This is a genomic window from Streptomyces sp. Z423-1, assembly GCF_013009255.1.
Classification (GTDB): domain Bacteria; phylum Actinomycetota; class Actinomycetes; order Streptomycetales; family Streptomycetaceae; genus Streptomyces; species Streptomyces gossypiisoli.
This window is the reverse complement of the sequence record NZ_CP053109.1, coordinates 230,687-286,894: the sequence shown is the minus strand read 5'-3', so window position 1 is coordinate 286,894 and position 56,208 is coordinate 230,687. Positions and strand designations below refer to the sequence as shown.

General features: G+C 70.8%; 54 protein-coding genes and 2 pseudogenes (2 of these 56 only partly in view). 20 read left to right on the top strand and 36 right to left on the bottom strand.

All coding sequences use genetic code 11. From position 1 onward, the window contains the following. The 3 genes from HJD23_RS01315 to HJD23_RS01305 form a co-directional block, all read left to right on the top strand. A protein-coding gene (locus HJD23_RS01315) for a diacylglycerol kinase family protein (protein WP_240980590.1) crosses the window boundary here: on the top strand, positions 1–778 show its 3' portion. The gene continues 617 nt to the left of window position 1, outside the view; only the last 778 of its 1,395 coding nucleotides appear in the window; its start codon lies off the left edge, out of view; the stop codon is at positions 776–778. A gap of 107 nt (positions 779–885) precedes the next feature. Next, positions 886–1,137, top strand: a complete 252-nt coding sequence (locus tag HJD23_RS01310; RefSeq protein ID WP_171110273.1) for a DUF6400 family protein — start codon at positions 886–888, stop codon at positions 1,135–1,137. Further along, positions 1,121–1,351 (top strand): hypothetical protein, encoded by a 231-nt coding sequence (locus HJD23_RS01305; protein ID WP_171110272.1) that lies wholly within the window; start codon positions 1,121–1,123, stop codon positions 1,349–1,351. Before HJD23_RS01310 ends, HJD23_RS01305 begins: the two co-directional genes overlap by 17 nt. A gap of 15 nt (positions 1,352–1,366) precedes the next feature. Here HJD23_RS01305 and HJD23_RS01300 read toward each other — a convergent pair whose 3' ends face one another. The 12 genes from HJD23_RS01300 to HJD23_RS01245 all read right to left on the bottom strand — a co-directional run bounded on the left by HJD23_RS01300 (position 1,367) and on the right by HJD23_RS01245 (position 12,983). Continuing rightward, positions 1,367–1,603 carry a hypothetical protein gene (locus tag HJD23_RS01300; RefSeq protein WP_171110271.1) on the bottom strand — a complete coding sequence of 79 codons (237 nt, stop codon included), beginning with the start codon at positions 1,601–1,603 and terminating at the stop codon, positions 1,367–1,369. Between the two features lie 86 nt (positions 1,604–1,689). Continuing rightward, the gene (hypE, locus tag HJD23_RS01295) at positions 1,690–2,757 is read right to left on the bottom strand and encodes a hydrogenase expression/formation protein HypE (protein WP_277347765.1); all 1,068 of its coding nucleotides are present in this window, start codon (positions 2,755–2,757) and stop codon (positions 1,690–1,692) included. Further along, positions 2,750–3,901 (bottom strand): hydrogenase formation protein HypD, encoded by a 1,152-nt coding sequence (gene hypD, locus HJD23_RS01290; RefSeq protein ID WP_171110270.1) that lies wholly within the window; start codon positions 3,899–3,901, stop codon positions 2,750–2,752. Before hypD ends, hypE begins: the two co-directional genes overlap by 8 nt. Continuing rightward, complete coding sequence (locus HJD23_RS01285) at positions 3,898–4,197, bottom strand: HypC/HybG/HupF family hydrogenase formation chaperone (protein ID WP_171110269.1); 300 nt, start codon at positions 4,195–4,197, stop codon at positions 3,898–3,900. Before HJD23_RS01285 ends, hypD begins: the two co-directional genes overlap by 4 nt. A gap of 14 nt (positions 4,198–4,211) precedes the next feature. Further along, positions 4,212–6,515 carry a carbamoyltransferase HypF gene (hypF, locus tag HJD23_RS01280; RefSeq protein ID WP_171111723.1) on the bottom strand — a complete coding sequence of 768 codons (2,304 nt, stop codon included), beginning with the start codon at positions 6,513–6,515 and terminating at the stop codon, positions 4,212–4,214. A gap of 50 nt (positions 6,516–6,565) precedes the next feature. Then, positions 6,566–7,261: a hydrogenase nickel incorporation protein HypB gene (hypB, locus tag HJD23_RS01275; protein ID WP_171110268.1), complete on the bottom strand. Its 696-nt coding sequence runs from the start codon at positions 7,259–7,261 to the stop codon at positions 6,566–6,568. A 227-nt stretch (positions 7,262–7,488) separates the two neighbouring features. Next, complete coding sequence (locus HJD23_RS01270) at positions 7,489–8,031, bottom strand: hydrogenase maturation protease (RefSeq protein WP_171110267.1); 543 nt, start codon at positions 8,029–8,031, stop codon at positions 7,489–7,491. Beyond that, positions 8,028–9,752, bottom strand: a complete 1,725-nt coding sequence (locus tag HJD23_RS01265; protein ID WP_171111721.1) for a hydrogenase maturation protein — start codon at positions 9,750–9,752, stop codon at positions 8,028–8,030. Before HJD23_RS01265 ends, HJD23_RS01270 begins: the two co-directional genes overlap by 4 nt. A 192-nt stretch (positions 9,753–9,944) precedes the next feature. Then, entirely contained in the window at positions 9,945–10,697 is a 753-nt protein-coding gene (locus HJD23_RS01260) for a DUF4142 domain-containing protein (protein WP_171110266.1), read from the bottom strand. Positions 10,698–10,850: 153 nt separating this feature from the next. Further along, positions 10,851–12,041, bottom strand: a complete 1,191-nt coding sequence (locus tag HJD23_RS01255) for a cation:proton antiporter (protein WP_171110265.1) — start codon at positions 12,039–12,041, stop codon at positions 10,851–10,853. A 6-nt stretch (positions 12,042–12,047) separates the two neighbouring features. Then, entirely contained in the window at positions 12,048–12,533 is a 486-nt protein-coding gene (locus tag HJD23_RS01250) for a cation:proton antiporter regulatory subunit (protein ID WP_171110264.1), read from the bottom strand. 210 nt (positions 12,534–12,743) lie between these two features. After that, positions 12,744–12,983 carry a twin-arginine translocase TatA/TatE family subunit gene (locus HJD23_RS01245; RefSeq protein WP_171110263.1) on the bottom strand — a complete coding sequence of 80 codons (240 nt, stop codon included), beginning with the start codon at positions 12,981–12,983 and terminating at the stop codon, positions 12,744–12,746. A 377-nt stretch (positions 12,984–13,360) separates the two neighbouring features. On the opposite strand from HJD23_RS01245, the gene HJD23_RS01240 reads away from it, so the two are divergent. The 3 genes from HJD23_RS01240 (at position 13,361) to HJD23_RS01230 (ending at position 16,572) form a co-directional block, all read left to right on the top strand. Next, positions 13,361–14,728: a hemolysin family protein gene (locus tag HJD23_RS01240; protein ID WP_171110262.1), complete on the top strand. Its 1,368-nt coding sequence runs from the start codon at positions 13,361–13,363 to the stop codon at positions 14,726–14,728. Next, positions 14,725–15,747 carry a hemolysin family protein gene (locus HJD23_RS01235; RefSeq protein WP_171110261.1) on the top strand — a complete coding sequence of 341 codons (1,023 nt, stop codon included), beginning with the start codon at positions 14,725–14,727 and terminating at the stop codon, positions 15,745–15,747. The genes HJD23_RS01240 and HJD23_RS01235 overlap by 4 nt, the downstream gene beginning before the upstream one ends. A gap of 105 nt (positions 15,748–15,852) precedes the next feature. Next, on the top strand, positions 15,853–16,572 hold the full coding sequence (locus HJD23_RS01230) for a class I SAM-dependent methyltransferase (protein ID WP_171110260.1): 720 nt from the start codon (positions 15,853–15,855) through the stop codon (positions 16,570–16,572). Between the two features lie 359 nt (positions 16,573–16,931). Here the strand turns inward: HJD23_RS01230 and HJD23_RS01225 are convergent, their stop codons facing one another. The 5 genes and pseudogenes from HJD23_RS01225 to HJD23_RS01205 form a co-directional block, all read right to left on the bottom strand. Further along, entirely contained in the window at positions 16,932–17,483 is a 552-nt protein-coding gene (locus HJD23_RS01225) for an OsmC family protein (RefSeq protein ID WP_171110259.1), read from the bottom strand. A 91-nt stretch (positions 17,484–17,574) separates the two neighbouring features. Further along, a pseudogene (gene gndA, locus HJD23_RS01220) lies at positions 17,575–18,516 on the bottom strand (NADP-dependent phosphogluconate dehydrogenase); the annotation flags it as partial. 69 nt (positions 18,517–18,585) lie between these two features. Further along, a complete protein-coding gene (locus HJD23_RS01215) occupies positions 18,586–19,365 on the bottom strand; it encodes an SDR family oxidoreductase (RefSeq protein WP_171110258.1) in 780 nt (259 codons plus the stop codon). 91 nt (positions 19,366–19,456) lie between these two features. Beyond that, on the bottom strand, positions 19,457–19,738 hold the full coding sequence (locus HJD23_RS01210) for a hypothetical protein (protein WP_171110257.1): 282 nt from the start codon (positions 19,736–19,738) through the stop codon (positions 19,457–19,459). Between the two features lie 131 nt (positions 19,739–19,869). Continuing rightward, entirely contained in the window at positions 19,870–20,826 is a 957-nt protein-coding gene (locus HJD23_RS01205) for a LysR family transcriptional regulator (RefSeq protein WP_171110256.1), read from the bottom strand. A gap of 208 nt (positions 20,827–21,034) precedes the next feature. Between HJD23_RS01205 and HJD23_RS01200 the strand changes: the two genes are divergently transcribed. From HJD23_RS01200 to HJD23_RS01180, 5 genes are all read left to right on the top strand, one after another. Beyond that, positions 21,035–22,075, top strand: a complete 1,041-nt coding sequence (locus HJD23_RS01200) for an alcohol dehydrogenase catalytic domain-containing protein (RefSeq protein ID WP_171110255.1) — start codon at positions 21,035–21,037, stop codon at positions 22,073–22,075. 71 nt (positions 22,076–22,146) lie between these two features. Next, positions 22,147–23,244, top strand: a complete 1,098-nt coding sequence (locus HJD23_RS01195; protein WP_171110254.1) for an NAD(P)/FAD-dependent oxidoreductase — start codon at positions 22,147–22,149, stop codon at positions 23,242–23,244. Positions 23,245–23,285: 41 nt separating this feature from the next. Further along, the gene (locus HJD23_RS01190) at positions 23,286–23,819 is read left to right on the top strand and encodes a DinB family protein (protein ID WP_171110253.1); all 534 of its coding nucleotides are present in this window, start codon (positions 23,286–23,288) and stop codon (positions 23,817–23,819) included. A gap of 257 nt (positions 23,820–24,076) precedes the next feature. Then, a complete protein-coding gene (locus HJD23_RS01185; protein WP_171110252.1) occupies positions 24,077–25,435 on the top strand; it encodes an MFS transporter in 1,359 nt (452 codons plus the stop codon). Between the two features lie 9 nt (positions 25,436–25,444). Beyond that, positions 25,445–26,608, top strand: a complete 1,164-nt coding sequence (locus HJD23_RS01180; protein ID WP_171110251.1) for a DSD1 family PLP-dependent enzyme — start codon at positions 25,445–25,447, stop codon at positions 26,606–26,608. Between the two features lie 125 nt (positions 26,609–26,733). On the opposite strand, the gene HJD23_RS43280 is transcribed toward HJD23_RS01180, so the two are convergent. Beyond that, positions 26,734–26,925 carry a hypothetical protein gene (locus HJD23_RS43280; protein ID WP_240980589.1) on the bottom strand — a complete coding sequence of 64 codons (192 nt, stop codon included), beginning with the start codon at positions 26,923–26,925 and terminating at the stop codon, positions 26,734–26,736. 540 nt (positions 26,926–27,465) lie between these two features. Then, positions 27,466–28,095: a hypothetical protein gene (locus HJD23_RS01170; protein ID WP_171110250.1), complete on the bottom strand. Its 630-nt coding sequence runs from the start codon at positions 28,093–28,095 to the stop codon at positions 27,466–27,468. Between the two features lie 228 nt (positions 28,096–28,323). On the opposite strand from HJD23_RS01170, the gene HJD23_RS01165 reads away from it, so the two are divergent. Continuing rightward, positions 28,324–28,971, top strand: a complete 648-nt coding sequence (locus HJD23_RS01165; RefSeq protein WP_346770333.1) for a helix-turn-helix domain-containing protein — start codon at positions 28,324–28,326, stop codon at positions 28,969–28,971. Here the strand turns inward: HJD23_RS01165 and HJD23_RS01160 are convergent. Further along, entirely contained in the window at positions 28,909–30,054 is a 1,146-nt protein-coding gene (locus HJD23_RS01160) for an amidinotransferase (RefSeq protein ID WP_171110248.1), read from the bottom strand. The genes HJD23_RS01165 and HJD23_RS01160 overlap by 63 nt on opposite strands. A gap of 190 nt (positions 30,055–30,244) precedes the next feature. On the opposite strand from HJD23_RS01160, the gene HJD23_RS01155 reads away from it, so the two are divergent. From HJD23_RS01155 to HJD23_RS01145, 3 genes are all read left to right on the top strand, one after another. Next, positions 30,245–30,916: an alpha/beta family hydrolase gene (locus HJD23_RS01155; protein WP_171110247.1), complete on the top strand. Its 672-nt coding sequence runs from the start codon at positions 30,245–30,247 to the stop codon at positions 30,914–30,916. 33 nt (positions 30,917–30,949) lie between these two features. After that, on the top strand, positions 30,950–31,933 hold the full coding sequence (locus HJD23_RS01150; RefSeq protein WP_171133970.1) for an SDR family oxidoreductase: 984 nt from the start codon (positions 30,950–30,952) through the stop codon (positions 31,931–31,933). Positions 31,934–32,197: 264 nt separating this feature from the next. Beyond that, positions 32,198–32,344: a hypothetical protein gene (locus HJD23_RS01145; protein WP_171110245.1), complete on the top strand. Its 147-nt coding sequence runs from the start codon at positions 32,198–32,200 to the stop codon at positions 32,342–32,344. A gap of 87 nt (positions 32,345–32,431) precedes the next feature. On the opposite strand, the gene HJD23_RS01140 is transcribed toward HJD23_RS01145, so the two are convergent. The 5 genes from HJD23_RS01140 to HJD23_RS01120 form a co-directional block, all read right to left on the bottom strand. Then, a complete protein-coding gene (locus HJD23_RS01140) occupies positions 32,432–33,856 on the bottom strand; it encodes a hypothetical protein (protein ID WP_171110244.1) in 1,425 nt (474 codons plus the stop codon). A 72-nt stretch (positions 33,857–33,928) separates the two neighbouring features. Beyond that, positions 33,929–34,948, bottom strand: coding sequence for a sigma-70 family RNA polymerase sigma factor (locus HJD23_RS01135; protein WP_171110243.1), 1,020 nt, complete (start codon positions 34,946–34,948; stop codon positions 33,929–33,931). A 92-nt stretch (positions 34,949–35,040) separates the two neighbouring features. Then, positions 35,041–35,460 (bottom strand): DUF2267 domain-containing protein, encoded by a 420-nt coding sequence (locus HJD23_RS01130; protein ID WP_171110242.1) that lies wholly within the window; start codon positions 35,458–35,460, stop codon positions 35,041–35,043. Between the two features lie 48 nt (positions 35,461–35,508). Further along, positions 35,509–35,730: a hypothetical protein gene (locus HJD23_RS01125; protein ID WP_171107097.1), complete on the bottom strand. Its 222-nt coding sequence runs from the start codon at positions 35,728–35,730 to the stop codon at positions 35,509–35,511. 27 nt (positions 35,731–35,757) lie between these two features. Beyond that, entirely contained in the window at positions 35,758–36,648 is an 891-nt protein-coding gene (locus tag HJD23_RS01120; protein WP_171110241.1) for an SDR family oxidoreductase, read from the bottom strand. A 292-nt stretch (positions 36,649–36,940) separates the two neighbouring features. Between HJD23_RS01120 and HJD23_RS01115 the strand changes: the two genes are divergently transcribed. Next, complete coding sequence (locus HJD23_RS01115) at positions 36,941–37,741, top strand: matrixin family metalloprotease (RefSeq protein ID WP_171110240.1); 801 nt, start codon at positions 36,941–36,943, stop codon at positions 37,739–37,741. A 99-nt stretch (positions 37,742–37,840) separates the two neighbouring features. Here the strand turns inward: HJD23_RS01115 and HJD23_RS01110 are convergent, their stop codons facing one another. Beyond that, the gene (locus HJD23_RS01110; RefSeq protein WP_171110239.1) at positions 37,841–38,824 is read right to left on the bottom strand and encodes an alpha/beta hydrolase; all 984 of its coding nucleotides are present in this window, start codon (positions 38,822–38,824) and stop codon (positions 37,841–37,843) included. Positions 38,825–39,033: 209 nt separating this feature from the next. Here HJD23_RS01110 and HJD23_RS01105 point away from each other — a divergent pair. Further along, a pseudogene (locus HJD23_RS01105) lies at positions 39,034–39,767 on the top strand (VOC family protein). Positions 39,768–39,837: 70 nt separating this feature from the next. Here the strand turns inward: HJD23_RS01105 and HJD23_RS01100 are convergent. The 5 genes from HJD23_RS01100 to HJD23_RS01080 all read right to left on the bottom strand — a co-directional run bounded on the left by HJD23_RS01100 (position 39,838) and on the right by HJD23_RS01080 (position 46,420). Then, positions 39,838–40,995, bottom strand: coding sequence for an amidase domain-containing protein (locus HJD23_RS01100; protein WP_197973390.1), 1,158 nt, complete (start codon positions 40,993–40,995; stop codon positions 39,838–39,840). A gap of 165 nt (positions 40,996–41,160) precedes the next feature. Continuing rightward, positions 41,161–42,447, bottom strand: a complete 1,287-nt coding sequence (locus tag HJD23_RS01095) for a hypothetical protein (protein ID WP_171110237.1) — start codon at positions 42,445–42,447, stop codon at positions 41,161–41,163. A 58-nt stretch (positions 42,448–42,505) separates the two neighbouring features. Beyond that, the gene (locus tag HJD23_RS01090) at positions 42,506–44,758 is read right to left on the bottom strand and encodes a transglycosylase domain-containing protein (RefSeq protein ID WP_240980961.1); all 2,253 of its coding nucleotides are present in this window, start codon (positions 44,756–44,758) and stop codon (positions 42,506–42,508) included. A 551-nt stretch (positions 44,759–45,309) separates the two neighbouring features. Continuing rightward, on the bottom strand, positions 45,310–46,104 hold the full coding sequence (locus HJD23_RS01085; RefSeq protein ID WP_171110236.1) for a class I SAM-dependent methyltransferase: 795 nt from the start codon (positions 46,102–46,104) through the stop codon (positions 45,310–45,312). Next, positions 46,046–46,420, bottom strand: a complete 375-nt coding sequence (locus tag HJD23_RS01080; protein WP_171110235.1) for a hypothetical protein — start codon at positions 46,418–46,420, stop codon at positions 46,046–46,048. Before HJD23_RS01080 ends, HJD23_RS01085 begins: the two co-directional genes overlap by 59 nt. 683 nt (positions 46,421–47,103) lie before the next feature. Between HJD23_RS01080 and HJD23_RS01075 the strand changes: the two genes are divergently transcribed. Both HJD23_RS01075 and HJD23_RS01070 read left to right on the top strand, forming a co-directional pair. After that, entirely contained in the window at positions 47,104–48,129 is a 1,026-nt protein-coding gene (locus HJD23_RS01075) for an alcohol dehydrogenase (RefSeq protein ID WP_171110234.1), read from the top strand. Between the two features lie 491 nt (positions 48,130–48,620). Next, positions 48,621–50,225 (top strand): hypothetical protein, encoded by a 1,605-nt coding sequence (locus HJD23_RS01070; protein WP_240980588.1) that lies wholly within the window; start codon positions 48,621–48,623, stop codon positions 50,223–50,225. Here the strand turns inward: HJD23_RS01070 and HJD23_RS01065 are convergent. Further along, entirely contained in the window at positions 50,206–51,429 is a 1,224-nt protein-coding gene (locus HJD23_RS01065) for a cytochrome P450 (RefSeq protein ID WP_171111716.1), read from the bottom strand. The two genes, HJD23_RS01070 and HJD23_RS01065, sit on opposite strands and share 20 nt — an antisense overlap. Positions 51,430–51,534: 105 nt before the next feature. Between HJD23_RS01065 and HJD23_RS01060 the strand changes: the two genes are divergently transcribed. After that, the gene (locus tag HJD23_RS01060; protein WP_171110232.1) at positions 51,535–52,827 is read left to right on the top strand and encodes an FAD-dependent oxidoreductase; all 1,293 of its coding nucleotides are present in this window, start codon (positions 51,535–51,537) and stop codon (positions 52,825–52,827) included. A gap of 88 nt (positions 52,828–52,915) precedes the next feature. Here the strand turns inward: HJD23_RS01060 and HJD23_RS01055 are convergent, their stop codons facing one another. The 4 genes from HJD23_RS01055 to HJD23_RS01045 form a co-directional block, all read right to left on the bottom strand. Then, positions 52,916–54,544, bottom strand: coding sequence for a multicopper oxidase family protein (locus HJD23_RS01055; RefSeq protein WP_171110231.1), 1,629 nt, complete (start codon positions 54,542–54,544; stop codon positions 52,916–52,918). Between the two features lie 188 nt (positions 54,545–54,732). After that, on the bottom strand, positions 54,733–55,320 hold the full coding sequence (locus tag HJD23_RS43275; protein WP_240980587.1) for a PP2C family protein-serine/threonine phosphatase: 588 nt from the start codon (positions 55,318–55,320) through the stop codon (positions 54,733–54,735). Next, the gene (locus HJD23_RS43270) at positions 55,275–55,898 is read right to left on the bottom strand and encodes a hypothetical protein (protein WP_240980586.1); all 624 of its coding nucleotides are present in this window, start codon (positions 55,896–55,898) and stop codon (positions 55,275–55,277) included. The genes HJD23_RS43275 and HJD23_RS43270 overlap by 46 nt, the downstream gene beginning before the upstream one ends. Before the next feature lie 10 nt (positions 55,899–55,908). Next, positions 55,909–56,208, bottom strand: partial view of an FUSC family protein gene (locus HJD23_RS01045; protein ID WP_171110230.1) — the final stretch only. It continues 1,935 nt past the right edge of the window; the window shows 300 of its 2,235 coding nt (coding positions 1,936–2,235); the start codon falls outside the window, past its right edge; its stop codon occupies positions 55,909–55,911.

The window sequence follows — 56,208 nt, the reverse complement described above, 5'->3', positions numbered from 1 at the left end:
GGAGCACGGACTGCCGTTCCTGGTGATCTCGGCCGGCACCCGCAACCACTTCGCGATGGACCTCGGCCTGGACCGCGACGACCCCGCCACCTGCCTCGACGCCCTCACCGACGGCGTGGAACTCCGCGTGGACCTGTGCTTCGCGGGCGACCGCCCGTTCGTCAACAACGCCTCGTTCGGGGTGTACGGCGCGGTCGTGCAGAGCCCCGGCTACCGCGACGACAAGGTGGGTACGGCGCTGGAGCTGCTGCCCGAGCTGCTCACCCGGCAGCGCGGCCCGCGCCTGACCGCCCACGCCGACGGCACGACGTTCACCGATCCACAGGCCGTGCTGGTGAGCAACAATCCGTACCGCATCGACGACCCCCTCGGTTTCGGCCGGCGCCAGCGGCTGAACTCCGGCAGGCTCGGCGTGCTCTCCGTGAAGGTGGACAGCGCCATCGAGGCGGCCGAGCTGCTGCTCGACCCGCAGGGGTTCGGGGCGTTCACGGCCCACGAGGTGATCATCGACGCCGACGCGCCGCAGCTGGAGGTCGGCCTCGACGGCGAGGCCGTCACCCTGAGCACCCCCGTGCGCTGCCGCATCGAACGCCGTGCCCTGCGTGTACGCGTCCCCCGCGAGCGGCCGGGCGTCCCCGACCTGCCGCCCCGCCTGGACTGGCGCCGACTGCGCAAGCTGGCGGCCGCGGTGGGTCGTACGGCCGTACCCGCACGCCCCTGGCCGACCAGCCGCCCGCACCGCGACGAACCGGCACACCGGGACGATCAGGCGGCCTGACCTCCCGCGTCCCAAGCGATGGCATCCGTCACATCCGCTTCACGCGGGACATCACGCCTGGTAGACGTGGCTGGGCCAGTACATTCCCCCGTGAAAGCACCGCCCCCATGGATGACAGCCCCACCCCCGACCTCGTGCCCTTCACCATCGATCTGACGCGGGAGGAAGCCCGTCGGCGGGCCGAGGTGGTGGCGGCGCTCGGGCCCCACTGGGACCCGGTGGCCGCGCTGCGGTCGGAGGAGGCGGCCCACGCCCTGCTGTACTCCGGCCTCAGCGAGGAACAGGAGCGGACGTACGCCATGCTGGTGGCGGCCGGTGTGCTGCCGGATCGGGACGCGGGCGATGCGGCTGCCCATTGATCCGCAGGCCGACCGGGCCCGCCGGGCCTGGGTGCTCTGCCCAGGCTGCGACGACGCCCGCGACTGCGTGATCTGCGCCGCGCGGCGCACCTGCCCGACGCACTGGCGCTACCTCATAGGCAACGACGGCCCCCGCGTCCACCTCCAGTGCCCCGGCTGCACCCACACCTGGACCCTCGACACCCGCCCCGGCCGACGCGGCCCGACCGGCTGAGGCGGCGCCCGAGGTTCAACAGATCCGCGGCAGTTGCTCGCCCGGCGGCATGTCCACGACCGGTGTCCCGTCGAGCCGGGTGCGGGTCACGGCCATGCCTGGCTGCACCTGCACCTGGAGCCTCGACATCCGCCCGGGCCGACGCGGCCGGACCGGCTGAGGCGGCGCCCGGCGCGGGCCGTTCGGCAGTTGCTCGCCCGGCGGCATGTCCACGACCGGTGTCCCGTCGAGCCGGGTGCGGGTCACGGCCATGCCCGGCAGTACCTGCACCTGGACCCTCGACACCCGCCCGGGCCGACGGGGCGCGACCGGCTGAGGCGGCGCCCGGTGCGGGCCGTTCAGCAGATTCGCGGCAGTTGCTCGCCCAGCGGCATGTCCACCACCCGCGTCCCGCCGAGCCCGGTGCGGGCCACCACCATGCCCGGATGGTCCGCGACCACCTCACCGATGATCGCTGCCTCGGACCCCCGCTCGTGGGCCCGCATCGCGGCGAGGACCGCGTCGGCGTGCTCGCGGGGGACGAAGGCGACGAGCTTGCCCTCGTTCGCCACGTACATCGGGTCGAGGCCCAGCATGGCGCAGGCACTGGCCACGGGCGGCGGCACCGGCACGGCACGCTCCTGGACGACGACTCCGCACCCGGCGGCCGCGGCGATCTCGTTGAGTGAGGCGGCCAGGCCCCCGCGGGTGGGGTCGCGCAGCACATGCAGGTCCGGCGTGACGGCGAGCATCGCCTCGACGAGCCCGCCGAGCGGCGCGCAGTCGCTGACGATCCCGACGTCGAACCGCAGGTTCTCCCGCTCGCTCATGATGGCCACGCCGTGCACGCCGACGGCCCCGCTGACGATGACGACGTCCCCGGGGACGACCCGCTCCGGGCGCAGATCGACGCCGGCCGGGACGAGGCCGATGCCGGAGGTGTTGATGTAGACGCCGTCGCCGTGCCCGGCCTCGACGACCTTGGTGTCACCGGTCACGACCCGCACCCCGGCCGCGCGGGCGGCGGCACCGAGCGCCTCGGCCACCCTGGCGACGGTGTCGATCTCGACGCCCTCCTCCAGGATGAGCCCGCACGAGAGGCAGGCCGGGCGGGCCCCGCTCATGGCGAGGTCGTTGACCGTGCCGTTGACGGCGAGGTCACCGATGCTGCCGCCGGGGAAGAAGAGCGGCCGTACGACGAAGGAGTCGGTGGAGAAGGCGAGCCGCGCGCCGCCGAGCTCGACGGTGGCGGAATCGGTCAGCGGAGCCGGTTCCTGCCCACCGAGCGCGGGCACGATGACCTGCTCGATCAGCTCGGCCGACATGGCACCGCCGCCGCCGTGGCCCATGACCACGCGCGGCCGGTCCCGCAGGGGCGCCGGGCAGGTCCAGGAGAGCATGTCCGGCGCGGCGGTGGTCTCAGACAAGGGAGCTGCCCTCCTGGCTCGCGGTCGTCACGGTCACCGGCGTCGCCCGCTCCGGCAGGTCCAGCCGCCGGTACAGGTAGTACGCCGCACAGGCCCCCTCGCTGGACACCATCGTCGCCCCCAGCGGCGTACGCGGCGTGCACGTCGTACCGAACGCCTCGCACTCGTGCGGCTTCAGCAGCCCCTGGAGCACCTCACCGCTGCGGCACTCCGCGGGCTCCCGTGTCGTGATGTCCCCGACCCGGAAGCGGTCCTCGGCGTCGAAGTCCCGGTAGCGCTCGGACAGCCGCCAGCCGCTGTCGGGGATGACCCCGATGCCGCGCCAGGCCCGGTCGGTGACCTGGAAGACGTCGTCCAGCATCGCCCGCGCCACCGGGTTGCCCTCGGGCCGGACCGCACGCGGGTAGGCGTTGTCGACGGTGTGCTCGCCCCGCTCCAGCTGCCGCACGGTCCGCCGTACGCCCTCCAGGATGTCCAGCGGCTCGAACCCGGTCACCACGATCGGCACCCGGAACCGCTCCGCGAGCGCCGGATACTCCTCGACACCCATCACGCTGCACACATGGCCCGCCGCCAGAAAGCCCTGCACCCGGCAGTCCGGCGACTGCATGATCGCCTCGATCGCGGGCGGCACCCGGACGTGCGAGACGAGCAGGCTGAAGTTGCGGATGCCGCGCCTGCGGGCCTGATGGACCGTCATCGCGTTGGGCGGGGCGGTCGTCTCGAAGCCGATGCCGAAGAACACGACCTGCCGTTCCGGGTTCTCCTCGGCGATCCGCAGCGCGTCCAGCGGGGAGTACACCACGCGGACGTCACCGCCCTCCCCGCGCACCTGGAACAGATCGCGCCCGGTCCCCGGAACCCGCAGCATGTCACCGAAGGAGCAGAAGATCACCTCGGGCCGCGAGGCGATTTCCAAGGCCTTGTCGATCACCTCCAGCGGTGTCACACACACCGGACAGCCGGGCCCGTGGATCAACTCCACCTCGTCGGGCAGCAGTTGGTCGATGCCGTGCCGGATGATGGTGTGCGTCTGACCGCCGCACACCTCCATCAGCGCCCACGGCCTGCTCACCGTGGCCCTGATGTCGTCGAGCAGCCGCGCCGCCAGCTCGGGGTCCTGGAACTCGTCGATGTACTTCACTGCCGCACCTCCCCGGCCTCGGGCCGCGCCGCCTGCGCGGCCTGCTCCCACGGATCGCCGAACTCCTCCTGGAGCATGCCGAGGTTCTCGAACAGCTCCAGCGTCCGGCGGGCCGACTCCTCGTCCAGCCGTTGCAGGGCGAACCCGACATGGACGATGGCGTACTCGCCGACCTGAAGGTCCGGCAGGTACTCCAGGCACACCTCCTTGACCACACCGCCGAAATCGACGCTGGCCATGCGGGTGCCGTCCCGCTCCTCGATGCCCAGCACTCTGCCGGGTACTGCCAGACACATACGTGTCTCCTCACTCACTTGATGCGGGTTCGGGCCGCCACGACGAGCTGGCCGAGGGCCAGCCCGCCGTCGTTCGGCGGGATCCGGTGGTGCCGCAGGACGGTGAACCCGTCCGCGCGCAGCCCGCGCGCACAGGCCGACGAGAGCAGCGCGTTGGCGAACACACCGCCGCTCAGGGCCACGGTCCCCAGCCCCGTCGCCGCACGCGCCGCACCACACACCGCCCGCACCAGCCCGGCGACGGCCAGATGAAAACGCGCCGCGATCACGCCCACGGGAACCCCCGCCCGTACGTCGTCGGCGACCGCCGCCAGCAAGGGGGCCGGGTCGGCGGTGACCGGCTCAACGCCCGCGAGGCGGAAGCCGTACCGCGGGTCGTCGTCCTCGACGGCACCGGCGGACACGGCGGCCCCCTCCAGCTCGATCGCGGCCTGCGCCTCGTAGCCGACGTGCTGGCAGATTCCCGCCAGGGACGACACGGCGTCGAAGAGCCGCCCCATGCTGGAGGTGGGGACACAGTTCAGCCCGCGTTCCAACTGCCGCCGAAGCAGCGGAAGTTCCCCGGCCGGGCAGGCGGCGACGCACGGCAGGTCCGGGCCGGGCGCGAGGCCCGCCGCGTGCAGATGCGCCAGCGCCATGCGGTACGGCCGCCGCACCGCCGCGTCCGCACCGGGCAGCGGCACATACGCCAGGTGCGCGAACCGGCGGAATCCGTCGTAGCCCGCGAGCAGGAACTCACCGCCCCACACCGCCCCGTCGTCCCCGTGCCCGGTGCCGTCGAAGGCGACCCCGATCACCCTGCTGCCCGCCTCCAGGCCATGCTCGGCCATCACGGCGGCGACATGCGCGTGATGGTGCTGCACCCGGACCACCGGGCGCCCGCGCGCCTGCCGCCGCGCCCACGCGCCCGACCGGTACGCCGGGTGCGTGTCGGTGACGAGGAGGGCCGGTCGTACGCCCGTGATGGACTCCAGCTGCCGCTCCGCGCGGTCGAACGCCCGCTGGGTGGCGAGGTCGTCCATGTCCCCGATGTGCGCGGACAGCCACGCCTTGTCGCCCCGGCCGAGGCAGAAGACGTTCTTCAGGTCGCCGCCGACGGCGAGCGCGGGGGACACGGGGACGGGCACGGTGACCGGCAGCGGCGCGTAGCCGCGGGAGCGGCGCAGCACCAAGGGCTCGCCGTCGCACACTCGCACGACGGAGTCGTCGCACGGCACGTGAATGGGCCGGTCGTGCGTGAGCCACGCGTCGGCCAGGCCCGCGAGCCGTTCGAGGGCCTCGCCGTCGTCGGTGACGATGGGCTCGCCGGAGAGGTTGCCGCTCGTCATCACCAGCAGCCGGGGAGCGCTCTCGCTTGCGAACAGCAGGTGGTGCACCGGCGTGTACGGCAGCATGACGCCGAGGTCCGGGCTGCCGGGCGCCACGGCGCCGGCGGGCACCGGCGGTGCGTGCAGGACGCCCGTCCGCCGCCGCATCAGGACGATCGGCCGCACCCGGCCGGTGAGCAACTCCCGTTCGACGGGCCCCACGTGCACCAGGTGCTCGACGTCCGCGACGTCCCCGGCCATCAGCGCAAACGGCTTGTCCCCGCGTGCCTTGCGGCGGCGCAGGCCGGCGACCGCGTCCGCATTCGTCGCGTCGCAGGCGAGGTGGTAGCCGCCGACGCCCTTGACGGCGAGAACGGCCCCCGCGGCGAGCAGGGTCCGCGCCGCCTCGACGGGGTCGCCGCCGGGGGCCTCGCCGTACGCCACGGCCAGTCTCAGGCGCGGGCCGCAGTCGGGGCAGGCGACCGGCTGGGCGTGGAAGCGGCGGTCGGCGGGGTCGTGATACTCGCGGCTGCACTCGGGGCACAGGGGGAAGCCCGCCATCGTCGTGTGCTCACGGTCGTACGGCAGACCGGTCACGATGGTGAAGCGCGGCCCGCAGTGCGTGCACGTGATGAAGGGGTGGCGGTGGCGTCGGTCGGCGGGGTCCGTGAGTTCGGCGAGGCAGTCGGCGCAGGTCGCGGTGTCGGGGGAGACCAGGGTCCGGACGGAACCGGTCGTGCGCGTGGGGACGATGGTGAAGCCGCTGCCTCCGGTGGGCGGCAGGTCGGTGGCCTCCACCGCCTCCACCATCGCGAGCGGCGGGGCGTCGGAAGCGATCCGCGTACAGAACCGGTCGACGGCCTCCGGCGCGCCCTCGACCTCGACGAGCACGCCGTCGCCGGTGTTGGTGACGTGACCGGCGAGCCGTAGCCCCGTGGCGAGGCCGTACACGTACGGCCGGAAACCCACGCCCTGCACCACACCCCGTACCACGACCCGGGCCCGCCGCACGGCGGGGGCGGTACGGACGTCCGGGACCGTGCGGACCTCCGGCGTCGTACTCACGCCTCGGCCCGGGCCATCACCGGTGCGTGGACGGACTGCCCCTCGGCCGCCGCCAGCGCCCGGTCGACCAGGACACCGGCGCCCTCACCACTGCGTACGGACGTCAGCACCACCTCGACACCCGGGTTGACCTGCTGGACATGCGCCTTGAAGGCGGCCTCGTCGAACTCGGCCGGTCCGGCCAGGTCGGACTTGGTGACCAGCACCAGCTGGGCCAGCCCGAACGCCGTCGGGTACTTCAGCGGCTTGTCCTCGCCCTCCGTGACCGACGCCAGCACCACCCGCAGCGACTCGCCGAGGTCGTACGAGGCGGGGCACACCAGGTTGCCGACGTTCTCCACGAACAGCAGGCGGGTGTCGTCGGGCAGCCACTCGTGCAGATGCCCGGCCAGCATGTCCGCCTCCAGATGGCACAGCCCGTCGGTGAGCACCTGCTTGACCGGCACACCCGAACGCGCCAGCCGCGTGGCGTCGTTCTCGGTGGCGAGGTCGGCGGTGAGGGCGGCGGTCGGGATGCCGCGCTCCCGGGCGAGCAGCAGCTCCCGCTCCAGCAGGGCCGTCTTGCCACTGCCCGGGCTGGACAGGAGGTTGACCACCGTCGTGCCCCGGGCCGTCAGTTCGGTACGCAGGACGCGGGCCGCCATCGTGTTCTTGGCGAGCACCGCCTGCCGGAGGTCGACTGTGCGGCACATGGGCAGCTCTCCTTGAGGTGGGCGGCGCGGGGGCGTTCGGGCGTGTCCGTCCGGTCGGCCCGGCGCACCTCGGTGACGGGCACGCTCGCCGGGCCTGCTCGATCCGGTCCGCGACCGGCAGGGCGACGGACATCTCGTGCATCGGTCTCGGTCCCGGGCCCGCGGATGTCTCCTGGGCGCCCATTACACGGTGGCGGTCCGACGGCGGGCCGAGCGGCGCGCCGGGGTCACACGGATGCCTGGCCCGTTCGGTGCACCGGGCCGGACGCCGGATCGCGCAGCAGGCCGACGACCATGCGCACCGCTTCCGGCAGGGCGGCGGCGACGGCCGGGTTGAGGCCGATGCCTTCCTCGACGGCGGCGGGCTCGCACCCCACCACCAGCGTGCGCCGGGGCGGCGCCGCACCGGTGCCCGCGCACAGGGTGTCCAGGAGGGCCAGTACGGCGTCGGGTGACATCCGGTGGCCGTCGAGGGGGACGCTCTTCGGCGGCGGCCGGCTTCCCGGTTCGGTCGCGTCGATCACGTACAGCGTCCCGGGCTTCCCGCCGCGCGCCGTCGCGTCGAGGAGTACGAGGGTGTCGTACCCGTCGAGCAGTTGGTACGCCAGGTGCACCCCGCGGATGCCGATGTCGGCGACCTCGACGCCGGGCGGCAGTTCCTGCCCGGACAGCAGACGTGCGGCCTCGACGCCGAAGCCGTCGTCGCCGAGGAAGAGGTTGCCCACCCCGGCGACCAGGGTGCGCGGCCCGGGTGGGGCGGCGGCGTTCACGCGTCCTCCCGGGTCTCGTCGATGTCCGTGGCCGCCGGGTCCGGTACGGCCCTCGACTCGTTCGTAGGATCCGGCCCGGCCGGTGCCCGTTCCTTGCGTACGAAGGCCCGGCGCAGCGCGTGATAGGGCGCGCCGGGGTCCGAGAAGATCCTCCGCATGCGGAGCAGCTCCCGCTCGCGGACCGCCGCCAGCGGAGTGACGGCCTCCCGGCGCTCGCACTCGGCCTTCTTCGCGGCGAGGCGCGACTGGACGAGCGGGGACGCCGCCAGCCGACGGGCCAGGACAGTGACCTCGGCCGTGAACCGCGCCGGGGCGCACTCGACCACCCGGTCGATCAGCCCGATGTCCCTGGCCCGGGCGGCGGTGACCGGCAGCGCCTCCTGGGTGAGCCGCTCCGCCATGGCCGTACCGACCCGGCGGGGCAGGCTGTACGTCCAGTACTCGGAGCCGTACAGCCCCATGCGCCGGTAGTGCGGATTGAGCACCGAGCCCGAACGGCACCACACCTCGTCGGCGGCCAGCGCCAGCATCACGCCCCCCGCCGCGGCGTTGCCGCCGACGGCACTCACGACGACGCGGTCGGTCGTGGTGAGCACCGCCTCGACGAGGTCGTTCATCGCGTTGATGTTGGCCCAGGACTCCGCGGCCGGATCGGCGGCGGCCTCGATGACCCCCAGATGGATCCCGTTGGAGAAGAAGTCCCGACCGGCACCCAGCACCACCACGGACGTCGGCCGCTCGCACGCCGTCCGGTAGGCGGCCAGCAGGCGCCGGCACTGGTCCGTGGACATCGCCCCGCCCGGGAACGAGAACGACAGGACACCGACGGGCCCGTCCTCCCGGTACCGGATGTCGGACCAGGTGGCGTCCTCCGCGGTGGGCAGCGCGGGCAGCCGCCCGCCCAGCGCGGTCACGGCGGGCAGCTTGCACGCGCGCGGCGCACCGGCCGCCGTACGCTCCCGCAGCTCGGGGATCCACACCGCGCCGTCGGCCGTGGCCCGGCAGACGGCACCAGCCCGGGTCGCCAGCAGCTCCCCGGGCCGCCCGCGCAGCCGGAACTCGCGATGACCGCCGTGCAGGAACCACTCCCCGCCCAGCAACTCGTCGAGCACGCCGGGCTGTGAGTCGGCGGCGCGCAGGGTGCGCAGCACGGTGTCGGTGGAGTCGTCGGCCCAGGAGATACGGCGGTTCTGCTGGCGCATCACGGGCCTGGTCCGCGCGCCGGGCGCCCTCGGCAGAGTGCTCTGCTCCCGCGGCACGTACCGGCCGGAGGTGAACCGCTCCACGGCCAGCAGCACGGCCTCGACGGCCGCGTCGGACACCTCGTTCCGGTACAGCTCGCTCTTGCCCACGCCGGGGACGGGGCATACGGCCGTCGCCCACACCGGCCCGGCGTCCATCTCCTCGTCGGCCTGGAGCACGGTCACGCCCCACTCGTCGACGCCGTCGTGGAGGGCCCAGTCCAGCGAGGAGGGCCCCCGGTCGCCGACGGGGCCGGGGTGGACGATCAGGCAGGTGCGGCTCGACCACACATCGCGCGGGACGACGGCCTTCAGCATCGGCGCCACGACCAGGTCCGGGGCGTGCCGCCGGACGGCCGCCCGCACGTCGTCGCCGCGAGGCGTCACCTCGACGGCGACGCGGTGCCCGCGCTCACGCAACTCGGCGTGCAGGCGCTGGGTGAGGCTGTTGTAGGCGCTGCCGATGAGCAGGATGAGCATGCCTGCGATGGTCATACAGGCGCCACCACGGAGGTCGACGCGAATCCCGCCGGTCACTCGTAGGGGTTGGGGTTCCCGCCATATGGGCGGTGGCCGGTCCGAATGCGCTATCGGCTGGACCTACCAGGAGCTCGGCCCAGTACCTCGGCCACATCGAGGCCGCCGCCACCCCACGCAGGGCTCACGAAGCGGTCAACGCACCTCCCCCGCGGTCGACGGACTGGGCGTCGGCGACGTGGTGTTCACGTTGAGGTCCGGGCGGGGCTTGAGGGCCAGCACGGGGGAGCCGGGCTGGGGCGGCGGCGGGGTCAGCTGGTCCTTGGGCAGCTTCGGCGGCGTGGTCTGCTGGAGGAGGACCTGCTCGTAGTTGACCATGCCGGTCTTCTCCAGCACGGTGATGTGGTCGAGCACGGTGTCGTTGGCCTGGTCGGCCAGCGTACGGACCAGAGTGTTCTTGGTGTTGGCGCGGATCTTGGCGATGGCCGGGAAGATCTGGCCGTGGGTCACGCGCATGATGTTGACCGCCGTGATGTCGAACTGCTTGCCCGTCTCCGCGTCCACGGTCGCCACGAACTGCTGCTGTTGTGGTGTCGCCTGGTTGGGCAGGGTGATGCCCAGTTCCGGGGCGATCCTGCGGCAGGTGGCGTCGAGACCCGCGTGTCCGACGATGAGGTGTGCGCCGGCCTCCTTCATCTCCGGCGTCGTGCCCCGCTCCATGGCCATCTCCCCGAGCGGGTACTCCCACAGCCCCGCCGAGCGGACCTTGACGACGAAATCGCGGTCCGCCTCGGTCAGCGGACCGTAGGGCGTGTTGGCGATGATCCGGTCCTGCGAGCCGGCGGTGTTCTCGATCCCGAGCATGGCCGGGTACGCGAGGGCGGCGAGGGTCAGACCCAGCGCACCGAACACGAAGATGCTTCCCAACTTGCTGGGTGAGACGGGCATGGAGCCTCCTGACGCGAGCGACTGGTACGTCAGGAGGTACGGATGAGCCGGTCGGATCCATCATTGCGTTGGTCAAAATTTGTGCGCTGACGTGTGTTGTGTGTCACAGGCCCGAACATTTCGAAGGCCGCTGCACATCTCGAAGCCGGTGTTCTACCGGGCCTCGGCCGTCGACACGGACGTGTGGCGCCGACGCGACAGGCGGGTGGCGACGGGTTCCGTGCAGCGGGCGGTGAGCGGGCCGAGCAGGACCAGGATCAGGACGTACGCGGTGGCCAGCGGGCCGAGGGCGGGCTCGATCCCGGCCGTGACGGCGAGCCCGGCGATGACGATGGAGAACTCGCCGCGCGCCACCAGCGTGCCGCCCGCCCGCCAGCGGCCCTTCGGGGCGATGCCCGCGCGTCCGGCGGCCCAGTAGCCGGTGACGATCTTCGTCAGCGCGGTGACGGCGGCCAGGGCGAGGGCGGGCAGCAGGACGGGCGGAATCTTCGCCGGGTCGGTGGTGAGTCCGAAGAAGACGAAGAAGACGGCGGCGAACAAGTCCCGCAACGGGGCGAGCAGACTGTGCGCACCCTCGGCGACCTCCCCGGACAGCGCGATGCCGACCAGGAAGGCACCCACGGCGGCGGACACCTGCACCTGCTGGGCGAGCCCGGCGACCAGCAGGGTCAGCCCGAGGACGACCAGCAGCAGCTTCTCCGGATCGTCGCTGGAGACGAAACGGGAGATGTGGCGGCCGTACCGCACCGCGAGGAACAGCACGGCGGCGGCGGCGCCGAGCGCGATGGCCAGGGTGATACTTCCGGCCACCAGGCCGATACCCGCCAGCAGGGCGGTGAGGATCGGCAGGTAGACGGCCATGGAGAGGTCTTCGAGGACCAGGATGCTCAGCACGACCGGTGTCTCACGGTTGCCCAGCCGCCCCAGGTCGCCGAGGATCTTGGCGATCACACCGGAGGACGAGATCCAGGTGACGCCCGCCAGTACGACGGCCGCGACCGGACCCCAGCCGAGCAGCAGCGCCACGGCGGCGCCCGGCAGGGCGTTGAGTGCGGCGTCGACCAGCCCGGCGGGGTAGTGCGCCCGGAGGTTGGAGACCAGGTCGCCGGCCGTGTACTCCAGGCCCAGCATGAGCAGCAGCAGAATGACGCCGATCTCGGCGCCGACGGCGACGAACTCCTCGCTGGCGCCCAGCGGGAGCAGCCCGCCCTCGCCGAAGGCCAGCCCGGCCAGCAGGTACAGCGGTATCGGCGACATCCGCAGCCGCCCGGCGAACCGGCCCAGCAGTCCCAGGGCGAGGATGATCCCCCCGAACTCGATCAGGAACAGGGCCGAGGAGTGCACGGCGGCTCACTCCCGCCCGAGTATGGCGGCGGCCGCCTCCACACCCTCGCGGGTACCGATCACGATCAGCGTGTCGCCGCCGGCCAGCCGGAAGTCCGGCGTGGGGGAGGGGATCGCCTCGGCCCGGCGCAGGACGGCCACGATCGAGGCGCCGGTCGTGGTGCGCATCCGGGTCTCGCCGAGCAGCCGCCCGTTCCAGTGCGATTTCCCGGACAGCTCGATCCGCTCGGCCACCAGTCCCAGGTCGGTGGTGGACAGCAGGTTCGGCGTGTGGTGCGTGGGCAGCAGCGCGTCGATGAGTGTGGCCGCTTCCTCCGCCGTGAGCCGCACGGACAGGGCGCAGTCGTCCGGGTCGTCCTTGCGGTACGCGCTCAGGGTGCGCTCCCCGTCGCGGTGCGCGACCACCGACAGATGCCGGTGCTCGTGAGTGGTCAGGTCGTAACGGACACCGATCCCCGGAAGCGGCGTACTGCTCAGGCGTGGAGCGGCCATGGCGACCCCCTCTCTCGCGGGGCACCTACGGCGGCAACCGCGGGGACGCGCCCTGGCACCCCGGTCCGGGCCTGTGAGAACCATCGTAGGTTCAGTGCGAGCAGCAAGGACGGCGCCGGCAGTCTTCACCCGGCGCGGCGAGCAGCGGCTCGCCCCGTGTGCAGCGACGACCCGAGTGCGCCGAACCGCCCACCGTGTCGAAGGTGCGACTCATCCCTGGCCTTGCGGCCGATCCGAATCCTGGGCAGCGGGCGTGATCGTCTCTCCCCGGATCACCCGCGGCGCGGCCTGCTCCCCGGCCGGTGTCTCCTGCTCCTTCATCGCCCTGGCCTCCGCCTTCAGGATGCGCGCCGACTTGCCCGCCGAGCGGGCCAGTTCGGGCAGCTTCTTGGCGGCGAGGACCGCTATGACGATGATGAGGATGATCGCGAGTTCACTGAGTCCGAACATGTGAGTGCCGCCCCCCAGGGTCAGACGTTGCCGCCGAAGTCGGTGCGACCCCGGCCTTGGTCGAATCTACAGCACTGTAGAAGGGTAGAAGGCGTGGGAGAAGATGCGCCCATACGTGGAACATCCGGCGACGCTCGGACGTTCGCTACAAGCGAGTAGAAGCATAGGGTGGGCGCAGACATCGAAGGCTGTGTTGCGGCCCTCCACTTGACCAGCGTGCTTTGCTTGTCCTTTACCATAGGGGGGCGTTGTTCCGACGCCCTCCCGTCCGACGTACCGAGAACGAAAAGGAGCCACGGTCCCGCAATGGGTGAGCCTCCCAGTACCAGCCGTGCCATTCCCTGCCCGCCGTATGTGAGTGAGGGAGGGGTGGCACGGTGACCGAGATCCTGCTGCTCCTGCTGGCCCTCCTGCTCACACTGGCCTGCGCGGTGTTCGTCGCCGCCGAGTTCTCCCTGACCACCGTCGAGCGCGGTGACCTGGAGCGGGCCGCCGCCGCGGGCGAGCGTGGCGCCGAGGGCGCGCTGAAGGCCGTACGCCGCCTGACGGTCCAGCTGTCCGGCGCCCAGCTCGGCATCACCGTCACCTCACTGGTGATCGGCATGCTCGCCGAGCCGTCGCTCGCGGCGCTGCTGCGCGGCCCGCTGGAGGCGGTCGGCCTCGGCGGCGCGGCGTCCTCCGTCGCGACCGTGCTCGGCGTGACCGTGTCCACCGTGGTGCTGATGGTGGTCGGCGAGCTGGTACCCAAGAACTGGGCGATCTCCCGCCCCCTGGCGGTCGCGAAGGTGGTGGCGGGCCCGCAGCGCGGCTTCACGGCCGCCTTCGGCCCGTTCATCAGCCACCTGAACAACACGGCGAACCGTTTCGTACGCCGCCTGGGCCTGGAGCCCGCCGAGGAACTGGCCTCCGCCCGCAGCCCCGAGGAACTGGTCGCGCTCGCCCAGCACTCCGCCGCCGAGGGCGCGCTGGAAGCCGACTCCGCCGAACTCTTCGTACGTACCCTGCACTTGGGCGAGCTGACTGCCGAGAACGTCATGACCCCGCGCGTCGACGTCAGGGCCCTCGAAGCACACGCCACGGCAGCCGACGCCGCGAACCTCACCCACGCCACCGGCCTGTCCCGCTTCCCGGTCTACCGCGACAGCCTGGACGACGTCATCGGCACCGTCCACATCCGCGACGTGCTCGCGCTGCCGCCGGAGAAGCGCGCGATCACCCCGGTCACCGAGCTGGCCACCGCACCTCTGCTGGTGCCCGACAGCCTCACCGCCGACCGCCTGCTGGAGCGCCTTCGCACCACCCGCACCATGGCCGTGGTCATCGACGAGTACGGCGGCACGGCGGGCGTGGCCACGATGGAGGACATCGTCGAGGAGGTCGTCGGCGAGGTCCGCGACGAGCACGACCCCGTGGAGGTGCCCGACCTGCTGCCCACCCCTGCTGCCGCGGACGGGCGCCCGGCCTGGGAGGCGGACGGCTCCGTCCGCATCGACCGGCTCGCCGGGATAGGACTGACGGCGCCTGAGGGGCCGTACGAGACCGTGGCCGGTCTGGTCGCCACCCGTCTCGCGCGCATCCCCGCCAAGGGGGACGTCCTGGACCTGGACGACGGCTGGCGCCTGGACGTCCTCGACGTCGACCACCACCGCGCCGACCGCGTCCGCATCACCGCACCCGCCCGGCTCCCGGTCCAGGCGGTCCCCGCGGCAGCGATGAGGGATTCGACGGGGGAGGCGTCCCGATGACCGTACTGCAGCTCGCCATCGGCGCCCTGACCCTGCTGACCAACGCCTTCTTCGTAGGCGCCGAGTTCGCCCTGATCTCCGTACGCCGCAGCCAGATCGAGCCCCGCGCGAAGGCGGGCCACACGCGGGCCCGGATGACCCTGTGGGGCCTTCAGCACCTCTCCGCGATGATGGCCACCGCCCAGCTCGGCATCACCGCCTCCTCGCTGGTGCTGGGCGCGGTCGCGGAGCCGGCCATCGCGCATCTGCTGGAGCCCGCCTTCGAGGCGGCCCACATCCCGCACGGGCTGGTGCATCCGATCGCGTTCGTCATCGCGCTCACCGTGGCGACGTATCTGCACATGCTGATCGGCGAGATGATCCCGAAGAACATCGCCCTCGCGGCGCCGGTCCCGACCGCCCTGCTGCTCGGCCCGCCGCTGGTCGCCCTCACCCGCGGCCTGCGTCCGGCGGTGTTCGGCATCAACGCCTTCGCCAACACCCTGCTGAAGCTGCTGCGGGTCGAGCCGAAGGACGAGGTCGAGTCGGTCTTCACCGACGACCAGCTGGCCCGGATGGTCGTCGACTCCAGCGAGGCCGGGCTGCTGTCGCCCGCCGACGGGGAACGGCTGCGTGACGCGCTGGAGCTGGGGACCCGCCCGGTGGGCGAGATCCTGGTCCCCGTGCCGCGGATGCGCACCGTCGGCCACACGGTCACCCCGGCCGAGCTGGAGCGGATCGCGGCCGAGGCGGGCTACTCCCGCTTCCCGGTCACCGGCCCGAACGGCAGCCTGCTGGGCTACCTGCACATCAAGGACACCCTGGGCGTCACCGACCGCGACCAGCCGTTCCCGCGCACCGCGCTGCACAGGGTGACCCGGGTCCGCATCGACACCCCGCTGGACGACACCCTCACGGCGCTGCGCGCCGACGGCAGCCACCTGGCCGCGGTCACCGGGGAGAAGGGCGCGGTCCTCGGCTTCGTGACGATGGAGGACGTGCTGTCGGAGCTGGTCGGCCCGGCACCGGCGACGACCTGACCGGGCGGCCGTCTTTGCGACGGCCGCCCGCGGTTGTCGGTCGACCGCGGAGAAGCTGTTTTCGATCCCTCCCTCTCGGGCGAAGTGCTGTCTTAGCGTGGAGGGATGGTCGACACGATCAAGACGGATGAATGTAGGACGCAGGTCCGCGAGGTACGCCGCCGGCTCGCGCGGGAGGGGCCGCTGTGGAGGCGGGACCGGGAGGCAGACTTCGAGACGGTCACGGTGCCCGAACGCGATTGCGACCAGCTACGCGACCTGCTGATCTCCGAGGGCGCCCAGACGGTTGTCGAAGTCGGTCTCGCGTACGCCAGTTCCGCGCTCGCGATCGGTGAGGCGCTGATCACTGTCAATCCGCCGCATCCACGGCACGTCATTATCGACCCGTTTCAAGAAAGCGCATGGTCCAATGTCGGCTGGGATCTGATGCGCTCTGCGGGGCTGGACTCGATCGCCGCTCTCATGCTCGCTCCATCGTCGATCGCCCTCCCGCAGATCCTCACCAAAGGCCTCGTCGCCGACGCGGCATTCGTGGACGGCAGTCACCGATTTCACGAAGTCTTCGTCGATCTCTACTTCCTGCGCAAGATCGTCCGGCCCGGCGGGCTCATCGTCGTCGACGACGCCTGGGCACCGTCCGTGCGAACCGCCGTGCACTACTACGAGCGGAACCTGGGCTGGACGGTGGTTCCCGACGCCTTCCCCAGTGGAACGGCGACGACCGTTGGTGCCGATCCCCAGGCCAGACCAGTGACCCGCTGCAAGGCGCTTCGCTTGCCCGACCCTTCGTTCGAGCCGCCCTTCGAAGAGTTCCAGGCGTTCTGACCTCGCTGCCGGTGGAGAGGCCTTGCTTGCGGTATTGTAGGTCCGCAATTGGAATGTCCCGCTCCATCGTGACGACCTGCGTGTTCGCTTGCTGTCTCATTCGGATGGCCCGTCATTCCGTCTCGCGATCTTGGCCCTTCGGCCGCCGGGGCCGAGCTGAGCGACGCCACCCCCGCTCCGTCTTCGTCAGGTACGGCTCCAGGGTCGGGAACTCGTCGACTTGAGCCGGATAGCCGCAGCCGGTCGGCGCCGCGGGGGCCAGCCGGAGCCGGGCGCCCACATCGGGGCCCCACCGCACTGGATCATTCTGGGCGGCGTACGGCGGGGCCTGCGGGGCGGTTCCCCGCCGATGCGGACGGTCAGGCGAGCGTGGTGACGACGTCGACGGGGTTGACCAGGGTGTCGCGGATGGGTGAGCGGTTCTCGACGAGGGCGACGAGTTCCTCGATCTGCTCGCGAGGGGTGTCCGGGGCGTCGATGTGGAGGTGGACGCGCACCTGCTGCAGGCCCGGACGGACCGTGGGGTCGATGCCGAGGAAGCCCCGGAGGTCGATGTCGCCCTCGAGTTCCAGGCGGAAGCCCTTGAGCTCGATGCCCTGCGCCGCGGCGAGGGCGGAGAGGGTCACGGTGTAGCAGCTGGCGAGCGCCTGCAGCAGGTATTCCGCGGGTGAAATGGCGGTGTCGGTGCCCAGCAGTGCGGCGGGTTCGTCGCTGCTCATCACGTACTTCGCGAGGCGGGATTCGTCGCGCTCGCCGGCCTGGGTGAGTGCGCCGGTCTGCGCGGTGAGGCGGCAGCCGCCCTGCCACGAGCCGTTGACGGAGAAGGTGGCCTGACCGAGGCGGGGGTTGGCCTCGACGGCGGCGGTGGTGTCCTTCAGGGCCTGGACGTCGATTTCGTTGATCACGGTCATGGGTGCTGACTCCTTGGGTGGGCTGGTATGCGGTGGTGGGTTGGCGTGCGGTGGTCGGGTGCGGCCGGGATGTGGGGCCGCTTCGGTGGCGTCAGAGCGTCGATTCGGGGTGGTCCGGGTGGGACCAGTGGGTGTGGAAGGTGCCGGGCCGGTCGGTGCGCCGGTAGGTGTGGGCGCCGAAGTAGTCGCGCTGGCCCTGGAGGAGGGCGGCGGGCAGGCGGTGGGCGCGCAGGGTGTCGTAGTGGGCGAGGGCGGCGGAGAAGGCAGGGACCGGGATGCCGCGGCGGGTGGCGGAGGCGATGACCTCGCGCCAGGGCACCTGGGCGGCCGTGATCTCGCGCGCGAAGGTCTCCTCGGCCAGCAGGCTGACGAGCTTGGGGTCGGCGGCATGGGCGGCACGGACGCGGTCGAGGAAGGCGGCGCGGATGATGCACCCGGCCCGCCAGATCCCGGCGACGGCGCCGAGGTCGATGGTCCAGCCGTACTCGGTGGCCGCGTCGCGGATCATCGTCCAGCCCTGGTCGTAGGCGATGACCTTCGAGGCGTACAGGGCCACCTGGGCGGCGAAGCGGGCGGCCTCGGTGCGGCTGAGCGTGGGGCGGGTCCCGCCGGGCAGCTCCTGGTAGGCGGTGCGCAGGTCGTGCTGGGCGGAGGCGGCGCGCGCGAAGGTGGCCTGGGCGATGGCGGTGACGGGGGTGCCGAGGTCGAGGGCGGTCTGCACGGTCCAGCGGCCGGTGCCCTTCTGGCCGGCGGCGTCGGCGACGATGTCGACGAACGGCTTGCCGGTGGCCGCATCCGTGTGGGCGAGGACTTCGGCGGTGATCTCCATCAGGTAGGAGTTGAGGCGGCCGGCGTTCCAGGTGCGGAAGATGTCGGCGATCTCGGCCGGGGTATAGCCAGCGACCTGGCGCAGCAGGTCGTACGCCTCGGCGATGAGCTGCATGTCGGCGTACTCGATGCCGTTGTGGACCATCTTGACGAAGTGGCCGGCACCGTCGGTGCCGATGTGGGTGCTCATCGGCTCGCCGTCGACTCCGGACTGCGTCGGCCGCGCCAGTGACACCGTCCGGCCGCACTGCCGCGGCCGGACGTGTGCGGGTGGTCAGTTGCGTCCGGCCATGACGCCGCCGTCGACGTCCCAGATCGCTCCGGTGACCCAGCCCGTCTGGTCGGACAGCAGGAACATCACGGTGGCGGCGACGTCGTCGGGGGTGCCGGTGCGGCCCAGCGGGTGGAAGGCGTTGAAGCCGTCGAGCGCGCTGTCCATCTCGGCCTTGGGGATGAACTCCTCGTAGATGGGGGTGCGCACGACCGCGGGGGCGACGGCGTTGGCGCGGATGCCGTGCGGGGCCAGCTCCATGGCCAGGTGCTGGGTGAGGGAGTGCAGACCGGCCTTGGCCATGGAGTACGCCGAGGAGGGCGTCGCGGCGACGGCCTGGTGGGCCCACATGGAGCCGACGTTGACGATGGAGCCCTTGGTGCCGCGCTCGACCATGCCTGCGGCCACGGTCTGGGTGATGAGGAAGAAGGCCCGGTTGATGGCCTGGTAGCGGTCGTAGTCCTCGGGCGTGTGCTCCAGGAACGGCTTCGGTGCGAACACGCCGGCCGCGTTGACCAGCAGGCTGGCGTCGGCGTGGTCGCGGGACAGTTCGGCGCGCAGGCGCTCGACGGCCGCGGGGTCGTTCAGGTCGGCGGCGAGACCGGTCGCGTTCGCACTGGCCAGCTCGGCCACGGCCTTGGCCGCGCTGGACTCGGAGCGACCGGTGACGACGACGCTGCCGCCGGCGTCCAGGATGTGCCGGGCGATGGACAGGCCCATGCCGCTGGTGCCGCCGATGATGACGGCCTTCTTGCCGGTGAGGTCGATGGTGGTGCGGGACATGCCGTGCTCCTGAAGAAGAGTGATGCGGGTGAGGGGTTGCGGGAGGGCCGGGGGCCGCCGTGTGTGGGGTGCGGCGGCCCGTCCGCGGCCGTCAGACGGTGTCGTAGATCCGGATCTCGGGGTCGGCGGCAAGCAGCGGCGCCAGGCCGCCGACGACGTCCTGCTGGAACAGGGCGCTGCCGAGATAGGCGCGAGCCTCGCCGACGCTGGTGAAGCCGTGCAGCACCTGCACGTCCTCGTCGCGCACGAGGAGTTCCTTGGACTGGGCGCCCGGGACGGTGTCGAGGAACGGCTGCTTGTACTTCTGGTACACGCCGGCCGTCGCGACGCGGTTTTCCTCCGCGACCTTCAGGGTGATTTCCAGGTAGGCCATGACGCATCCTTTCCCGTCACAATTGGCTCGCGGGGATTTCTGCGGGCGGTTCGGACGAGACAAAGGTAAGTCGATGCGAAGGCGTCCGGTAGAGGATCTTTTGTGATGCGGATATAACCCGCGCGCATTGCTCAGCGAGGAGCGGGCGACGACAGGCCCGCGGCCAGGCCGTCGAGGTTCTCGCCGCCCGGCTGAGGGGCGGGCAGCCGGCAGCCGGCGGAGTCGGCGAGGAAGCCGACGAACTCCTCCAGGTCGGCGCCGAGCGCGTTGTCGCGGGCCCACACCGCCTCGTAGGACATCTCCACCGGAGCGCCGCCACGCACCAGCGGCCGGCAGCTGGCGTGGTCCGGTGTCACCTTGGATTCCGGCAGCAGGGCGGCGCCCACGCCGAGGCGGGCCCACTCGTCCAGGACCCGGTAGCTGGCCGCCTCGCCCGGATAGGTGCGCAGCGGCAGGTCGTTGTCCCGGAAGAGCTGCGTGGTGAAGGTGGTCAGTCCGCAGGTGTCGGGGACGAGGATGAAGTCGGCGCCGGCGGCGTCGTGCAGTTCCACCGGCCCTTCGGTGCCGGGGGCGACGGCCGGGTCGATCACGACGACCGGCTCGGTGAAGATGGTGCGGTGCCGGTAGGCAGGCATCGCCTCCACCGCGGGCACGAGCAGTACGTCCAGCTCGCCGTCCTTGAGGGCGGCGCGCAGCAGATCCAGGTCGGCCTCGCGCAGCACCAGGTCACGCGGGTGAGTCAGAGTGCGGGCAGCACTGAAGGCGCAGCCCACCAGATCCGCCCCGATCAGCGGCGAGACACCCATGCGGATCGCCCCCGTGACCGGGCTGGTCAGCCGCCGGGCTTCGACCGTGACGGAGTCCAGCGCCTCCAGGGCCCGGTCGATCATCGGCAGGATGCGGGCGCCGTGCGCCGTGGGCTTGACGCCGCGCGGCGAGCGGTCGAAGAGCTTGACGCCGAGCTCCTCCTCCAGGCGGGCCACCCCGTTCGACAGCGCCGGCTGCGTGACGCCGTAGTCGCGCGCCGCGGCACTGAACGACTTGGTCCGGGACACGGCCTGCGCGTACCGGAGCCCTTCGATGTTCATCGTGACCCCTTCCGGCTACAACCTCAGGCTATAGCCGCATTCATGATCGTCGTCTACCGGGAGCTGGGCATTCGTCCTACGGTGGCAAAGCACACTCCGCCGCCGGGTCGACGGAGCAGAAATATCCGGGCCATTTGCCGGTCCGGCCATTTCAGAGTACCGGGGGAATTCCCGTACAGAATCCGCCCCCACTTTCCCGTCAGGAGTGATGACCGTGTCCCAGGACAACCGCCCCGCACACCGGGCCGCCCAGGTGACCGAATCCGGCGGGCCGCTGCACATCACCGCCGTGCAGCCGCGCGAGCCTGGCCCAGGCGAAGTGCGCTTGGACGTGAAGGCGTCTGGAATCTGCGGGGCCGACGCCGGAATGGCCGCGAACCCGAAGCCCGCCTACGGCTTCCCGATCGCCCCCGGGCACGAGGTCGCGGGAGTCGTCGCCGAGGTCGGCGAGGGCGTTGCGGGCTGGACGGCCGGGGAGCGGGCGGGGGTCGGCTGGTTCGGCGGCTCCTGCGGACAGTGCACGGCCTGCCGCTCGGGCGACGTGGTCCACTGCGCCGAGCGCCGGATTCCCGGCCTGTCCTACGCGGGCGGCTGGGCCACCACCATCACCGTCCCCGCCGCCGCACTCATCCGGATCCCCGACGGGCTCTCCTTCGCGGAGGCGGCGCCGTTCGGCTGCGCGGGCGTGACCACGTTCAACGCGCTGCGGCACAGCGGCGCCGAGCCCGGCGACCGGGTCGCCGTCCTCGGCATCGGCGGCCTGGGCCACTTCGCGGTGCAGTTCGCCGCGGCCATGGGCTTCGAGACGGTCGCCATCGGCCGTGGCGAGGACAAGCGGGCCACCGCGCTCGGCCTCGGCGCGCACCACTACGTCGACGGCTCCGCCGAGGACGCGGGCAAGGCGCTGCGCGCCCTGGGCAGCGCCAAGTTGATCCTGTCCACGGCCGCCAGCAGCAAGCCGCTGGCCGGTCTCCTCGACGGGCTCACCCCGCACGGCCGGCTCACCGTCGTCGGCTTCGACGGCGCCCCGCTCCAACTCCCGCTGGACAAGCTGGTGATGCACGCCCGGCACGTCACCGGGCACGTCACCGGCAGCCCGGTCGACACCGAGCAGGCCATGCGCTTCGCCCTCACCAGTGGTGTACGGCCGCAGGTGCAGACCGCGCCTCTGGAGCAGGCGGCCGAGGCACTGAAGACCCAGCAGGCCGGGCAGGCCCGCTTCCGCATGGTCCTCACCACCAGCGACTGATCCCCCCACCCCACCACCCCAAGAAGTGCAGGGCCGGTGCCACCGGCCCTGAGCAGGAAAGGAGTCCGCGCATGTCGCAGCACGCACGCCGGTCTGTCGTCGTGATCGGAGCGGGTGCGTCGGGCCTCGCTGCGGCCAGCATCCTCACGCAGGCTGGGCACGACGTCGTCGTCCTCGAAGCACGCGAACGGACCGGAGGACGGGTGCTCAGCGCCCCGGCCACGGCGGACGGCACGCTCGATCTCGGAGCCACCTGGTTCTGGGACGACGAGCGGCACGTGCGTACGCTCCTGTCCGACTCGGGGCTCGGCAGCTTCCCGCAGCACACCAACGGCGACGCCGTCTACCAGGACGCGGGCGGCGTGCAGCGGCTCGCGGGCAACCCGATCGACGCCCGCTCCAACCGCTTCACGGCCAGCGCGGCGGCCCTCACCGACAGACTCGCCGCCACACTGCCCTCGGGCGCCCTCCGGCTCGGCACCCCGGTCACCGCGATCCGCACCACCGGGACCGGCCTGACCGTGCACACCCAAGACGCCGTCATCGAGGCCGAGCACGTCGTCCTCGCCGTGCCGCCCGCGCTCGCGCTGGCCCGCATCGACTTCGACGGCCAACTCCCCGCCGACCTGGTCCGCACAGCCGAACAGACCCCGGTGTGGATGGGCGCCGTGGTCAAGGTCGTCGCCGAGTACCCCGAGGCGTTCTGGCGCCAGGACGGCCTCGCCGGGGCCGCCTTCAGCCGCAGTGGCCCGCTGCAGGAGATCCACGACATGTCCGGCCCCGACGGAGCACCGGCCGCCCTGTTCGGCTTCGCCCACACAAGCACCGCCCGCGGCGCAGGACCCGACTTCCATACGGCGGTCACCGGGCAGCTTACGCAGCTCTTCGGCCCGCAGGCCGCGCAGCCCCTCGCTCTGCACGTCCAGGACTGGAGCGCCGAACAGTGGACGTCCCCCGCCCAGGTGGCGCAGCTGGCGGACTACTCCCTCTTCGGCCACCGCCTCTACCAGCGCCCGGCCCTGGACGGGCGACTCCACTGGGCCTCCACCGAGACCGCCCGCGGCTACGGCGGGCATATCGAAGGAGCCCTGGAGGGCGGCGAACGCGCCGCCCACGCCATCCTCCACGCGCTGCCCGACCCGCAGTCCGTACCGGCAACCGCCGCCTGAACACCCCCGCCCCCTCCCTACGGCCCTACAGAGGTGACCTGATGTACGAGGTGACAGCCCTGTTGCGCGAGTACGACCGTGCCCGCGCCTACACCGACGAGCTGTGGAAGGACCTCAGCCCCGACGAGATCACCTGGCGTCCGCACGAGAACTCCAGCGCGATCGGCTGGCACCTCGGACACCAGGCCCACGTCGCCCACTTCATGGTCCGCAACCTCACCGCCGCCGAGCCCAGCCCCGACCCGGAGCTGGACGGCCTCATGGACTCGGCGAACCCGGAGAAGTTCCGCGGCGCGCTGCCCACCGTCGACCGGCTCACCGCGTTCCGCGACACCGTCGCCGAGCGCGTCCACGACCGCATGAACGACATCGCGGGCGGCCGGGTCGGCGCTCCGGACCAACTCGCCGTTGTCGCCCGGCACTTGCTGGTCACGCTGATCAACCACGAGTACCAGCACGACCAGTGGATCGGCGAAGTCCGCACCAACGACCTCGGCCACGCCCTCCCCGCCGACCCGGACACCGACCAGGTCTCGCGCCTGGACGGCTACCTTGTCCTCAATCCGCTCGCCTGAACCGACACCACGCACCAGCCCCCGCAGGAGCGGCGGCAGTCGATGGCGAACGCGTCCGCGGCCCCGCACGGCCCTGACACCGAATTCGGCTGACGGGTACGACCTGTTGCCCGTCCCTACGCCGAATCCGTACCCCCGCTGCCTCCCCTGCATCGAAAGACGCCCCCCTGACGCAGACCGAGACCGACGTGCCCGGCCCCGCCGCGTCTGAGCACATATCCCCGCACCCGCAGGCCCAACGGCGCATCCTGCGCGTCATGTTCCTCTCCCAGATCCTCAGCGGCGCCGGGCTCGCCGCCGGTATCACCGTCGGCGGTCTGCTCGCCGAGCAGATGCTCGGCTCGACCCGTCTCGCGGGCCTGCCCAGCGCCCTGTTCACCGCGGGCTCCGCGCTGGCCGCCGTACTCGTCGGCCGAATATCGCAAGCCCGCGGACGCCGCCCCGGCCTGGCCCTCGGCTACCTCACCGGCGCCGTCGGCGCGCTCGGCGTCATCGCCGCCACCGTCCTCGACAGCCCGGTCCTCCTCTTCGTCTCGCTGTTCGTCTACGGCTCCGGCACCGCGACCAACCTCCAGGCCCGCTACTGCGGAGCCGACCTCGCCGCCCCCGCCCACCGCGCCCGCGCCGTCTCCACCGTCCTCGTCGCCACCACCCTCGGCGGCGTCCTCGGCCCCAACCTCGCCGCCCCCACCGGCAACCTGGCCTCCGCCCTCGGCATCCCCGACCTGGCCGGCCCCTTCCTCCTGGCCGGCGCCGCCTACACGCTCGCCGCCCTCGTCCTCGCGCTGTGGCTGCACCCCGACCCGCTGCTCCTCGCCCGCGAGCTCCACGCCACCCGACCCGCCGCCCCGAATCCCACCAGTGGCCAGGAGATCGGCAAGCGCAAACCCGGCGTCGTCCTCGGCGCCCTCGTCATGATCCTCACCCAGCTGGTGATGACCGCGATCATGACGATGCACGACTACCGGCGGGGTGAGCAGTCGGTCGTGGCGGTCTCCGGCGCGGTGACCGGCCGCAAGGTCGGCGGCGCGCTGAGTGAGATCGGCCTGGCCGCGCTGGCCCAAGGGGACGCGGCGGCGAACGACATCAACTACGTGACGCGCACCGGGGACGGGCGCATCATCAAGTCCTCGACCATGCCGTTGCGCGATGGTTCGGGCCACGTGTTCGGGGCGCTGTGCGTCAATGTCGACGTCACGGCTCTGCGGCAGGCCGGCGACCTGCTGACGGCACTGGCGGGGACGCCGCCCGTGCAGGTGACGGCCACCACGTTCAGTAACGACTTCGACGACGTGGTCGACGCGCTCGTCCGGGCCGAGGAGGTGTCCCGCGGCAAGCCGGTGAGCAGTCTGACCCGAGTGGAGCGGCTGGCCCTGCTCCAAGTCCTGGATCGGCGCGGTGTCTTCTCGGTTCGCAACGCGGTGCCGCGGGTCGCCGAACGGCTCGGCGTGTCGCGCTCGGCGGTCTACGCGGATCTCAACGAGTGCCGTAAGACGCCGCCGGCCGACCCGCCACACCGCAGCGACGGCGAGGCCCCCGGCGGCACGGCAGCACCGAACGCCGCGGACCGAGGAGAGTCCCGGCGCCGTGCGGCGGCCGGCCCCGACCAGCAGTGAGGAAAGCCGATGACCAACCTCGAACAGGCGCTGACGGGCCGGAGAACCCTCGACGATCCGGACACCCCGTTCCTGGCTCTGGACACGGCCACGGCGAGGGCGAACATCAGCCGGCTGCGCGAGCACCTCGACGGGCTCGGTGTCACGCTGCGGGCCCACGTCAAGACGGCCAAGTCCCTCGACGTGGCCTCGCTGCTGTACGACGGGCAGCCGGGACCGATCACGGTGTCGACGCTGGCGGAGGCCGAGGCGTTCGCCGACGCCGGCTACCGGGACATCCTGTATGCGGTGGGCATCACGCCGCACAAGCTTGACCGGGTGATCGCGCTGCGGGAGCGCGGCGTGGACCTGACGGTGCTGCTCGACAGCGTGGAGCAGGCCGCCGCACTCGCTGCCGATCGCGTGGGGATGTCCGGTATTCCGGCGCTGATCGAGGTCGACTGCGACGGTCACCGCGGTGGGGTGCGACCTGACGACCCGGTACTGCCAGCCATCGCGCGGACCCTGCGCGACGGCGGCGCGGTCCTGCGGGGTGTACTCGTCCATGCCGGCGAGTCGTACCACGCCGACGGCGAGGAGGAACTGCGCGCCGCCGCCGAGAACGAGCGCCGGTGCGCCGTGCAGGCCGCCGAGGTGTTGAGGGCGGCCGGTCATGAGGCGCCGGTGGTGAGCGTGGGTTCGACGCCGACCGCGCACTTCGCGACCGACCTCACCGGCGTCACCGAGGTCCGGGCCGGCAACTTCGTCTTCTTCGACCTCGTGATGGCTGGGATCGGCGTGTGCTCCACGGCCGACCTGGCGATGACGGTGGTCACGACGGTGATCGGTCACCGTCCGGACAAGGGGTGGATCCTCACCGACGCGGGCTGGATGGCGACGTCACGGGACCGCGGCACCTCGCGCCAGCGAGTGGATCAGGGATACGGCCTCGTCGCCGACCTGGACGGCACTCTGTTCGACGGCCTGCTGATGACCGACGCGAGCCAGGAGCACGGCGTGCTCTCCATGCGCCCGGACAGCACCGCCGCCCTGCCCGATCTGCCGGTCGGTACGCGTGTGCGGATCCTGCCCATCCACGCCTGTGCGACCGCCGCACAGCACGACCACTACCACGTGACCGAAACCGGCTCCCGCACCGTCGAGGCCGTGTGGCCGCGCATCCGAGGATGGTAACCACCATGCAACCTGCCAGCTCCGGGGAGACAGGACAGGCGTTCGTCTCATCATGCTGTCCTTTGGGCCGAACAAAGGCCACGGTCAATGAGAAAGGGACACGCGAAATGCGAACCTACAGGTATTCACGCGTCGTAAGACGCCCTGAACCTGCTCAATGTCCAGATGGCGAGGAGGTCGAGCGTCATCACGCTGATCGACCACAGCGGATAGTACGGAATGAACATGAACTGGGTTACCAGGCTCACCGCGCCCAGCGCCACACCGGCCCCTGTGCTCCAGCTCTTGCCGAGCAGGACTCCCAGGCCGGCGGCCACGAGTGCGATCCCGATCACCAGATGGAGCCAGCCCCAGGTCGTCAGGTCGAACCGGTAGGTGTAGCTGGGTCGCTGAAGATGGTGTCGCGTGCGATGCCGGTGATGCCGAGAAGAATGCTCAGCGACCCGCTCAACTCCAGCGCCCAGCCGGCGAAAAGGGACGGACCTGTCACCCGGTCGCTGCTGCGGGGCTCTGTCGTGCGCTGTCGGACCCCGCCGGGTGTCTCCGCCATGGTCACGACCTTTCCGAACGGCGTTTCCCTGAGAGCCTCAGCCTCGCTTTGCTGCCTTCGCGGCGCGACTGCACCAGGCTGTCCGGGTGACGGGGGCGTGCCCTGCTACTGACGCAGCAGCAGGTCTGCGGCCATGTCTCCGGGCCGCCGCTTCCGCCGCGGCAAGACTCGACGACGAGCCGTCCACTCCGACGACGACCAGGTTGCCCACCGCTCCTCCATCACTCGCTTCGGCCTCCCGGCATCACTCCGGCGATACGTTGCTGCCACCTGGACAGGCGTGCGAGGCGCGCTGTCGCCTCGCAGGTCAGTACCGCTGCGCCTTGGCAAGGCGGGGTGTCAGTTTTGCCTCCGGGGGTTGTCGGCTGAAGGCGATGGGTTGTTCCTTCTTGCCGGGGGCGAGGTTCTCCGCGCCGACAAATTTGGTCTCGACAACTTTTCCGTTGGAGTCTTCGAAGTCGATCTGCACGGCGTACGAGGCCTTGTGGTCGGTCTTGTTGGTGATCGTGACCAGGACCGCGAGCAGCCCGCTGGTCTGGTTCCTGGGCAGGCCCGTCATGCCGACCTCGGACAGAGCGTTGCCGCGCCCCGTGACGTTCTTGAGCGCTTTCTCCGCGGCGGCGCTGGCGCGGGCGGCCTCGGCCTCAACGGACGCTTCGAACTCCGAGGCGCGGGCATATGCGGAGGAGGCCGCTGCCGAGGCCGAAGCGTGAGCGGAGGCGATCGCGGAGGCTGCTGCGGAAGCCAGGGCCGACGGCGGCATTCCGGAAAAGGCTGCCGTATCGGGACTGGTGGGGGTGGGCCGTGGCGAGGAGCCGGTGTCCTGGCCGCCGCCGTCGCACCCGGCGAGGGCCCCGCCCCCCAGGACAAAGCTGAGTGCGGACACGATGGCTCGATGGCGGGCCTTGCCGGCGCGACCGAGGTGGCTAAGGGGCATTCAGTCATCCTTTACGCCTTGCGCGGTCAATCGAACTCATCGTCGGAGCTGCGCGTGCGGCTTGCGAGTTGACTGTGGGCCGTTCGGATCGGCGCGTCCGGGTGAGCCGGAGTCGGCCATCGGCCCGGGCAAATGACGGCCTTTGTCGCCCGGAGCCCTACCTGGTGCCATCCTTGCCGCCACAACCCACAGATTCGGACACCGCTCGACGTCAGCGGCCCCTTGGAGGTGCTGCACCAGGCGGGACGGCTCGGTCACCGCTACACACCCGTATTGGCCTCCCCACGCGGCGGTGACGTCATTACCTCCTCGGGCCTGGCACTGGCCCGGACCTTGGCGGCGGCCGACGTCGGGCCGGTCGACACGCTCGTGGTCGCCGGAGCGGACCTGCTCGCCGAGCAGTCACCGGGCGAGGAACTGCTGGCAGCGGCCGCCGTCTTCGCCGAGCGGACGCCGCGGGTGGCGTCGGTCTGCAGCGGCGCCTTCCGCCTCGCCGACCTGGCCACGGCATTGGTGACCCCGCCGACCCGCAGCGACCTGCTGCGCTCGCTTACCGCGTCCGCCGCCGTCAGCGCCCGGCACCTGACCCGGCTGTTTCAGGCCGAACTGAACACCACACCCGCTCGCTGGGTCGAGCGCGTCCGCCTCGATCGCGCGCAGCAACTCCTCCTCGACGGGCACAGCGTGACCTCGGCAGCGCACCACAGTGGGCTCGGCAGCGACGAAACCCTCCGCCGTGCCTTCGCCCGCCACCTGGGCACCACCCCGACCGAATACCGCAGACGCTTCACGACCACACGCCCGCAGGATTCATCAGGGGAAATACGATTCGAGCGTGCCGCGACGCCGGACGTCCAGCGTCGCGCAGTGGAATGAGCCGCCGAACGGCGCGTAGTGCAGCAGGTCGCAGGGGATCGGCTCGAAGCCCCATGTCTCGAGCGCGCGCAGCATGTCGGTGTGGTGCCGCTCCGCGATGACCCGCTTCTCGTCGACCATGAGTACGTTCATGCTGAGCCATTTGCCGCACATCGACGTAATTTTGAGCAGGCGCTCGTCGATGGGCCTGGGCTCGGGGGCGACCAGGATGTCCCACGAGTTCAGGACGTCGGGCAGCCGGTCGACGTCGATGTATTCGGGATTGACCAGCGCCTTGCCGGGCGCGAGCAGGACGAAGGTCGTGTCGATGTGCATGGGCGTACGGCAGCGGCTCTCGATCTCGTGGATGCGATAGCCGGGCCCGAGATGGCGGCGCAGCCAGTCGATGCCCATCCGGTTGGTGACATTGCTCCGGGTGACGAACAGGTCGCGTCCCGCGCGTACGAAATCCGCCGCGTCGAACACGGGCTCGAACTCGGTGAGGATGTAGCGCATGGGCTCGGCCATGTCGGGGATACGGAATTCCGGCTCGAACAGCTCGTCGGTGAGCTGCGGCTTCGGCGCCGCCGTCCAGCGCGCACCGCGCCGGAAGTAGTCCTTGAGGATCGGGCGATAGGAGTGGGTCTCGAAATACCGGCACGGCCAGGCCATCGGCGTTTCGATGATCTCGTCGCCGATCACCAGCATGCTGTCGCGCGGACAGGTGTTGCAGAAACCGCGCGACGACCAGTCGGGGGTGCCGTAGCGCCGTTTGTGGTCGACCGCGTCCGGGCGCCTGACGGTGATGTCGAGCGACTCCAGCAAGGTGATGAACTGGTCGAGTTCCTGCTGTGCCCGCTCGATCAGGATGTCCGGATATTTGAAACCGGCAGCAAGCCTCTGCAATCGCGCCGCCCAGGGCGGGATGTTGCAGGTCACGACCGGATGCCCGGAAGGGATCGTCGCGCCATCGAGACGCCCGACGATGATTTCCTCCAGTGGATCCCACTCGTTATGTGAATTCACCGGCGAGACGAGCGGTTCCTCCGCGGCGTCGGCGTCCCCCGCCGCCGTTGAAATGCCGGTCCTCTGCGCTACCGCCATGCTCAACCGCTTTCGATCACAGGGTGGTAGTAACTCAATATGTTCATCATGTTACCCAAAGTGGACGGATGTAGCCGTCCGGATCTCCGTCGGCGGTGGCGATCGGCGTGCGGCGAGGCGGGTACGCGGTCGGGGAGAAGTGGATCCATCGATTCGCAAGGCCGACGGGCCGGGGAAGAAGTTGGTGTCGATGATTTCCGAGATGGTTCTGGTGCCCACCGACGACGCGATGCTCCCGGGCGATCTCGTCGTGCCGACGCCCGCGCGGGCGGTGGTGTTGTTCGCACACGGCAGCGGCAGTTCCCGGCGCAGCCCGCGCAATCGGATGGTCGCCGCCGAGCTGCGCACCGCCGGAATGGGCACATTGCTGATGGACCTGCTCAGCGAGCGGGAAGAACGGCAGGACGCGTTGACGGGCGAGCACCGCTTCGACATTCCGTTCCTGGGCCGCCGTCTGGTCGCCGCGATCGACTGGCTGGCTGCGCAGCCCGACACCCGAGGGCTCCCGATCGTCGTCTTCGGCGCCAGCACGGGTGCCGCCGCGGCCCTGGTCGCCGCCGGTGAACGCCCGGAGCGTGTGCTGACCGTCGTGTCGCGGGGCGGCCGGCCCGACCTGGCCGGCGACGCCCTGGATGCCGTACGGGCGCCGGTGCTGCTGATCGTCGGGGGCGAGGATCGGGAGGTGCTGCGGCTCAACGAGGAGGCGGCCCGGCGACTGCACGCCCCGCACTCACTGCACGTGGTGCCGGGCGCCACCCACCTGTTCGAAGAGCCCGGGGCGCTTGAGGACGTCGCCGACGCCGCCCGGCGCTGGTGCGACGAGCGTCTGCGTGCTGAGAGCGGGTCGGAAGAGGGCGAATGAACCCGGACCGGTCATCCCCGAGGAGGCGGCAGGATGCGCGTGCGCGATGCGGTAGTGGTGGTCACGGGGGCGTCGAGCGGTATCGGAAGGGCGACCGCCGAAGCGTTCGCCCGTAAGGGCTGTGCCGTGGTGCTGGCCGCCCGGGGCGAGGAGGCCCTGAAAGCGGCCGCACGCGAGTGCGAGCGGCACCGGGGCGCCCAGACCCTCGTCGTTCCGACCGATGTCACGGACGTCGCGGCCGTCGACGCTCTCGCCCGTGCCGCGGTCGAGCGGTTCGGGCGGATCGACGTGTGGGTCAACGCGGCGGCCGTCAGCGTGTTCGGACCCTTCGAGGAGGTGCCGCTGGAGGACTTCCGCAAGGTCATCGACGTCAATGTCATGGGGTACGTGCACGGAGCGCGGGCAGCGCTGCGCACCATGCGGAAGCAGGGCGGCGGCACCCTCGTCGACGTCTCGTCCGTCGTCGGGCTGGTCAGCCAGCCGTACACCCACGCGTACGTCATGTCGAAGCACGCCGTCCGGGCACTCGGCGCGAGTCTGCGCCAGGAGCTGCGGATCGCGGGCGAGGCCGGGAGGATCCACGTGTGCACGGTGCTGCCGGCCAGCATCGACACCCCGCTGTTCCAGCACGCGGCCAACTACACGGGCCGCAAGGTCGTGGCCATGCCGCCGGTGTACAGCGCCGAGCGGGTCGCCCACGCCATCGTGGACGTCGTCCGCGTACCACGGCGTGAGGTGGTGGTCGGTCCGATGGGGCGGGCCATCGCGTTGCAGTCGCGGACGGTTCCCGGATGGATGGAGCGGGCGGCGGCGCGCCAGGTGGACCGGGCTCACCTCACCGAGGACCCGGCTCCGGCGACGCACGGGAACCTGCACGTACCGGCGCCCGGGACCGGCTCGGTCGGCGGCGGCTGGGGCGGGCGGCGCAGGACCGCGGTCCGCCGCCTGGTCCTCGCGGCCACCGTCGTGGGCGTGGGTGTGGCCGTGGGCGCCTGCCGACGAGCCGCCGCCCGGTGAGCGACTGGCACGCACACGAGTTCACGAGGTGGTGTGCGTGCACGGACTGGGCTGCTCCTACCGCTACTGGCTGCCGTTCGCCCGCGAACTCGCACCGGACATCAGGACGGTGGCGGCGGACCTGCCCGGCTTCGGGCGTATGCCGGGCCTGCCCGGGCCGCTGGACGTGCACGGGGCTGTCGCTGGCGCTTGCCGACTGGCTGCGGGGCCACCGGCCGGGGCCCGGCGCCGTTGGTCGCGCACTCCACCGGCTGTAGGCCAGTCGTGGATCTCGCGGCGCACGCCCCCGAGCTGGTCGGGCGGGTGGTGCTGAACGGCCCCACCGTCGACCGCCGGGCGCGATCGGCCGGGCGGCAGGCCGCCCGCCTGCTGCGTGACGCACGCCGAGAGCGCCGTGCGCGGCGGCCGTGATCCCCTCGTGCTGCGAGCCTGGGCGGAGGAGGTCACGGCATGCCCTGTGCGGACCTTCTCGTAGCGGTACGCCGCCCCGGTGGCCGGTCAGCTCGCGGCCGTACCGACGGTGTCGATCCCCACCAGCCGGCAGGCGTCGGTGTGCCGCTGCTCGGCGAGGAACTCGTCCAGCTCCGCCAGGTCCAGCGGGGGCGGCAGCGGATGCCGTTCGGGCAGGGACGCCAGGGCGGGCCGGTAGCGCAACATGCTGCCGATGTCCTCGGGAAAGGCCCGCTCGTCCACTCCGAGCAGTCCGCCCTCCGCGCCGGCATACCGCCGGGCGAGTTCGCGCCATTGCCCGGCCGGGACCTGACCGACCGAGCGCAGACCGTTGGAGAAGAGGTTCACGTGGATGTGCCGGTAAGGGTCCTCGGTCCGCTCCAGACAGCGTTCGAGCAGATGCTGTGAGGACTCGGTGGTGAACTGCAGCCAGAACGGGACGGCGCCGAGCCGCAGGGCCCAGTACGGCTCCCACTGGTTGTACGTCTCGACGAGCAGCCGGTCCCCCGGCAGGCCCCGTCGGCGGTACCACCAGCGGTACAGGTCGGCGACGAGCGGGCCGAGGTGCTCCGGTTCGCCGATGGTGATGCGGCGCACCCGGTAGCCGCAGCGTGCCGCCAGCGCCGTGATGTCGACCGTGAGGCTGTCGTCGTACCCCCATTCCGCTTCCGGATACCGCTCGTCCGGTGGCGGGGCGTCCCATCGGCGGACGGCGGACCCCTGCTCGGCGAGGTGCCGGGCGACGCGGTCGCTGCCGCCGGCGTACTCGTCGGGCGGCATGCCGCCGAGGGCGCCGAACTGGAAGCGGTGCCGGTCGCCCAGTACCGCCATGGGCCAGGTGAGGGTGCAGTCGACGATGAAGATGGTCGCGCCCGGCGCGAGCCGCTGCTCCAGGAATCGTTCCAGCACCGCGCCGAGCCGGAGCCGCTTGAACCGGAAGTACATGAAGCGCACGAGCATCGCCCGGTCCTGGCTCGGGTCGTGCATGTGGCACAGGGCGAGCCCGGGATTGGCCGCCACCATCTGCCGGCCGAACTGCAGGCCCGCCGCCATGGCCGCGCGCGGCTTGTCGGGGTCGAGCCGGGCCCGCACGGGCACGAGGTACGTCTGGGGCAGCACGGGAGCGTGCAGGGCGGCGGCGAGGTGGACGGCGGCCCCGCTGCCGGACCCGATGAACGCCGCGGGGTAGGGGCCGGGGCCGTACTGGTCGGTGGTCCAGGCCGCCAGGTCCTCGCCGCCCACTCGGTGGACCTGGGTGAGCGGTGCGCCCTGCAGGTGGGCGCCGAGTATGAACAGTCGTCGTCGCGCCGGGGAGGGCAGGTGGGCGATCAGGTCGGCCGCCAACGCGGATCCGGGAGCGATGCCGAGCCCTCTGAAATCTTTGCCGTGAAGGAACCGGCCCACCGCCCGCACCGCTGCCACCGAGGAGTCGAAGTCGCTCAGACAACGGGCTGTCCGCAGGCGCTGGCGCACGGTCCACCTCCGCTGTGCCTCGATCCACAGCGAGTACCCTGCGGCCGCGCTCCTTACCTCAGGGATGGGCCGTCAGGTTGCCCACGCCATGAGCCGCTCGCCCGGCTCCTGCTCCCGCAGCTGCGCCAGCGACTGTTTCTCCAGTTGACGGACGCGTTCGCGCGTCAGACCCACGTGCTTGGCGACCTCCTGCAGCGTGCGCGGCCGTCCGTCGTGCAGGCCGTACCGGAGGCTGAGGATCAGCGCCTCGCGCGGTGCCAGCGTGTCCATGGCCTCCCTGAGTTCCTCGGCGAGTGCCTGGAACTCGGCGACCTCCGGGGCCTGCAGGACGTCGGTGTCGGGGATGAGGTCCCCGACGACCGTGTCGCCGGTCTCGTCCACGGGGGTGTCCAGGCTGACCACCTGCCGTCCGACCCTGCGCAGCCAGATGACCTTGTCCTCGGCGACACCGCCCTCGCGGGCCACCTCCTCGACGGTCGGCTCCCGGTCGAGACGCAGATGCAGCGTGCGCTCGACCTTGGCGAGCTTCTGCAACTGCTCCACGACGTGCACCGGCAGCCGTACCGCTCGGGCGTGCGTCGCCACGCCGCGTTCGATGGCCTGGCGGATCCACCACGTCGCATAGGTGGAGAACTTGAAACCCTTGGTGTAGTCGAACTTCTCCACGGCCCTGATCAGTCCCAGGTTGCCCTCCTGGATGACGTCGAGCAGGGGCAGCCCGCGATGGGCGTGGCGCTTGGCCATCGACACCACGAGGCGGAGGTTGGCGCGGACCATGTGGTCCTTGGCCGCCTGTCCGTCGCGCAGGGCAGCCTCCAGCTCGCGCCGCCGCTCGGGCGTCAGGTCGCGGTCGCCGCTCGTGGCCTGCTCCAACTCCTCCATGGCGCGTACACCGGCCTCGATGTGCTGCGCCAGCCGGACCTCGTCAGCCGCGTCGAGCAGCGGTGTCGCCGCGATCTGCCGCAGATACTGGCCCAGAAGATCCGGTTCCTGATCGGGTTCGGGAACAGCATTGAGGCGCCTCCCGGCGCGGGCCGGAAGCCGGCGACCTTCTTCTGCGGACGCCACCCGCCTTCCTGTCGCGGGAGCCATCGTCGCGCTCCTGTTCTTCGCACGTACGTCCCGAACACCTCGGGTACCCGAGGTGTCGTGGCCGAACCCACGCGCCTGTCCACCGATCCAGATCACTCGTCGGCCCGTGCCGCGGGCAGGAGTTCGCGGATGTCGGCAGGCAGGGCGTCGGTCAGCTTCCGCATCTCCTCGGGTGAGACAGCGGCGTCGAGAACCTCCAGTACCGCGGCGCAGTACCGCAGTGCCCTGTCCTCCGTGGTGCCGGCCCGGACGGCGACCCGGCCGGCGAAAGCCGTCAGGTCGAACCGCTCTCCCGCACCGCTCGGCCGTCCCTCCGAGGCCGCCGAGTCGGTCACGTCATGGATGCAGGCCGCCAGATCCCGGGGGAGCTGCGCGGCCATGTGGCCGGCGAGACCGGTCGGCACCCTTTCCGCCAGCGTCTGGAGCACGGACCGGGTCGCGAGCTCGGTGGACCCACGATCCGGGAGGTGAGCCAGCGCCTGCACTTTGCCGATCATTTCGTCGTGCCGCATGTTCGTGGTTCCTTTCCGTGCCCTTGCCGGTGAGGCGTACCCCTCCCCTCACCGGTCTCGGGGCTGACTCTCGGCTCCGGAACGGGCTCCCGGCTCCGCCTCGCCGGGCAGCGATCGCTCCTCTTCCTCGTCGTCGCGCTCTCCCTCCGCCTGGGAAGGAGTGGTCCGGGGTGGGTCGGCGGAACGCCGGCCCGGGTCGCGCAGCAGGGCCTCGATGCCCATGTCGTCGTCCCGCTCGCCTTCGGCCTGGGACGGTGTCTGCTCACTCATCGCTGTGCCTCCGGAATTCGTCCAGTGCTAGGGCAGGGGCGTGCCGCCGGTTGCGTTGAGGATCTCCGCCGTGATGAAGCTCGCCTCCTGGGAGGCCAGGTAGACGTACGCGGGCGCCAGCTCGGCGGGCTGCGCCGGCCGGCCCAGCGGGCTCTGCTTGCCGAACTCCACCGTGTCGGGCAGCGTGGCCGGAATCAGCGGCGTCCACACCGGCCCCGGGGCGACCGCGTTGACGCGGATCCCGCGCTTGGCGAGCATCTGGGCCAGCCCCTGGGTGAAGGTCACGATCGCGCCCTTGGTCATCGCGTAGTCCAGCAGATGCGGACTGGGTTTGTACGCCTGCACCGACGTGGAGTTGATGATGCTGCCGCCCTCCGGGATGTGGGGCAGGGCGAACTTCGTCAGCCAGAACATCCCGTACAGGTTGGTGCGCATCACCCGGTCGAACTGCTCGGTCGGGATCGCCTCGATGCCGTCCGGCTGGGACATCTGGTAGGCGGCGTTGTTCACCAGGACGTCGATACGACCGAACGCGCCGACCGCCCGCTCGATCAGCGCCCGGCAGTTCTCCTCCTCGCGGATGTCGCAGGAGACCGCGACCGCCTTGCGGCCGGCGTCCTCCACCAGCCGGGCCGTCTCACCCGCTTCGTTCTCCTCCTGCTGCAGGTGGGTGAACAGCACGTCCGCGCCCTCACGGGCGAACGCGAGCGCCACGGCGCGGCCGATGCCGGAGTCCCCGCCCGTGATGACGGTCTTGCGGTCCGTGAGCCGACCGGCGCCGCGGTAGGACTCCTCACCGTGATCCGGCGGTGGGTCCATAGGACCGGTCCAGCCCGGGTGGGGCTGGTCCTGCGCCGGAAACTCGGGCGTCGGGTGCTGTGTCACCGGGTTCTGGTGGGTGTGCTGCGGGTCGGTCACGTCGGCCTCCTGCGTCCCGTACGGGTCCGGACGAGCGCACGAGTTCCCACCCGGCACCGTTCGGAAAACGCAAGCCGTTGCGTGGTCGCGCGTATTGTCATGGCATCGACACGCCGTTAGCTTGTCGTGCACACGCCCGGCATTGACCGTGCCGGGTTCGGGGGCGGGGGAATTTCGGGGGCCGGAACAGATCCTTCTGGGCGGCGAACGCCGCCTGTCAGCAGACCTCACTTTTCCCTTCCCTGCTCAGTGCGCCACACGACCACCACCGAGCAAGGGAGAACTCTCCACCATGAAGCGCCTGTTGAAAGGCAGAACCAACGGCTGGGTACTGACGGTGCTCACCGTGCTCGCGGTGAGCCTGGGGATACCGGCCCAGGCCGCCACACCGAGCCCCAAGGCCGCACCCGCGGCGGGCCAGGCCGACGCGACCGGCAACGTCTACGCGGTCGAGCAGCACGCCGACGGCACCACGTCCGTCGCGGTGTACCGTCCCGCGCCGGGGGTCACGGCCGGCACCCTGGCCAAGAAGCTCAAGGCCACGGGCGTGCAGGGGGTGCAGGCGCCCGCGTCGGGTGACGTGACGACGCTCGCCCTGCCCTGCTCGTACGGCTCGGCCCGCACGCTCGAATGCTCGCCCGTCCGCTGGGCGCACAACGGCTACGCCGACCCGCAGGTGTACTTCCTCGACCACACCTCCTCGGCCTGGCCGATGACCGCCGTGGTCCCGAAGTGGCACGAGTCGGTGGGCATCGACTCCTACTACCGGTGGTACACGGCGGGTTGCCCGGGCGGCGGCCGGCACTGCGTGCACGCCTACAGCAGCAACTACGGCAACACCGGCTGGACCGGCGTCACGTACTACCGGTACAACGGCGACCGGTACTTCATCGACGGCAGCGTCTCGATGCAGCTGAACGACTACTACGGCGGAACCGCCGCCCAGCGCCGCAACACCGCCTGCCACGAGGCGGGTCACGTGCTCGGGCTCGGCCACGGCACCTCCACGTCGAGCTGCATGTACAGCTCGCGGACGTCGACCACGGTGCCGAACGCCGACGACTTCGCGCTCCTGCCGCGCATCTACCCGTGACATCCCTGATGCGGGCTCAGCGGAACCAGCCGTAGAGCACGAACCTGTTCCGGCGCCCAGGGCGGAGAATCCCCGCCCTGGGCGTTCCCCGTCCGTGCGTCAGGCCGGCAGGGCGGCGAGCCAGTCGGTCAGGAGCCGGTTGGTCTCCTGCGGGCGTTCCTGCGGAAGCCAGTGACCGCAGCCGTCGAGGATGTGCGAGGAGACCAGGCCGGGCAGCGTGCTGGGGTAGGCATCGATCGCGTCGGCGAGCCAGGTGGTGGAGGCGTCCAGGGCTCCGCCCACGAACAGCGACGGCTGGGTGATGGGGGCACCGTCGTAGTCGGCCAGGTCCTCCCAGTCGCGGTCCATGCAGCGGTAGCGGGCCAGCGCCCCTGTCATGCCGGTCCGTTCGAACTCCTCGGCGTAGACATCGAGGTCGCGCTCGCTCAGCCAGGACGGCAGCCGGTCCGCCGGGAACCGGTCGCGCAGGCGCCCGCCCCGGCTGACGAAGTGGGGGTCGGGCGCGCCGGGCGCGGGCATGGTGTCGGCGGACAGGGCGGCGTAGAAGCCCGCGAGCCAGCCACGTACGTCGGGCTCGATCTCCGCCTCGGCGCGGCCGGGCTGCTGGAAGTAGGAGATGTAGAACTCCTCATCGCCACCCATCCCCGCGAAGATCTCACTGGGCTTCGGCCCACCGCGCGGGGTGTACGGCACGCTGAGCAGCCCGACCGCGCGGAAGACGTCGGGGCGGACCAGCGCCGAGTTCGCGGCGATGGCCGCGCCCCAGTCGTGCCCGACGATCACGGCAGTCCGCTCGCCCAGAGCGTGCACGACCGCGGCGTTGTCCTCCACCAGGTCGAGCATCCGGTACGCGTCCACCGCCTCGGGCCGGGAGGAGCGCCCGTAACCGCGGACGTCGACGGCGACCGCGCGATAGCCGGCCGCGGCCAGTGCGGGCAGCTGGTGACGCCATGAGTACCAGGACTCCGGAAAGCCGTGGACGAGCAGGACCAGCGGTCCGCTGCCCTGTTCCACCAGGTGGATCCTGCCCGCGGGGGAGGGCACGAGGCGGTGGGTGAGGCCGGCGGTGATCGTGTGGGGCATGGATCCTCCCGGGCACGGTAGGGATGGCCGGTGTCAGCAGTGATCCTTCAGTGGGCGCCGATCATGCGCGAGTCCCCTTGCCGCTTCGGCAAAAAGCTGGGAGCACCGATCGACTGAGCACGCGGCGCGCCTGTTCGAGGCGCAGGAACGGCGGGCGACCGAACAGCAGCCGCGCCGCACCGCGGCCGAGGCCGTTTAGGATCGCCGGCATGGCAGTGCGACCTGTTCAGGTGAACATCAAGGCTCTTGATACGTCGACGGTCGGCCGGTTCTGGGCGGAGGCGCTCGGCTGGAGTGCTTACAGTGTCGGCGCGGCCACCTACGTCGGACCCGCCGGCGGCATCGTCTGGCCGGACCCGGTCGCCGTCTGCGTGGACGTCATTCCCGTCCCGGAACCCAAGACCACGACGAAGAACCGTATGCACCTCGATCTCGCCACCACCTCCGCGGAGCACCAGGCGGAGTTGGTCGCGCGGCTGAAGGCGGTGGGTGCCACGCCCGCCGACGTGGGCCAGGGCGAAGTGCCCTGGACGGTCCTCGCCGACCCCGAGGGCAACGAGTTCTGCGTGCTGGAGCCTCGGGAGATCTACCGGGACACCGGGCCGATCGCCGCGGTGGTGGTCGACTGCGCGGATCCGCGGGCCATGGCCCGGTTCTGGGGTGAGGCGATGGACTGGACCCTGCACGAGGTGACCGACGACCATGCGGTGTTGCGCTCCGCCAAGGGTGTCGGCCCGTACCTCGAGTTCCTCCGCACACCCGGCGTGAAGACCGTGCCGGACCGCGTCCATCTCGACCTGCTGCCGTACCCCGGTGACGACAAAGCGGCGGAGGTGGCCCGGCTGCGGGCCCTCGGCGCCACCGACCTCGACATCGTGACGTCCCGTGGACGTGCCTGACCGACCCGGAGAGTCACGAGTTCTGCGTCCTCGCCCCGTCCTGACGCGAAGCCTGGTCACAGCCGCTCCGGCCCGGCGGGGCCGGAGCGGCTGTGACCGACTGGGCGGTGCCGATCAGGTGCGGTAGGCGTAGTACGCGGCGTTCGGGTACGACGCGATGATGCTCGCCACCGACCGGCGGTAGGTGTTGGTGGAGTGGTACGTCAGGTACGGCACGCCCTGCGGGCTGCGGTACGTGACGATCATCGTGTGGTCCTTGGACCCGTCCTTGTCGAAGTCGATCTGGAGCACATCGCCGACGTCCATCTGGTAGACGTTGGCGAGGCTGGTGACGCGCTTGGAGTTCAGCGCGAACCACGACCACTCGTTGACGCCGACGAACGAGTGCGACTGGATGTCGGCGTTGCCGAACCACCGGGTGTAGTCGTACACATAGCCGGGCACGTGCTTCCAGCCGCCCGCCTTCAGGGACTGGCTGACGAAGTTGGTGCAGTCGCCGCCTGCCCCCTGCCCGTTGAAGTCCGGGTAGTCGGGGTTGTAGTTGCGCCAGTACTTCTCCGCGTAGGCGGCCATCGCCTTGTAGTCGTAGCCGCTCGCGGTGAAGTTCTTCGGGTTGGACGGCGCGGGCCGGGTGATGGCCGCGCGCGGGGACGACGGCATGGTGTTGTCGACGGTGGTGGCGGCGACCTTCGGCTTGGCGGTCTGGTTGACCGCGAGATAGCCGTCGTCGGTCTCGCGGATGTCCGTCAGCCGCCAGTTGCCGCGCTTGTCGGCCTTGAAGGTCAGCTGGTGGTGCGCCTGGAATCCGGTCGTCCTCGGCTCGTCGCCACGGACCTTCTTGTACGTCAGCGTTGTGGTCTCGGTGACCGCGACGACGGCCTTGCGGCCCCTGACACTGGTGCGGTCCAGGGTGACGGAGGTGCTCGCCGCGCTGTACTTCTCGCCGAGCCGCGCGAGCCCGTCCTTGCGGTCGCCGAGCTGATCCAGGGCACGGTCCTCGGTGCGGGCGGCCCCGGAGGACACCGCGACGTCGCCGGAGAAGCCGTCGATCAGAGGCTTCTTGCCCTTGCCCGGCTTGTCGACCAGCGCGTTGGTGCGGTCGGTGAAGACCGCGTCGGCCAGTCGTTGAAACGTGGCCTTGGTCTTGGCGTCCACCTTGGGCTCGGCCGTGGTGGACGCGCCCGCGCTCCAGTTGGGCAGCAGCGCCGCGCCCGCGACGACCGAGGCGGCGGCCGCCGTGAATATGGTCGCGCGACGCCGCGTACGGCTCAATTTCCTTGACTTCACTGAATTTCCCCTCTATCCCCGGCGGAGGCAGTGCCGAGGCAAGCGGAATCTTTGCATGCCTTGTGTGGCTGGTGTGAAGGGGGTTGCGGCCCCAGCCGTGCGGGAGTTATCGGACCGTCATCGACGCCCGCCGCGCCGGGCGGTGGGCGGTCACTGCACGACCGTGGACCAGTCCGGGGACTGCGCCGGGTCCAGGGTGCGCAGCCGCTGCAGGGTGGCCGGCTTCTGGACGTCCATCCAGTCGGCGAGCTCCTTGAAGGACACGCACTTGACGTCCTTCTTGGTGCAGACCGTCTTGATGACCTCGTCGACGGCGTTCATGTAGATGCCGCCGTTCCACTCCTCGAAGTGGTTGCCGATGAACATCGGGGCGCGGCTGCCGTAGTAGACGCGGTTGAAGCCGGCCATGTAGGTGTCGATGGTCTCCTGCTGCCACTGCGGGTACATCGCCGGGTCGCCGTCGGTCTTGCCGTCGGACTGGTTGTAGAGGAAGTTGAAGTCCATGGACAGGCCCTGGTACTTGCCGCCCTCGTACGGGAGCATCTGGAGCGGGAAGTCCCAGATGCCGTTCTTCTTCCTCGGCCAGATCTGGAAGTCGCCGGCGGAGCTGGCGTCGTAGCGCCAGCCGTAGCTCTTGGCCGCCTTCAGCAGGTTCTCCTGGCCCTCCAGGCAGGGCGCGCGGCCGCCGGTGACCTCCTTCCTGATGTCGAAGGGCAGCGGGTCGATGTCGGTGTAGCCGGTGTTGGTCTTCCACTTCTCCACGAACTCGTAGAACTGGTCGATCTCGCTCTTCCACTCCTCGACGCTCCAGTCGCCGCCGCCCTTCTCGCCGCAGAAGTGGCCGTTGAAGTGGGTGCCGATCTCGTTGCCGTCCTCCCAGGCGCCGGCGAGCTGTTCCAGAGTGGTGCGTATGTGCTCGTCGGTGGGGAAGCTGATCGCCGCGGTGCCCTGGGGGTGCTGCGGCGGGGAGTAGAGGTCGGTCTTGCTCTTGGGCAGCAGGTAGATGCCCGTGAGGAAGAAGGTCATGTGGGCGTTGTACCGCTTGGCCATCTCCCGGTAGTGGGAGAAGAGCTCGTCGTCGCCCTGGAGGGCGCCGTCCCAGGAGAAGACGACGAACTGGGGCGGTTTCTGACCGGGCTTGAGTGGCTCCGGCTTGAACCGGTTCTTCTGCGGGCCGGTGTAGGACGTCGAGCCGTCACCCAGCACCTTGGTCTTGCCGTCCCACTCCTCCTCCTCGGTCGCCCGCGAGGACGGCTGCTGCCCTGAGCGGTCCTTGGCGGACCCGGTCGAGGCGGTGCTGTCGGTGCGGGAGAGCACCAGGTAGCCGGCGACGAGGGAGGTGACGACGAGGAACGCCGCCAGGGTGAGGAATCCCGGACGGGTCGCGGGGTGGCGGGGTACGCGGGCCTTGCGGCGGCGGCCCGACGGCTGTTTCATCTTGCGGCTCAATCTCTCGGGAACAGGGTCTGGGACGGTGCCGGTTCAGCGCCCGTGATCAGCCGAGCGGACTCATGGCACGTGACCAGATGCCGTACGGGACGCTGTCGGTTCCCGTGCCGCCCAGTCCCTGGAGCGGCAGGGGTTCGAGGCTCTTGTTCAGATCGATGCGGTAGACGACGACCGCGGTGGCCACCTTCTTGGCGGTGCCGACGTACCAGGCGGCCGTGTCGTCCTCGGTCGTGCCCACCTTCCCGGCGACCTCCGCGCCGGCGGGCGCGGCGTCGGGGTGGGCGGCCAGGAAGGCGTCGGTGAGGGCGGACTGGACCTCGCGGGCGGTGTCGGCGCCCATCGCGCGGCGGGTGGGCGGCGCGTCGAGGGCGACCTTGTGACCGTTGTGCGTGATGCGCCGCACCGAGTAGGGCTCGGTGTGCATGCCGTCGGCGGCGAAGGTGGCGTAGCCGCTGGCCATGCGGATGGCGCTGGGTGTGGAGCTGCCGGTGGACAGGGTGGGCACCTGGGCGCCGATGCTGGAGGACAGCAGCCCGGCGGCCTCGGCGGTGGCGCGCACCTTGTCCAGGCCGGTGTCCATGCCGAGCTGCATGAACGGGGTGTTCACGGACAGGGCGAGCGCCTGGTGCAGGGAGATCTGCCCGTAGGACTTGCCGTCGTCGTTGCGTGCGGCGACCTTGCGGCCGCTGCGGTCCCAGTACGGGCCCTCGGGCGTGGTGACGGGCACGCCGTCGTCGCCGTTGTAGAGGGTCTCCCCGGTCACTGGCGTGCGGTCGCCGTCGCGGGTCTTGCGTACGCCGTGCTCCAGTCCGGCGGCGTAGACGAACGGCAGGAACGCCGAACCGGCGGGCACGGTGGTCGCGTTGGACTCGTTGTAGCCCTGCGTACGGTGGTCGGGGCCGCCGTAGACGGCGAGGATCCGGCCGTCGGTGGCGATGGAGGCGGCGCCGAAATGGGCGGCCTTGGCGGCCTTCGGGTTGTCCTTCTTGGCCTGCTCGCGGGCCTTGGTGACGGCGTCGGTGAGCTGGGCCTCGCGCTTCTTGTCGAAGGTCGTGTAGATCTGGTAGCCGCCGAGGTCGAATTCCTTGTCGGAGATGCGCGCGGTCTTCTTGGTGTACTGGGCGGCGAGTTCCACCAGGTAGTCGCTCTGCTCGCCGGTGTCGTACAGCGGATTGCTCTTCAGCGGCGCGGGGAACGTCCGGTACTTGGCGCGCTCCTGCGGCGACAGCTTGCCGATCGCGACCATCCGGTCGAGGATCCACGACCAGCGCTCCACGGCCCGCTCGTGATTCGCCTGGCTGAGCGTGGGGTCGTACAGGCCGGCGCCCTTGAGCAGGGAGGCGAGGAAGGCGGCCTCGCTGACGTTCAGCTCGCTGACGTCCTTGCCGTAGTAGGCCTGGGCGGCGCGCTGGATGCCGTAGGTGCCGCGGCCGAACCAGCTGGTGTTGAGATAGCTCTCCAGGATCTCGTCCTTGCTCATCTTGTTGTCGAGCTTGAGCGCGATCATCGCCTCGGTGAACTTGCGGCTGAGCGTCTGGTCCTGGTTCAGGTAGACGTTCTTGACGTACTGCTGGGTGATGGTCGAGCCGCCCTGGGTGTCGCCCGCGCCGAGGGTGCGGAACAGGGCGCGGGTGATGCCCGTGAAGGAGACGCCGGGATCGCTGTAGAAGCTCGCGTTCTCGGCGGCGAGCACCGCCCAGCGGACGTCCTCGGGTACGTCCTCCAGTGGCATCGCCTGCCGCTGCACCCAGCCGGTGCGGGCCATCGGGGTGCCGTCGGCCCAGAAGTACACGTTGTCCTGCTGGGTGGCGTAGGTGTTGAGGTTGTCCGGGATGTCGGTGGCGGCGTAGGCGACGACCAGGAAAAGGGTGCTCGACCCGAGGGAGGCGAGGAAGCCACCGACGGTCTGCCGCCAGGAGGGGACCCAGCGGCGCCATCCGGTGCGGCCGGGTCGCGGATACTGCGGGCGCATCCGGCGGACGTAGGGGCCGAGGCGGGCGGCGAGAGGGCCGAGCACGAGGGCCAGCCGGGGGCCGAGGGCCGCGGTGAGGCGGGCGGCGGGGGAGGGGCGGGGGGCTTTGCGGCGGCGCCGGGAGGGGTTGCGGGATGTGCGGGATATGTCGGACGCGGTGTCAGATTCCTCGGATATACCGGATGCGGTGTCAGACTGCTCGGATGTACCGGAGTTGCCCGAATCGGCGGATATATCGAACCCGGCGGGTATGCCGCCCTCGGGTATGCGCAGTTGCATGGTCTCGTCCGCGGCCGCTTTCGGCTGCGCCGGGACCTTCAACTGCATGGTGACGTCCGGCTCCGGAGGCACCTCCTCGCCACCCTGATGGCGTCCCCCCTGCCCTCCCTGGGCCACCCTTGTGCCTCCCTCCGCACTCCGTGTTGCTCGCGCAGGCAGACCGTACAGACGTACGAGGTTTGATGATGGTGCCGCAGCAGCGGCCGCAAACCCTGACTCCCCCTCCCCGTCCCACGCGGGGCATCGCGGCGCTCTCAAATTACCAGCGTTCTTCGCAAAGTCTCCACATAGAACCGGGCCGAAAGCGTCACATCCGAAGCGACGGAATCCGCGGGCGGGAACGGCACCGTCGGGCGTCACGGAAGCTCGACAGGGAGCCACGCGCGGTGTGCGTGTATGGGGTGTATATGGGTGTATCGGTGCCCTCGGCTGTCGTGGTAGGCGGTCAGCTTTTCCGGTGTGCCGTCGAGTTGATAAGACCGAGCGATGACGTCGTGGCTCGATTTCGCCGAGCGGCCATTTCTGCGCGGCGGATGACGGAAGTGGAGGTGCTCGACAGTCAGGTCCTGCAGCCTTCCCGTCCAGGCCGTAGCCGGCCGTCAGTCCGGCGCGCGGCCCCACGCCGTCAGCATGCCGGGGGACAGCCCCGTGAACGCGGGGGAGTCGAGGCAGCGGACGGCCTCGTCCACGCCGGCGTCGTCCACCAGACCCGTCGCCACCATCGCCTCCCGCGCCCGCTGCCACGTCACCGCCCAGAACCGGCTGAGGGGACTGCCGGGCACCAGGGGCGGCACATGGATCTCCGCGGCGACGGACTCCAGCCCGGCGGCCTGAAGCAGTTGCGGACAGCGCGGAACCCACGTGACGTCCGTGCCGATCGTGTCCCGCAGTCCCTGCCACATGGCCCGCATCGCGGCCGCGTACGGGCCGTCCGGGGCGTACGCGGTGGTCAGGTCCACCGCGTCGCTGACGACCAGGATCCCGCCCGGCGTCAGCAGACCCGCCAGCCGGTGGATCACCCGACCCCGATCGGGCAGGTGCATCAGCAGGAAGCGCGCGTGCACCAGGTCGAAGCGACCCGGCGCGAAGTCCTCGGACGTGACATCCGACTCGTACGGCGTCAGCCCCTGAACCGGCTCAGCGGTCAGGAACCGGACGTCCCGGTCCGCCGCCACGACCTCCGCCACCCCCGCCTCCCGCAGCAGCCGCCGGGCCACGCTCCCCGTACCGGCCCCCACGTCGAGACAGCGCCACCCCGGGCCGACGCCCAGCTGCCGCAGCCGGTCCATCGTCACGGCGTCGTACGCGAGCGCCCCCAGGTCGATCCGGCTGTCCTCACCCCTGTCCTCCGGCCGGAACACCCGCTCGCCGTAGCGCGAGAGGTGCTGTGCCATACGCCCATTGTCCCGCCGGGCGCTGGTCGCCGCCCGCCGCGGCGCTGCTCGCGGCCACGCGGTGCGGATTCCAGCGGGGGCCCATGTCCGCGGCGGCGACGGTCGACCACAGCGTGAGCGTGATCAGCGGACCGGCGATGTGCAGCCCGAGGTACGTGCCGAGGAGCTTGGTGGTGAACGCAGCTGCCGCCGCCAGGAGGGCGAGGGCGAGGATCAAGGAGGCCGACGGGGTAGGGACCGCCCCCAGCACGGGACCGGCGATGACCGATGCAACGGCGCCCATGGCGGCGGACGCGCCGACCAGCGGAGAACCCACCTCTCCGAAGCCGTATTCCCTCTTGAACGTCGAGCCTTTGGGGCGTCGCCGCCTTGGCTCGGCCGGTCGGTGCACATCGAGTCGCGTTCAAGGGAGAGGGTCTGGTGGAGGCAGAGGGGCTGATCGCACCGGCGCGCCCACACCGAAACCCGTTCCGCCGGACGCGTCCGGTACCGGCGGACTCCCGGCCCGCCACGGCAGCCGCCGATGGGCCTCGGACGAGCCCGTCCTCGCCGGACTCGCAGCTGCCGCCTGGATGGCAGACCTGCCGAGCAGGCCGCCGTGCCGATCGGCGTCCACGAGGCCGTTGCGCGGTTGGCCGTCGTACGGCAGCGGGCGGGCGGCCTGGCCAGAAGGTCGACAGCTCGATAGCTCGACAGATCGACAGCTCGACGTTCGACTCCTCGTCACGCCCGAGGTGCGGGTGGCACCTGTTGCCGGGCCGACCGGGCGGTGGTGGGATGGATGTGCTTGTTTGTGCTCTCGCGTCCGACCGCCCGCGAGAGGAGGTGACCGCTGACCGCCAGGCGATGAGCGCGTGCGCCACATCCGAGCGCCCGGCGCGACGGCCGTAGCCCCGGCCCGGCGCAGAGGCCCGCGCCTTCCCCTCGACTTTCAGCGCGCGGTTGACCCGCAGTCGTCCGCTGCCTTGAGGGTCGCCGCTCCTGATCACGGAGAGACACATGGATACCTATCGAGCCGCGCAGGTGGCCGCCGCGAGCGGATCCTTCGAGATCGTCGAACGTGAGGTCCCCCGTCCGGGCCCCGGCCACGTAAGGCTGGCCGTTGAGGCTTGCGGCATCTGTCACAGTGACGACTTCTTCGTGAGCGGCGGTATGCCCGGCGTACGTTTCCCGCTGGTTCCGGGTCACGAAGTCGCTGGGCGGATCGAGGAACTCGGCGAAGGAGCCCAGGACAGCCACTGGAGCGTGGGGGACCGGGTCACAGTGGGCTGGTTCGGTGGCAGCTGTCGTTACTGCACTCCGTGCAGGCAGGGCGACTTCATCGTCTGCGACAACCTCAAGGTTCCCGGTTGGGCTTACGACGGGGGCTTCGCCGAGGCAATGATCGCGCCCATCGACGCCCTGGCCAGGATTCCCGACGCCCTGTCGGCGACCGACGCGGGACCTATGGCCTGTGCGGGTGTCACGACCTACAACGGACTGCGGCGCAGCGCCGCCCGGCCCGGCGATCTGGTAGCCGTACTGGGCATCGGCGGTCTTGGCCACCTTGGTGTGCGGTACGCGGTTGCCATGGGCTTCGAGACGGTGGCCATCGCCCGGGGACCCGAGAAGGCCGACTTCGCGAAGCAGCTCGGCGCTCATCACTACATCGACAGCACGGAATCAACCTCGGTCGCGGAATCCCTGCAGTCCCTGGGAGGGGCCAAGGTGGTGCTGGCCACCGCCGGCAACTCCGACGCCATCGCGGCGACGGCCGACGGCCTGGCGCACCGAGGCGAACTCGTGGTCATCGGAGCGTCTCCCGACCCCATGGGAATCAGCCCGGTTCAGCTGATCATGCGGGGCAGGACCGTGCGCGGCCACCCGTCCGGTACCGCACAGGACGTGCAGGACACCATGGCGTTCAGCGCTCTGCACGGAATCCGCCCCATGGTGGAGCTCATGCCATTGAGCGAGGCCAACGCGGCCTATCAGAAGATGCTTTCCGGCACCGCACGCTTCCGTATGGTGCTCACCACTGGCTGACCTGTGCCTGGCGGCCTGCCGGACCCTACAGCCGCGTGCAACAGCCTGGCGTCCAACCTCAAGCCGCTGGCGCGCGACGGCCTGGTCACCGTCGAGTCTTCGGCGACCGACCGCCGAGCCCGAGTCGTCACGATCACCGAGGACGGCCTGTCCCGGCTGAAGACGGCAACGCACTTCAAAGCCCACCCCAGACGTGCGCTCATCACCGCGTCTGAGCCAGCCGCGAATCTCCAACACCAGTCAGTGGACCGGGAAAGCCACCATGCCGGGTCGACGTGGTCGGTCGGAGTGCGCGGCCCAGGCCCGTACCGAGATCTACTTCTTGATGACCAGCAGATGGCCACTCCGTATACTCCGCCGGAGCACCGCTCGTCCGTCCCAACTTCCGTCCCAGCTCCCGGCCAGAGAGTCCGCCTGCCACCATGAAGAATTCCCTGCCTCCGCTGTCGCCCAACTACGCAACACAAAAAAACCGCGCCTACAAAGAAAGCGTGGAGGTGCACGGGAAGTGGCCGGTCGAGTTCCAGTTCCGCCCGGCCCAGGGCGACCACCGGCACTTGCTGGTGGTGTTTTCGTCCGTGGGCAGCAAGTACGGATTCGGTAACGCACTGGAGAGTGTCAAGTGCAACATTCTCAGGATTCGTGATTATTTCGACGGCGGGGCCTCCTACTATGTCGCCAGGAACATGGACTTCAGCGTCACGGAGTCCATACAGGCCCTGATAGCGGACCACATGCGACGCCTGCGTGTGACCCGGGACGAGGTGACTCTCCTGGGTGCTTCCAAGGGCGGAAGCGCGGCGCTCTACTACGGCCTGAAATACGACTACAAGAACATCGTGGCGTCAACGCCGCAGTATTTCCTCGGAAGTTACTCAAAGGGCCACGGTCAGCTCGGAGACGCCGTCCTCGGCGAGGGGCAGTCCGACGAGAACGTGGCCGTCATGGACGCCGTCATGAAGGACGTCCTCGAAAAGGACACGGATCTCAAACGGAACATATACGTCGTTTCCTCTCCAGGGGATTACCAGTACGAGCAGGAAGTCAAGCACTGTCTCCCCGCGCTGCGGGAATACGAGAACTTCAACTTCCTGTTCGTGGAATCTCCCACGGTGCGACGGCACGACGAGGTGGTCCGGCAGGCGCTGCCGTCCATTCTGAGCATCGTGTATTCCCTGACCGAGGGCGCCGCGCCCCGATGGGGAGAGGTCCGGATAGGGGCCGACCCCGAGGACCCGGAGGTGGCCGCCGAGTATCTCGCCGAGCTGCGGAAGCGCGACACCGCCCTGGCTACCCTGAATCGTGCCGAGTTCACGGACGGGCATCTCCAGCTCAAGGGGCACGCCTTCCTGCCGGGCGAGTCGCCCGCTGGTCCGACAGCCGAGACCAAGCAGCTCGTCCTGGAGAAGACCGGCGAAACCTGGGCGTACCCGCTGGAGACGACCAAGGAGATCCGGCTCTACCGGGACTACTTCGACGAGTACTTCTGCGAGTACGCCATGGGCGGGTTCGCCTCTCAGGGAGACCTGACCTTCACCGAACTCCCCCAGGGCACCTACGACGTTTCCGTCTGCGTCACCAGCAAGGACGAGGGCATCGCGCGGCGCACCCGGCTGATCTCACAGAACGCGGTGGACCGACGGCAGGCCTGCGGTGACTCGGAGCTTCTCTTCCGCGGCGGCAAGGGCGGCCTCAAGGTCGTCAAGAGGAGCATTGTCGGGGTCGATTCCGGCGGAGTGAGCTTCTCTGCCGAGAAGGTGGAGGTGCGCGACCGGAAGATCCACGCGGAAGGTGTCTTCTTCCTGCCCGGAAGGAATGCCGACCGCGACGCGCACGCCGTCTACTACCTCGTACTCCAGGGCAGGGCCGGATGCCACTCCTTCCCGCTGAGCGTGCAGAAGAACCCCGACGCCGTGCGGCCGCACAAACAGCCAGGTGACCTCGGCACCTACGACTCCGGGTACTTCAGCACCGGGCCTGGAGGAATCGACGTCTCGGATATTCCGGCTGGAAAGTACAGCCTGCTCGTCTCCATGAGCGTCGGCGGTGCCCTGTTCACCAAGAAGGCCGGGAAGGTCACCCTGAAGGCCCGCTGAAGGTGACGGGAAGCCGCACCGGGCCGCGCAGCCCGCCGGGCCGCCAGCTCAGCTCGGCCGGAGGCACGGCCAGGGCCAGGTCCGGAAGGCGGCGCAGCGCCGTGCCGATGGCGATCTGGCCCTCCAGCCGGGCGAGAGGCGCGCCCAGGCAGTAGTGGATGCCGTGCCCGAATGCCAGATGGCCGTTGTCCTGCCGGGTGATGTCCAGCCGGTCGGGGTCGGGGAACCGTGCCGGATCGCGATCGGCGATGGCGGACGCGATCAGCACGGTCGCGCCGCGTGGGATGGTCACGCCCGCGATCTCCACGTCCTCGCGTGCGAACCGGGCGATGCCCGGGCTGACCGGGCCGTCGTAGCGCAGGAACTCCTCGATCGCGCCGGGCAGCAGTTCCGGATCGTCCCGCAGCAGCTGAAGCTGGTCGGGGTGGGCCAGGAGCGCGGCGATGCCGCCGCCGATCAGATTGACCGTCGTGATGTATCCGGCCACCAGCAGCAGGAACGTCATGGAGATCAGCTCGTCCTCGTTCAGCCGCTGCTCCTCGTCGCGGGCGCTGATCAGCGCACTGAGCAGATCGTCCGCGGGCCGGGCGCGCTTGGCCTCCAGAAGCTTGGTGAGGTAGGCGCGCATGCGCTGCCACGCCTCGTTCACGACCGCGGGGTCCGGCATCTTCTCCCCGCGCAGCAGCATGTCGTCGGTCCACTGCTGGAAGTCGTACCGGTCGTCCACCGGCACGCCGAGCAGTTCGCTGATCACGGTCACCGGCAGCGGGAGCGCGAAGTCCGCGACGAGCTCCGCCCGGCCCGCCGGCACCACCGCGTCCAGCAGCCGGTCGGTGATCTCCTGGATACGGGGCCGCAGCTCGGCGACCCGGCGCGCGGTGAAGGCCTTCGAGACCAGGCGGCGCAGCCGGGTGTGATCGGGCGGGTCGGTGCGCAGCATGCTGCTCATCATCGATTCGCGCTCGAACTCGGGCAGCTGTCCCAGGAGGCGGGGGTCCGATGCGTCACGGACATCACTGCTCAGCCTCGGGTCGGACAGCGCCGCGAGACCGTCCTCGTAGCGGGTGACCAGCCAGGCGTCCAGGCCGCCGGCGATGATCGCGCGCCGGACCGGGCCGTCCTCGCGCAGCTGTCGGTAGAGCGGGAAGGGATCCGCCACGAAGGCCGGATCGGAGTAGGGGAGAAGGACCGGCTGCTGGCTCATCATGCCTCCCGGGCACGTGGCAACCATGCGCGAAGGTTTGCTGCTCCTTGTGGGTATGTGTACCAGTGTGACCTATTGATGGCGCCGGTGAAGGGACGAAGCGCGATGGACTCAAGGGACACGAGGGACGCGCCTGGGGCGGGGGAGCGGACCACGTGCTGCGTGGTGGGCGGTGGGCCCGCCGGAATGGTCCTCGCCCTGCTCCTGGCCCGGGCCGGGGTGGCGGTGACGGTCCTGGAGAAGCACGGCGACTTCCTGCGCGACTTCCGCGGCGACACCGTCCATCCGACCACCCTCGCACTCCTGGACGAACTCGGCCTCGGTGAGCGGTTCGCCCGGCTGCCGCAGCGGCGGGTCACGACGATCCAGCTGCCGCTCGGCCCCGACCGGTCGCTGGTCACCGTGGGGAACATCGGCGCGCTGCGGCGCCGGTACAACTACATCGCGATGGTCCCCCAGTGGGACCTGCTCGACCTCCTCGCCGACGAGGCCGGCCGGGAGCCTGCCTTCTCCCTGCGCATGAACACGGAGGCGACCTCGTTCCTCGTGGAACGGGGACGCGTCACCGGGGTGTCCTACCGCACGTCCGACGGCCGTACCGGCGAGCTGCGGGCCACCCTCACGGTGGCCTGCGACGGCCGGGGCTCGCTGGCCCGCTCGCTGCCCGACCTGGAGCTGCGCACGTTCCGCTGTCCGATGGACGCCTGGTGGTTCCGGCTGCCGCGGCGCGAAGGCGATCCGCACGGGCTGGTGGGGGGAGTCGGCGACCGGTTCCTCAGCGCCATGATCGACCGCGGGGACTACTGGCAGTGCGCCGCGCTGATCCCCAAGGGCAGCGACGCACGGCTCCGCGCGGATGGTCTCGACCAGTTCAGGGAGGCGTACGGGACCGCCGTCGCGTGGGTCGCGGACCGCATGCACACCCTCGCCTCGTGGGACGAAGTCAAACTGCTCGACGTACGGCTGGACCGGCTCCGGCGCTGGCACCGGCCGGGGCTGCTGTGCATCGGGGACGCGGCACACGCCATGTCGCCGGTGTTCGGCATCGGCATCAACCTCGCCGTCCAGGACGCGGTGGCCGCCGCCCGCCACCTCGTCGGGCCGCTGAGCGACTCGGCGGCCGGCCTTCCGGCGGCCGTACGCCGTGTCCAGCGCCGCCGCTGGCCCACCACGGCCCTCACCCAGGGCCTGCAGCGTTTCGCCCACAGCCACGTCATCGAGCCACTCCTACTCGGCCGACCGCCCCTCGGCGACCCCAAGCGGGCCCAGCGCCTGACCGAGCTGGTCACCACCTCACGCTGGGTGAACCGAGTGCCCGCCTACTTTCTGGGCTACGGCGCGCTGCGCGAACGCCCTCCGGCGGCATCGGTGCGCCGACCCACGACGAGCCGAGCCTGATGTCCCCGACCTGTCGGGTCCCGGCCCGCGGCCAGGACCCGGGGTCGTGGTGCACCGGGCAGTCACGTCCTGCGGGGCGCGGGCCCCGTCACTTCCGGTAGCCGAGGATGGTCATCATTCCGGATTCGGAGTGGTACTGGTTGTGGCAGTGCAGCATCCACAGGCCCGGGTTGTCGGCGTAGAAGTCGATGACGAGTTTGCGGTGGGGCAGCACGTGGGCGGTGTCCTTGCGGGCCCCGGCCGCGTCGATGCCGGTGAGGGCGAACGTGTGACCGTGCAGGTGCACGGGGTGCCACATGTTGGTGGCGTTGATGAGGGACACCCGCACGCGTTCGCCTTCCCGGACCGGGACGCGTTTTTCGATGGAGTACGGCTCGTGGTCGAAGCTCCAGTCGAAGTCCTTCATGTTTCCGGTCAGTTTGATGCGCATCTCGCGGTCCGGTTCGTCGTCGTTGAACGCCACGGACTCGTGCGGCACCATTCGTCTGGCGGGCACGATCCGGCCTTCGAGTTCGTCCGGGTGCGCGGTGGGCGGGGGATTCTCCCCGCTGCCGGTACGCAGGACTGCCAGGGCTCTCGCGTCCTTGCCCTCGGCCATCGCGACCAGCGGGAACACCCCGTCCTTGGCGGTGACCAGCACGTCGTAGCGCTCGGCCATGCCGATCAGCAGCGCGTCCGTCTTCGTGTGCTCGACCGGATAGCCGTCCGTGTGCGTCACCGTCATCTCGTGACCGCCCAGTGCCACCCGGAAGGCCGTGTCGCCCCCGGCGTTGATGATCCGCAGCCGGATGCGGTCCCCACGGCGGGCCCGGAAGACCGAGGGGGCCTTCGGGAGGCGGCCGTTGACCAGGTAGTGCGGGTAGTCGACGTTGCCGCCCATGCTGTGCAGGATGCGGCTGTGGGACCCCCGCAGAACGCGGGAGGGGCCGGCGGATCTGCTGGAGGGCGAGGCGTGCGCGCCGGCGGACTTGTGGGGGCCCGGACCGTGGTGTGCGCTGCCCTCACCCATGTCCATCGGCGCCTTGCCGCCCCGCAGCTGCGAGAGCACGCCGTCCGGAGTGGAGCCGGACACGCCGTCCAGCCAGTCGTCCAGGACGACGACCCACTCCTTGTCGTATGCCAACGGCTCCTTGGGATCCTCGACGATCAGCGGGGCGTACAGGCCGCGGTCGAGCTGCATGCCCGAGTGCGAATGCAGCCAGTAGGTGCCCGGGTGCGACACGGCGAAGCGGTAGGTGAAGTCCGCACCGGGCTTGATGGAGTACTGGGTCAGGCCCGGTACGCCGTCCATGTCGCAGCGCATGCGCACACCGTGCGAGTGCAGCGTCGTCGACTCGCGCAGATGGTTGGCGAGCGTGAGTTCGAGTACGTCTCTCGCGGTGATCCGGACCTCCTTGCCTGGCAGTGCGTCGCCGTACGCCCATGACCTGACGGTCCGTCCGCCCAGGTCGAGGGACGTCTCGGTGGCGGTGAGCGTGAACTTTCGGACGGGACCGGCCCCGCGCTTCTTCTCGACGGCGATGACCTCGGGATCGGACGGGTTGACATATCCCTTGGGTCCCTTAGGGACGAAGTTGCTGACGGTGTGCCTGCCGCCCCTGTGGCCGGTGGGCCCGGCCTCGGGGCGCGTGTCGGACCCGGAACAGGCGGTCAGGACTCCAGAGCCGGCGGCCACGATCGAGGCACCGAGCAAGGTGCGCCGCGTATATTTCTGCATGAATGAATAAGACCCGTTTTGTGCCGTTATGCGTGAGAACCGATGCGGCGCGTCTTCCGAATCGCCCACACCGCCCGAGGGGAGCAGCGGCCACGCCGCCCAGCAGCCGGTCGGCCACGCGCGCCGCGCGCCCCCGCGGGCGAACACCACGACGGGCGCGCGCTGCCGATACCACCGGGGCGGCGGGCCTACCGTTGCGGGCCGCGGCGTGCGGAGCCGGTGCCCTTGTGCGGTGGTGCCGTCCTGTCCACGGAAAGCGCGAGGACAGCCCGGTCGTCGTCGTCCGACCGGGCCGACCAGCGTTCCGCGTCGGTCCGCACGAACGACACGACGGTCTCGGGGCGCAGCGCGTGCTCTCCGCGGAACTGTTCGGTCAGTCGCTCCAGGACCGGGTAGAAGACGCCGTCCGCGTCGCGTGCCTCGCTCACTCCGTCCGTGTACACCACCAGCACCTCCGCGGGCCCCAGCGGGTGCACCGTCCTGTCGTCCCCGTGCGCCGCCGGTTTGCCCAGGCCCAGGCCCAGGGGCAGCCCGGGCGCCGTGATCAGCCGACGGGCGCCCTGCGGGCCGATCACCAGCGGCGAGGGGTGGCCGCGGTCGACGATGCGCACCTCGCGGCCGTCCGGCGGGAACTCCAGCACCAGAGCGGTGACGAACAACTCGGGGTCGCCTTCGTCGGCGGCCGGGCTGTTGCGGGCGATGCTGAGCTCCAGCCGGTCAGCCAGGCTGCTCAGGCTCTGCCACTCGTGGGCCGACACCCGGAAGCTGCCGAGCACCGCCGCGACCGTCTGGACCGCGCCAGCCGCTTGCCCCGGACATCGCCGATGATCGCCCGTACCCCGAAGGGCGTCTCGCACACGTCGTACAACTCCCCGCCGACCAGCGTGCCACCCTCCCTGGCCTGGTAGAACCCGGCGGCACGCACCGGGCCGAGGCGGCGCGGCACGGGCCGCAGCAGGGTGCGGTGCATGGCCTCGGCGACCGAGTGGGCCCGGATGAGGTGCTGCCGGGTCCGCTCCCGCTGCCAGGACAGGCCGACGGCGGCGACACCGATGAGGAACGTGGCGGCGTAGATGGCGATGTGGTGCTGTTCGTGGAAGTGGCCGGGACGGCGGGCCGCCATCCACATCTGCAGTCCCAGGCACACCACGGCCGACAGCGCGGTACCGCGCGGCCCGCGCGTCACCGCGGCCAGCGGCGGTACGGCGACGAGCATGAAGCTCACCGGCTCACGGCCCCTGATGAGTACTTCCACGAGCACGTCGACGGCCACCACGATCAGCGGCAGCCACCACGCCCACCCCCGGCGCGGGGACAGCGGCCGCAGCGCGGTGCGCAGGTTCCGGCCGGACACGACGCGCCCCCTAACTTCCGTGCCCGCCAGGGCCGGACCCGGAGCCCGCGGTGCCGGCGGCCGTCGTGCCGCGCGGTGCCCGGCCGGCCGGGTCGGGCATCCGGGCCTCGGCACGGGTGAGCTGGGCACTGAGGCTGCGCAGCCACTCCTCGAGGTCGACCAGCGCGGGCAGCGGGGTCCCGTCCGGCTGTGCGGCCTGCGAGGGGGCCGAACGCGTCCGGTCCGGCTGCGGCCGGTCGCCGGCGCACAGGGCGGCGAGCCGGTCGGTGGTCTCCGCCAGCGCCCGGGCGTCGCCCCGTGCCCGGTCGGC

Bases quoted from the DNA above. Each gene is read 5' to 3' on its own strand.
- HJD23_RS01250 (WP_171110264.1), bottom strand. From the start codon at position 12,533: ATGGCCGCTCCACGCCTGAGCAGTACGCCGCTTCCGGGGATCGGTGTC.
- HJD23_RS01310 (WP_171110273.1), top strand. From the start codon at position 886: ATGGATGACAGCCCCACCCCCGACCTCGTGCCCTTCACCATCGATCTG.
- HJD23_RS01085 (WP_171110236.1), bottom strand. From the start codon at position 46,104: ATGGCACAGCACCTCTCGCGCTACGGCGAGCGGGTGTTCCGGCCGGAG.
- HJD23_RS01210 (WP_171110257.1), bottom strand. From the start codon at position 19,738: ATGGCCTACCTGGAAATCACCCTGAAGGTCGCGGAGGAAAACCGCGTC.
- HJD23_RS01205 (WP_171110256.1), bottom strand. From the start codon at position 20,826: ATGAACATCGAAGGGCTCCGGTACGCGCAGGCCGTGTCCCGGACCAAG.
- hypB (WP_171110268.1), bottom strand. From the start codon at position 7,261: ATGTGCCGCACAGTCGACCTCCGGCAGGCGGTGCTCGCCAAGAACACG.
- HJD23_RS01170 (WP_171110250.1), bottom strand. From the start codon at position 28,095: ATGCCCCTTAGCCACCTCGGTCGCGCCGGCAAGGCCCGCCATCGAGCC.
- HJD23_RS01065 (WP_171111716.1), bottom strand. From the start codon at position 51,429: ATGAGCCAGCAGCCGGTCCTTCTCCCCTACTCCGATCCGGCCTTCGTG.
- HJD23_RS01225 (WP_171110259.1), bottom strand. From the start codon at position 17,483: ATGACCGTGATCAACGAAATCGACGTCCAGGCCCTGAAGGACACCACC.
- HJD23_RS01150 (WP_171133970.1), top strand. From the start codon at position 30,950: ATGCGCGTGCGCGATGCGGTAGTGGTGGTCACGGGGGCGTCGAGCGGT.
- HJD23_RS01055 (WP_171110231.1), bottom strand. From the start codon at position 54,544: ATGCAGAAATATACGCGGCGCACCTTGCTCGGTGCCTCGATCGTGGCC.
- HJD23_RS01305 (WP_171110272.1), top strand. From the start codon at position 1,121: ATGCGGCTGCCCATTGATCCGCAGGCCGACCGGGCCCGCCGGGCCTGG.
- HJD23_RS01090 (WP_240980961.1), bottom strand. From the start codon at position 44,758: ATGCAGTTGAAGGTCCCGGCGCAGCCGAAAGCGGCCGCGGACGAGACC.
- HJD23_RS01200 (WP_171110255.1), top strand. From the start codon at position 21,035: ATGACCGTGTCCCAGGACAACCGCCCCGCACACCGGGCCGCCCAGGTG.
- HJD23_RS01190 (WP_171110253.1), top strand. From the start codon at position 23,286: ATGTACGAGGTGACAGCCCTGTTGCGCGAGTACGACCGTGCCCGCGCC.
- HJD23_RS01180 (WP_171110251.1), top strand. From the start codon at position 25,445: ATGACCAACCTCGAACAGGCGCTGACGGGCCGGAGAACCCTCGACGAT.
- HJD23_RS01245 (WP_171110263.1), bottom strand. From the start codon at position 12,983: ATGTTCGGACTCAGTGAACTCGCGATCATCCTCATCATCGTCATAGCG.
- HJD23_RS01130 (WP_171110242.1), bottom strand. From the start codon at position 35,460: ATGCGGCACGACGAAATGATCGGCAAAGTGCAGGCGCTGGCTCACCTC.
- HJD23_RS01060 (WP_171110232.1), top strand. From the start codon at position 51,535: ATGGACTCAAGGGACACGAGGGACGCGCCTGGGGCGGGGGAGCGGACC.
- HJD23_RS01195 (WP_171110254.1), top strand. From the start codon at position 22,147: ATGTCGCAGCACGCACGCCGGTCTGTCGTCGTGATCGGAGCGGGTGCG.
- HJD23_RS01235 (WP_171110261.1), top strand. From the start codon at position 14,725: ATGACCGTACTGCAGCTCGCCATCGGCGCCCTGACCCTGCTGACCAAC.
- HJD23_RS01110 (WP_171110239.1), bottom strand. From the start codon at position 38,824: ATGCCCCACACGATCACCGCCGGCCTCACCCACCGCCTCGTGCCCTCC.
- HJD23_RS01160 (WP_171110248.1), bottom strand. From the start codon at position 30,054: ATGGCGGTAGCGCAGAGGACCGGCATTTCAACGGCGGCGGGGGACGCC.
- HJD23_RS01095 (WP_171110237.1), bottom strand. From the start codon at position 42,447: ATGAAACAGCCGTCGGGCCGCCGCCGCAAGGCCCGCGTACCCCGCCAC.
- HJD23_RS01135 (WP_171110243.1), bottom strand. From the start codon at position 34,948: ATGGCTCCCGCGACAGGAAGGCGGGTGGCGTCCGCAGAAGAAGGTCGC.
- HJD23_RS01260 (WP_171110266.1), bottom strand. From the start codon at position 10,697: ATGCCCGTCTCACCCAGCAAGTTGGGAAGCATCTTCGTGTTCGGTGCG.
- HJD23_RS01285 (WP_171110269.1), bottom strand. From the start codon at position 4,197: ATGTGTCTGGCAGTACCCGGCAGAGTGCTGGGCATCGAGGAGCGGGAC.
- HJD23_RS01185 (WP_171110252.1), top strand. From the start codon at position 24,077: ATGTTCCTCTCCCAGATCCTCAGCGGCGCCGGGCTCGCCGCCGGTATC.
- HJD23_RS01115 (WP_171110240.1), top strand. From the start codon at position 36,941: ATGAAGCGCCTGTTGAAAGGCAGAACCAACGGCTGGGTACTGACGGTG.
- HJD23_RS01125 (WP_171107097.1), bottom strand. From the start codon at position 35,730: ATGAGTGAGCAGACACCGTCCCAGGCCGAAGGCGAGCGGGACGACGAC.
- HJD23_RS01265 (WP_171111721.1), bottom strand. From the start codon at position 9,752: ATGCTCATCCTGCTCATCGGCAGCGCCTACAACAGCCTCACCCAGCGC.
- HJD23_RS01300 (WP_171110271.1), bottom strand. From the start codon at position 1,603: ATGGCCGTGACCCGCACCCGGCTCGACGGGACACCGGTCGTGGACATG.
- HJD23_RS01215 (WP_171110258.1), bottom strand. From the start codon at position 19,365: ATGTCCCGCACCACCATCGACCTCACCGGCAAGAAGGCCGTCATCATC.
- HJD23_RS01155 (WP_171110247.1), top strand. From the start codon at position 30,245: ATGATTTCCGAGATGGTTCTGGTGCCCACCGACGACGCGATGCTCCCG.
- HJD23_RS01075 (WP_171110234.1), top strand. From the start codon at position 47,104: ATGGATACCTATCGAGCCGCGCAGGTGGCCGCCGCGAGCGGATCCTTC.
- HJD23_RS01230 (WP_171110260.1), top strand. From the start codon at position 15,853: ATGGTCGACACGATCAAGACGGATGAATGTAGGACGCAGGTCCGCGAG.